50 protein-coding genes (2 of these 50 only partly in view) are annotated in these 57,671 nt (G+C 71.3%); 28 read left to right on the forward strand and 22 right to left on the reverse strand.

All coding sequences use genetic code 11. The annotated features are described in order from the left end of the window. Window positions 1-1,021 carry the end of a ThuA domain-containing protein gene (locus CU044_RS32895; RefSeq protein ID WP_129772393.1) on the forward strand. 1,460 nt of this gene lie to the left of the window's left edge, so only the last 1,021 of its 2,481 coding nucleotides appear in the window; its start codon lies off the left edge, out of view; its stop codon occupies window positions 1,019-1,021. After that, entirely contained in the window at window positions 1,018-3,249 is a 2,232-nt protein-coding gene (locus tag CU044_RS32900; protein WP_129772394.1) for a family 16 glycoside hydrolase, read from the forward strand. The genes CU044_RS32895 and CU044_RS32900 overlap by 4 nt, the downstream gene beginning before the upstream one ends. Window positions 3,250-3,309: 60 nt before the next feature. Here the strand turns inward: CU044_RS32900 and ligD are convergent, their stop codons facing one another. Next, entirely contained in the window at window positions 3,310-4,323 is a 1,014-nt protein-coding gene (gene ligD, locus CU044_RS32905) for a non-homologous end-joining DNA ligase (RefSeq protein WP_193564131.1), read from the reverse strand. A 74-nt stretch (window positions 4,324-4,397) separates the two neighbouring features. On the opposite strand from ligD, the gene CU044_RS32910 reads away from it, so the two are divergent. From CU044_RS32910 to CU044_RS32930, 5 genes are all read left to right on the forward strand, one after another. Next, the gene (locus tag CU044_RS32910; protein WP_129772395.1) at window positions 4,398-5,468 is read left to right on the forward strand and encodes an ATP-dependent DNA ligase; all 1,071 of its coding nucleotides are present in this window, start codon (window positions 4,398-4,400) and stop codon (window positions 5,466-5,468) included. Between the two features lie 104 nt (window positions 5,469-5,572). After that, window positions 5,573-6,634 carry an NAD-dependent epimerase/dehydratase family protein gene (locus CU044_RS32915; RefSeq protein ID WP_129772396.1) on the forward strand — a complete coding sequence of 354 codons (1,062 nt, stop codon included), beginning with the start codon at window positions 5,573-5,575 and terminating at the stop codon, window positions 6,632-6,634. Window positions 6,635-6,852: 218 nt separating this feature from the next. Continuing rightward, window positions 6,853-7,596: a glycosyltransferase family 2 protein gene (locus CU044_RS32920; RefSeq protein ID WP_129772397.1), complete on the forward strand. Its 744-nt coding sequence runs from the start codon at window positions 6,853-6,855 to the stop codon at window positions 7,594-7,596. Further along, window positions 7,593-8,225: a DUF2064 domain-containing protein gene (locus tag CU044_RS32925; RefSeq protein WP_129772398.1), complete on the forward strand. Its 633-nt coding sequence runs from the start codon at window positions 7,593-7,595 to the stop codon at window positions 8,223-8,225. The genes CU044_RS32920 and CU044_RS32925 overlap by 4 nt, the downstream gene beginning before the upstream one ends. Further along, window positions 8,222-8,998: a class I SAM-dependent methyltransferase gene (locus tag CU044_RS32930; RefSeq protein WP_129772399.1), complete on the forward strand. Its 777-nt coding sequence runs from the start codon at window positions 8,222-8,224 to the stop codon at window positions 8,996-8,998. The genes CU044_RS32925 and CU044_RS32930 overlap by 4 nt, the downstream gene beginning before the upstream one ends. 79 nt (window positions 8,999-9,077) lie before the next feature. On the opposite strand, the gene CU044_RS32935 is transcribed toward CU044_RS32930, so the two are convergent. Then, entirely contained in the window at window positions 9,078-9,521 is a 444-nt protein-coding gene (locus CU044_RS32935; RefSeq protein ID WP_129772400.1) for a YchJ family protein, read from the reverse strand. A gap of 124 nt (window positions 9,522-9,645) precedes the next feature. Continuing rightward, window positions 9,646-10,416, reverse strand: coding sequence for an IclR family transcriptional regulator (locus CU044_RS32940; protein WP_129772401.1), 771 nt, complete (start codon window positions 10,414-10,416; stop codon window positions 9,646-9,648). A 164-nt stretch (window positions 10,417-10,580) separates the two neighbouring features. Here CU044_RS32940 and CU044_RS32945 point away from each other — a divergent pair, with 164 nt between their 5' ends. Genes CU044_RS32945 through mmsB form a run of 6 tightly spaced genes read left to right on the forward strand, consistent with a single transcriptional unit; the run spans window position 10,581 to window position 17,785 of the window. Further along, a complete protein-coding gene (locus tag CU044_RS32945) occupies window positions 10,581-11,744 on the forward strand; it encodes a mandelate racemase/muconate lactonizing enzyme family protein (protein WP_129772402.1) in 1,164 nt (387 codons plus the stop codon). Then, a complete protein-coding gene (locus tag CU044_RS32950) occupies window positions 11,741-12,784 on the forward strand; it encodes an alcohol dehydrogenase catalytic domain-containing protein (RefSeq protein WP_129772403.1) in 1,044 nt (347 codons plus the stop codon). Before CU044_RS32945 ends, CU044_RS32950 begins: the two co-directional genes overlap by 4 nt. A gap of 47 nt (window positions 12,785-12,831) precedes the next feature. Next, the gene (locus CU044_RS32955) at window positions 12,832-13,809 is read left to right on the forward strand and encodes a hypothetical protein (RefSeq protein ID WP_129772404.1); all 978 of its coding nucleotides are present in this window, start codon (window positions 12,832-12,834) and stop codon (window positions 13,807-13,809) included. A 57-nt stretch (window positions 13,810-13,866) separates the two neighbouring features. Next, the gene (gene chvE / locus CU044_RS32960) at window positions 13,867-14,973 is read left to right on the forward strand and encodes a multiple monosaccharide ABC transporter substrate-binding protein (RefSeq protein ID WP_129772405.1); all 1,107 of its coding nucleotides are present in this window, start codon (window positions 13,867-13,869) and stop codon (window positions 14,971-14,973) included. A 35-nt stretch (window positions 14,974-15,008) separates the two neighbouring features. Next, window positions 15,009-16,529, forward strand: a complete 1,521-nt coding sequence (gene mmsA / locus CU044_RS32965; protein WP_129772500.1) for a multiple monosaccharide ABC transporter ATP-binding protein — start codon at window positions 15,009-15,011, stop codon at window positions 16,527-16,529. Window positions 16,530-16,534: 5 nt separating this feature from the next. Further along, window positions 16,535-17,785, forward strand: a complete 1,251-nt coding sequence (mmsB, locus tag CU044_RS32970; protein WP_129772406.1) for a multiple monosaccharide ABC transporter permease — start codon at window positions 16,535-16,537, stop codon at window positions 17,783-17,785. A gap of 91 nt (window positions 17,786-17,876) precedes the next feature. Here the strand turns inward: mmsB and CU044_RS32975 are convergent, their stop codons facing one another. The 3 genes from CU044_RS32975 to CU044_RS32985 form a co-directional block, all read right to left on the reverse strand. Further along, window positions 17,877-18,677 carry an SAM-dependent methyltransferase gene (locus CU044_RS32975; protein WP_129772407.1) on the reverse strand — a complete coding sequence of 267 codons (801 nt, stop codon included), beginning with the start codon at window positions 18,675-18,677 and terminating at the stop codon, window positions 17,877-17,879. 124 nt (window positions 18,678-18,801) lie between these two features. Further along, a complete protein-coding gene (locus CU044_RS32980; RefSeq protein WP_030350290.1) occupies window positions 18,802-19,038 on the reverse strand; it encodes a DUF397 domain-containing protein in 237 nt (78 codons plus the stop codon). Beyond that, a complete protein-coding gene (locus tag CU044_RS32985) occupies window positions 19,039-19,902 on the reverse strand; it encodes a helix-turn-helix transcriptional regulator (RefSeq protein WP_129772408.1) in 864 nt (287 codons plus the stop codon). Between the two features lie 208 nt (window positions 19,903-20,110). Between CU044_RS32985 and CU044_RS32990 the strand changes: the two genes are divergently transcribed. The 3 genes from CU044_RS32990 (at window position 20,111) to CU044_RS33000 (ending at window position 22,347) form a co-directional block, all read left to right on the forward strand. Continuing rightward, window positions 20,111-20,584: an ATP-binding protein gene (locus tag CU044_RS32990; RefSeq protein ID WP_129772409.1), complete on the forward strand. Its 474-nt coding sequence runs from the start codon at window positions 20,111-20,113 to the stop codon at window positions 20,582-20,584. Further along, complete coding sequence (locus CU044_RS32995; RefSeq protein ID WP_129772410.1) at window positions 20,578-21,009, forward strand: hypothetical protein; 432 nt, start codon at window positions 20,578-20,580, stop codon at window positions 21,007-21,009. Before CU044_RS32990 ends, CU044_RS32995 begins: the two co-directional genes overlap by 7 nt. A gap of 90 nt (window positions 21,010-21,099) precedes the next feature. Continuing rightward, complete coding sequence (locus CU044_RS33000) at window positions 21,100-22,347, forward strand: ROK family protein (RefSeq protein WP_129772501.1); 1,248 nt, start codon at window positions 21,100-21,102, stop codon at window positions 22,345-22,347. Window positions 22,348-22,473: 126 nt separating this feature from the next. On the opposite strand, the gene xylA is transcribed toward CU044_RS33000, so the two are convergent. After that, complete coding sequence (gene xylA, locus CU044_RS33005; protein WP_129772411.1) at window positions 22,474-23,643, reverse strand: xylose isomerase; 1,170 nt, start codon at window positions 23,641-23,643, stop codon at window positions 22,474-22,476. A 201-nt stretch (window positions 23,644-23,844) separates the two neighbouring features. Here xylA and xylB point away from each other — a divergent pair, with 201 nt between their 5' ends. Then, window positions 23,845-25,320: a xylulokinase gene (gene xylB, locus CU044_RS33010; RefSeq protein WP_129772412.1), complete on the forward strand. Its 1,476-nt coding sequence runs from the start codon at window positions 23,845-23,847 to the stop codon at window positions 25,318-25,320. Window positions 25,321-25,397: 77 nt separating this feature from the next. On the opposite strand, the gene CU044_RS33015 is transcribed toward xylB, so the two are convergent. The 5 genes from CU044_RS33015 to CU044_RS33035 form a co-directional block, all read right to left on the reverse strand. Then, window positions 25,398-26,312 (reverse strand): LysR family transcriptional regulator, encoded by a 915-nt coding sequence (locus tag CU044_RS33015; protein ID WP_129772413.1) that lies wholly within the window; start codon window positions 26,310-26,312, stop codon window positions 25,398-25,400. 71 nt (window positions 26,313-26,383) lie between these two features. After that, window positions 26,384-27,583, reverse strand: coding sequence for a glycine C-acetyltransferase (locus CU044_RS33020; protein WP_129772414.1), 1,200 nt, complete (start codon window positions 27,581-27,583; stop codon window positions 26,384-26,386). Between the two features lie 137 nt (window positions 27,584-27,720). Further along, the gene (tdh, locus tag CU044_RS33025) at window positions 27,721-28,755 is read right to left on the reverse strand and encodes an L-threonine 3-dehydrogenase (RefSeq protein WP_129772415.1); all 1,035 of its coding nucleotides are present in this window, start codon (window positions 28,753-28,755) and stop codon (window positions 27,721-27,723) included. Window positions 28,756-29,022: 267 nt separating this feature from the next. Next, complete coding sequence (locus tag CU044_RS33030) at window positions 29,023-30,138, reverse strand: hypothetical protein (RefSeq protein WP_129772416.1); 1,116 nt, start codon at window positions 30,136-30,138, stop codon at window positions 29,023-29,025. Further along, on the reverse strand, window positions 30,135-30,959 hold the full coding sequence (locus CU044_RS33035; protein WP_129772417.1) for a phosphatase PAP2 family protein: 825 nt from the start codon (window positions 30,957-30,959) through the stop codon (window positions 30,135-30,137). The genes CU044_RS33030 and CU044_RS33035 overlap by 4 nt, the downstream gene beginning before the upstream one ends. 189 nt (window positions 30,960-31,148) lie before the next feature. On the opposite strand from CU044_RS33035, the gene CU044_RS33040 reads away from it, so the two are divergent. Then, window positions 31,149-31,757, forward strand: coding sequence for a TetR/AcrR family transcriptional regulator (locus CU044_RS33040; RefSeq protein WP_129772418.1), 609 nt, complete (start codon window positions 31,149-31,151; stop codon window positions 31,755-31,757). Between the two features lie 599 nt (window positions 31,758-32,356). Beyond that, the gene (locus CU044_RS33045; protein ID WP_129772419.1) at window positions 32,357-33,439 is read left to right on the forward strand and encodes a hypothetical protein; all 1,083 of its coding nucleotides are present in this window, start codon (window positions 32,357-32,359) and stop codon (window positions 33,437-33,439) included. Between the two features lie 52 nt (window positions 33,440-33,491). Here CU044_RS33045 and CU044_RS33050 read toward each other — a convergent pair whose 3' ends face one another. The 6 genes from CU044_RS33050 to CU044_RS33075 all read right to left on the reverse strand — a co-directional run bounded on the left by CU044_RS33050 (window position 33,492) and on the right by CU044_RS33075 (window position 39,319). Then, window positions 33,492-35,006 (reverse strand): cytochrome P450, encoded by a 1,515-nt coding sequence (locus CU044_RS33050; protein WP_129772502.1) that lies wholly within the window; start codon window positions 35,004-35,006, stop codon window positions 33,492-33,494. Window positions 35,007-35,319: 313 nt separating this feature from the next. Next, window positions 35,320-35,934, reverse strand: a complete 615-nt coding sequence (locus tag CU044_RS33055; protein WP_129772420.1) for an ATP/GTP-binding protein — start codon at window positions 35,932-35,934, stop codon at window positions 35,320-35,322. Then, window positions 35,915-36,289 (reverse strand): DUF742 domain-containing protein, encoded by a 375-nt coding sequence (locus tag CU044_RS33060; protein WP_129772421.1) that lies wholly within the window; start codon window positions 36,287-36,289, stop codon window positions 35,915-35,917. Before CU044_RS33060 ends, CU044_RS33055 begins: the two co-directional genes overlap by 20 nt. Then, window positions 36,286-36,693, reverse strand: coding sequence for a roadblock/LC7 domain-containing protein (locus CU044_RS33065; protein WP_129772422.1), 408 nt, complete (start codon window positions 36,691-36,693; stop codon window positions 36,286-36,288). The genes CU044_RS33060 and CU044_RS33065 overlap by 4 nt, the downstream gene beginning before the upstream one ends. Next, window positions 36,690-38,426 (reverse strand): ATP-binding protein, encoded by a 1,737-nt coding sequence (locus CU044_RS33070; protein ID WP_129772423.1) that lies wholly within the window; start codon window positions 38,424-38,426, stop codon window positions 36,690-36,692. Before CU044_RS33070 ends, CU044_RS33065 begins: the two co-directional genes overlap by 4 nt. Before the next feature lie 704 nt (window positions 38,427-39,130). Next, on the reverse strand, window positions 39,131-39,319 hold the full coding sequence (locus CU044_RS33075; RefSeq protein WP_129772424.1) for a hypothetical protein: 189 nt from the start codon (window positions 39,317-39,319) through the stop codon (window positions 39,131-39,133). 110 nt (window positions 39,320-39,429) lie between these two features. Between CU044_RS33075 and CU044_RS33080 the strand changes: the two genes are divergently transcribed. Next, window positions 39,430-40,848 carry a hypothetical protein gene (locus CU044_RS33080; RefSeq protein ID WP_240045985.1) on the forward strand — a complete coding sequence of 473 codons (1,419 nt, stop codon included), beginning with the start codon at window positions 39,430-39,432 and terminating at the stop codon, window positions 40,846-40,848. Here the strand turns inward: CU044_RS33080 and CU044_RS33085 are convergent. Continuing rightward, window positions 40,832-42,997 (reverse strand): tetratricopeptide repeat protein, encoded by a 2,166-nt coding sequence (locus CU044_RS33085; protein WP_129772425.1) that lies wholly within the window; start codon window positions 42,995-42,997, stop codon window positions 40,832-40,834. The two genes, CU044_RS33080 and CU044_RS33085, sit on opposite strands and share 17 nt — an antisense overlap. Before the next feature lie 382 nt (window positions 42,998-43,379). Here CU044_RS33085 and CU044_RS33090 point away from each other — a divergent pair, with 382 nt between their 5' ends. The 3 genes from CU044_RS33090 to CU044_RS33100 all read left to right on the forward strand — a co-directional run bounded on the left by CU044_RS33090 (window position 43,380) and on the right by CU044_RS33100 (window position 46,532). Beyond that, complete coding sequence (locus CU044_RS33090) at window positions 43,380-44,399, forward strand: helix-turn-helix transcriptional regulator (protein WP_129772426.1); 1,020 nt, start codon at window positions 43,380-43,382, stop codon at window positions 44,397-44,399. Next, window positions 44,396-45,004, forward strand: a complete 609-nt coding sequence (locus CU044_RS33095; protein WP_129772427.1) for a dihydrofolate reductase family protein — start codon at window positions 44,396-44,398, stop codon at window positions 45,002-45,004. Before CU044_RS33090 ends, CU044_RS33095 begins: the two co-directional genes overlap by 4 nt. Before the next feature lie 103 nt (window positions 45,005-45,107). Beyond that, window positions 45,108-46,532 carry a D-alanyl-D-alanine carboxypeptidase gene (locus CU044_RS33100; protein ID WP_129772428.1) on the forward strand — a complete coding sequence of 475 codons (1,425 nt, stop codon included), beginning with the start codon at window positions 45,108-45,110 and terminating at the stop codon, window positions 46,530-46,532. Between the two features lie 106 nt (window positions 46,533-46,638). On the opposite strand, the gene CU044_RS33105 is transcribed toward CU044_RS33100, so the two are convergent. After that, window positions 46,639-47,424 carry a pentapeptide repeat-containing protein gene (locus CU044_RS33105; RefSeq protein ID WP_240045990.1) on the reverse strand — a complete coding sequence of 262 codons (786 nt, stop codon included), beginning with the start codon at window positions 47,422-47,424 and terminating at the stop codon, window positions 46,639-46,641. Between the two features lie 325 nt (window positions 47,425-47,749). On the opposite strand from CU044_RS33105, the gene CU044_RS33110 reads away from it, so the two are divergent. From CU044_RS33110 to CU044_RS33130, 5 genes are all read left to right on the forward strand, one after another. Next, window positions 47,750-49,042 carry an ABC transporter substrate-binding protein gene (locus CU044_RS33110; RefSeq protein ID WP_129772430.1) on the forward strand — a complete coding sequence of 431 codons (1,293 nt, stop codon included), beginning with the start codon at window positions 47,750-47,752 and terminating at the stop codon, window positions 49,040-49,042. A gap of 39 nt (window positions 49,043-49,081) precedes the next feature. Beyond that, window positions 49,082-50,008: a sugar ABC transporter permease gene (locus CU044_RS33115; protein ID WP_129772431.1), complete on the forward strand. Its 927-nt coding sequence runs from the start codon at window positions 49,082-49,084 to the stop codon at window positions 50,006-50,008. 94 nt (window positions 50,009-50,102) lie between these two features. Beyond that, window positions 50,103-50,930 (forward strand): carbohydrate ABC transporter permease, encoded by an 828-nt coding sequence (locus CU044_RS33120; RefSeq protein WP_129772504.1) that lies wholly within the window; start codon window positions 50,103-50,105, stop codon window positions 50,928-50,930. 74 nt (window positions 50,931-51,004) lie between these two features. Beyond that, window positions 51,005-52,012: a LacI family DNA-binding transcriptional regulator gene (locus CU044_RS33125; RefSeq protein ID WP_129772505.1), complete on the forward strand. Its 1,008-nt coding sequence runs from the start codon at window positions 51,005-51,007 to the stop codon at window positions 52,010-52,012. 60 nt (window positions 52,013-52,072) lie between these two features. After that, entirely contained in the window at window positions 52,073-54,025 is a 1,953-nt protein-coding gene (locus CU044_RS33130; protein WP_129772432.1) for a cellulase family glycosylhydrolase, read from the forward strand. Window positions 54,026-54,153: 128 nt separating this feature from the next. On the opposite strand, the gene CU044_RS33135 is transcribed toward CU044_RS33130, so the two are convergent. Together CU044_RS33135 and CU044_RS33140 are read right to left on the reverse strand one after the other, a co-directional pair. Next, a complete protein-coding gene (locus tag CU044_RS33135) occupies window positions 54,154-56,841 on the reverse strand; it encodes an AAA family ATPase (protein ID WP_129772433.1) in 2,688 nt (895 codons plus the stop codon). Window positions 56,842-57,010: 169 nt separating this feature from the next. Continuing rightward, window positions 57,011-57,671: the 3' portion of a ThiF family adenylyltransferase gene (locus CU044_RS33140; protein ID WP_129772434.1), read on the reverse strand. 419 nt of this gene lie beyond the right edge of the window; the window shows 661 of its 1,080 coding nt (coding positions 420-1,080); its start codon lies beyond the right edge, outside the window — the gene reads right to left on this strand; the stop codon is at window positions 57,011-57,013.

The raw sequence follows: 57,671 nt of genomic DNA on the forward strand, positions 1-57,671 counted from the left end.
CTCGGGCAACAACCCGCAGCCGAACTACAAGGGCGTCTCCTTCGCGGACGCGCGCCGCACCGCGGGCAACACCAACAACCTGAACGGCAAGATCCTCCGTATCCACCCGGAGTCCGACGGCACGTACACCCTGCCCGAGGGGAACCTCTTCACGGGCAAGGAGGAGGCCGAGGGCGGCGGCAAGACCCGCGGCGAGATCTATGTGATGGGCGTGCGCAACCCGGCGCGTATCTCCATCGACAAGAAGACCGACACGCTGTACGCGGGCTGGGTCGGCCCGGACGCCGGTTCGCCGTCCACCGTCTGGGGCCCGGCGAAGTACGACACGTTCGCCGCGATCACCAAGGCGGGCAACCACGGCTGGCCGTTCTGCATGGGCAACAACCAGCCCTACCGGGACCGTAATCTGCCCGACCCGACCAAGCCGCTCGGCTGGTACAACTGTGCCGCGCCGAAGAACGAGTCGCCCAACAACGACGGCCTGGTGAACCTGCCTCCCGTCACGGGCAACACCATCTGGTACTCGCCCCAGGGCGGTGCCCCGGACTACCCGCGCGACGCCAATGGCGTGCCCAGCTACAAGGCGGACGAGGCCAAGTACCTCCTGCCGTGGCTCAAGGGCGGCGGCCAGGCCACCATGAACGGCCCGCTCTACCGGTACGACGCCCAGAGCGCCAGCACCGAGAAGTGGCCGGAGTACTGGGACGGCAAGTGGTTCGTGGGTGACTTCTACGACGCCGCGGACAGCCCGCGCCACGCGGTGGTGACGGACCCGAAGACCGTCGGCAAGGGCGGTCTGCCCGTCACCGCGGAGTCGCTGAAGAAGATCATTCCGGTCGGTCAGGGCGGTATCCGCAACCTGATGGACTGGAAGTTCGCCCCGGACGGCTCGCTCTATGTCCTCGACTACGGGCGGGGCTTCTTCACCTCGGACAACCAGTCCGCGCTGTGGCGCGTGACGTACAAGGGCGGCGCGGCGACACCGGCCGCCGACAACCTGGTCAGGAAGGCGGCGCAGTGAGACACCGATCTCTCCTGAGGCACCGGCCTCTACGCCTGTGGACGGCCCTGGTGGGCGCGTTCCTGATGGTGCTCGGGCTGACCTCGACGGCGGCGTACGGGCGTACCGACGACCGTTCGGACGGCGGGAAGGCGGCCGCGGCCCAGGTGCTGACCTGGACGGCCGGCGACCCCATCGACAAGTACCTGTCCTTCCCGACCACCGCGCTGGCCGGGCCGACCACGATCGTCTTCGAGAACAGCGCGGCCACCGGCAACACCACCGGGATGCCGCACACGCTGACCTTCGACGTGTCGGATCCCGAGTACAACAACGACGTCCAGCTGAACATCCTGGCCAACCCCAGTGACGCCAACGGCGGCAAGTACACCGCCGAGGTCAACCTGACGCCGGGCAAGTACCGCTTCCACTGCTCCATCCCGGGGCACGGCCAGATGACCGGGGTGCTCACCGTGACCGAGGTCGGTCCCGGGGACACCACGGCTCCCGAGACCGCCGCCAAGGTGGAGGGGCAGCAGAACGCCGACGGCGCGTACGTCGGTTCCGCGACCGTCTCGGTGACGGCGACCGACGCCGGCTCCGGGGTGGCGACGACCGAGTACGCGGTCGGCGCCGACGGACCGTGGCAGCCGTACACCGCTCCGGTGGTGATCGACCAGGTCGGTGACCACACGATCAGATACCGGGCCACCGACCAGTCCGGGAACGTGGCGGCGGAGAAGTCCGTCTCCTTCAAGGTCGTCGTCCCGCCGACCGACGACACGGCCCCGCCGGAGACCTCGGCGACCGTGAGCGGCGAGAAGGACGAGGACGGCAACTATCTGACGATGGCCACGGTCACCGTCACCGCCTCGGACACCGGCTCGGGCGTGAACACCATCGAGTACGCGATCGGGGCGGACGGCGCCTGGCAGCCGTACACCGCGCCGGTGATGGTGCACGAGACCGGTACCCACAAGGTCCGCTACCGCGCGACCGACAAGGCGGGCAACGCGGCGGCCGAGAAGTCCGTCGACTTCACCGTCGTGGAGGCGCCGGCGCAGGACACCACCGCGCCGGTGACCGGGGCGGTCGTGACCGGTGACAAGAACTCCAACGGCGCGTTCATCACCAGCGCCAAGGCGACCGTCACCGCGACCGACGCGGACTCCGGGGTGGACAAGGTCGAGTACTCCCTCGACGGCGGCCCGTATCTCGCGTACACGACGCCCGTGATCGTCGACCAGGTCGGCTACCACGTCCTCGCGTACCGGGCGACCGACAAGGCGGGCAACACCGCGCAGGCCAGGCAGGTGTCGTTCACCATCGCGCAGGGCGGCGGCGTTCCGGCGCCCAACTGCCCCGAGTTCGATGAGCGGTTGACGGTCATCGTCGGTGCGGTCGACACGGGTGTGCCGAACCGGCTGACCCGTAGCCGGTGCACGATCAACGAGCTGATCGAGGACGAGAAGGACTGGAGCTCGCAGGCGCTCTTCCTCAAGCACGTCGACTCGGTGCTGGACAAGCTGCTGGCCGACAACGTCATCGACCAGCGCGAGTTCAACAAGATCACCAAGGCCGCCAAGCAGTCCAGGATCGGCAAGCCCGGACAGACCGAGGGCTACCGCGATCTCTTCGACGGCACGGCGGCGTCCCTCGCCAAGTGGGAGCAGGTCGGCGGCGGTAAGTTCGCGCTCTCCGGCGACGGTGCCATCACCAGCAGCACCACGGTCGAGGGCATGGGCATGCTGTGGTTCCCGGAGCGCAAGTACGGCGACTTCTCGCTGAAGCTCCAGTTCCGCGACGACGCCCCGGGCAACGGCAACGCCAACGGCGGTGTCTTCGTCCGCTTCCCGAATGTCCATGACCACCCGGAGGAGTCCCGGCCGGAGTGGGTCGCCATCAACTACGGCCACGAGATCCAGATCCTCGACAGGCCCGACGGCGACATGTACAAGACCGGCTCGGTCTACGGCTTCGACCGCGTGGGTCTGGGCGGCGCGGGAGTCACACCGAAGGGCACCTGGAACGACTACGAGATCCGCGTGGTCGACCAGCACTTCACGATCCTGCGCAACGGTGTCGTGATCAATGAGTTCGACAACGTGGGCGGGCAGACCTTCTACCCGGAGCGTGGCGGAGACCCCGGCACGGACGGCCGGCGGTACGCCACCGGTTATGTCGGGCTCCAGGTCCATGGCACCACGGACGTGATCTCGTACCGCAACATCCGCATCCAGGAGCTGTAGGCCGCGGAACCATCACCACGGATGTGCCCCCTCTCCGGTGGAGAGGGGGCACATCCGCGTCTACGGTTCTTCTTTCCTGGCCCGGCTCGGCTGGACCCGCTTCGGCTCCCCCGGCATCTTCGGGTAGTCCGGCGGGTACGGCATGTCCCCGAGGCCGTGGTCGCGTTCGTACCGGTCGGCCAGCTCCAGCAGCCCTTCCAGGCTGTCCGGCCGGTCGGCCATCTCGGCGTGCAGATCGCCCACTTCGGTGAAGCGCACCGGCATCGTCGCCAGATCGAAGTCGCGCGGGGCGACGTCGTCCAGCTCGTCCCAGCGCAGCGGCGCGGAGACCGGGGCGTGCGGCTTGGGGCGTACGGAGTAGGCGGACGCGATGGTGCGGTCGCGGGCGGTCTGGTTGTAGTCGACGAAGATCCGCCGGCCGCGTTCCTCCTTCCACCACGCGGTGGTCACCCGGCCCGGCATCCGCCGTTCCAGTTCATGACCGATGGTGATGGCGCACCGGCGTACCTCGGTGAAGGTCCAGCGCGGCTCGATCGGTACGAACACATGGAGGCCGCGTCCGCCGGAGGTCTTGGGCCAGCCGTGCAGCCCCTGTTCGTCCAGGAACGCGTGGAGTTCGTGGGCGGCCGCGACCGCGTCCTTGAAGTCCGTACCGGGCTGCGGGTCGAGGTCGATGCGCAGCTCGTCGGGGTGGTCGGTGCGGCCCTTGCGCACCGGCCAGGGGTGGAAGGTGAGACAGCCGAGGTTCGCCGCCCAGAGGACGGCGGCGACCTCCGTCGGGCAGATCTCGTCGGCCGACCGGCCGCTGGGGAAGTCGATGCGGGCGGTGGGGATCCAGTCGGGCAGGTTCTTGGGGGCGCGCTTCTGGAAGAAGGACTCGCCGTCGACTCCTTCGGGGAAGCGTTCCAGGGTGGTGGGCCGGTCGCGCAGGGCGCGCAGGATGCCCGGCCCGACGGCGAGGAAGTACCGCGCGACATCCAGCTTGGTGAAACCGCGCTCGGGAAAGTAGATCTTGTCAGGGCTGGACAGCCGTACGGCCCTGCCGCCCGCTTCCAGCTCCACCGCTGCACCCATGTGCGCCACGGTAGGCCGGGCCCGCGCGGAGCGCATATCGGGCGGAGGCCGCTGTTCCCGAGCACAATCGGGGCATGGATCTGCCGGTGATGCCTCCCGTGAAACCCATGCTCGCCAAGTCCGTGGCGCGTATCCCGCCGGGGATGCAGTACGAGGCCAAGTGGGACGGCTTCCGGGCGATCGTCCACCGGGACGGCGACGAGGTGGTGATCGGCAGCAGGACGGGGAAGCCGCTGACGCGGTACTTCCCCGAGCTGGTCACGGCCCTGCGCGCCGAGCTGCCCGGACGCTGTGTGGTGGACGGCGAGATCGTGATCGTCCACGAGGACCGGCTGGACTTCGACCGGCTGACCGAACGCATCCATCCGGCGAAGTCCCGGGTGGACCTGCTCGCCGAGCGGACCCCGGCGAGCTTCGTGATCTTCGATCTGCTGGCCCTCGGGGACACCTCGCTGCTCGCCATCGCCCAGGCACGGCGCAGGGAGGCTCTGGAGGCCGCCTTCGCGGTGCTGCACCCTCCGGTGTATCTGGCGCCCGCCACGAGCGATATCGAGGTGGCCCGGGAGTGGTTCGAGCGGTACGAGGGCGCCGGTCTCGACGGGGTGATCGCCAAACCCCCCGATCTGCCGTACCGGCCCGACACCCGGTCCATGTACAAGATCAAGCACGAGCGGACGGCGGATGTGGTCGTCGCCGGATACCGCCACCACAAGAGCGGTCCCGTGGTGGGCTCGCTGCTCCTGGGGCTGTACGACTCCGCAGGCGCGCTCCAGCATGTCGGGGTGTGCGCGGCGTTCCCGATGAAGCGCCGGGCGGAACTGGTCGAGGAACTGGCGCCGCTGCGCATGGAGTCGGCGGAGGGCCATCCGTGGGCCGCGTGGTCGGAGGAGTCCGCGCACGAGAGCGCCCGGCTGCCGGGCGCGCCGAGCCGCTGGTCCGGACAGAAGGATCTGTCCTGGCTTCCGCTGCGGCCGGAGCGGGTGTGCGAGGTCGCGTACGACCATATGGAGGGCGACCGGTTCCGGCACACGGCGCAGTTCCGCCGCTGGCGGCCCGACCGTACGCCGGCGAGCTGTACGTACGCGCAGCTGGAGGAGCCCGTGCGGTACGACCTGACGGAGGTGCTGCGGGCGCCCGGCCACTGAGCGCACGGGCGCGGTCGGCCGTACGAGCGCAGCGATCTTACGGACCTGTGACGCCCCGGCGCGTGACCGCGCGTGGCGGCCGGGCGCCGCATAGCGTCCCCGGCATGCGTGTACTCGTCACCGGAGGCGCGGGCTTCATCGGCTCGCACATCGTCTCCGCCCTCGGCTCCTTCGGCCATCGGCCCGTCGTCCTGGACGCCCTGCTTCCCTCGGCGCACCCCGTCCCACCATCGCGTCCCCCGGAGGCGGAGTGGATCCAGGCGGACGTACGGGACGCGACGGCCCTGGCCGGCGCCCTGCGCGGTGTGGACGCGGTGTGCCACCAGGCCGCGATGGTCGGTCTCGGCAAGGACTTCGCGGACGCCCCCGCCTATGTGAGCTGCAACGATCTGGGCACGTCCGTGCTGCTCGCGGCCATGGCGGAGGCGGGTGTCCGGGATCTGGTGCTGGCCGGGTCGATGGTCGTCTACGGCGAGGGCCGCTACGACTGCCCCCGGCACGGCCGGGTCGCGCCGGGTCCGCGGAACGTGGCGGACCTGGACGCCGGGCGCTTCGAACCCGGCTGCCCGTCCTGCGGCGCGGAGTTGACCCCGGGGCTGATCGGCGAGGACGCGGCCACGGATCCGCGCAATGTGTACGCGGCGACGAAGCTGGCCCAGGAGCATCTGGCGGCGGCCTGGGCGCGGGCCACCGGCGGCCGGGCCGTCTCCCTGCGTTACCACAATGTGTACGGGCCGGGGATGCCGCGCGACACCCCGTACGCGGGGGTCGCCTCGTTCTTCCGCTCCTCGCTCGCGCGGGGCGAGGCGCCGCGGGTCTTCGAGGACGGCGGGCAGCGCCGGGACTTCGTCCATGTGCGGGATGTGGCGTCGGCGAACGCGCTGGCGCTGAGTGCCGTACGGGTCCGGGAGTCCGGCACGCTCAGCGCGTTCAACACGGGCAGCGGAGAGCCGCACACGGTCGGCGAGATGGCCGGGGCGCTGGCGGCGGCGCACGGCGGCCCCGGGCCGGTGGTCACCGGGGAGTACCGGCTCGGCGACGTCCGGCACATCACGGCGTCGTCGGAGCGGCTCAGGACGGAGCTGGGCTGGCGGCCGTCGGTCGGATTCGCCGAGGGCATGGCGGAGTTCGCCGCGGCGGGCCAGCGGGCGGCAGCGGTCCGCTGACCGCCGTGTACGTACGGCCGGGAGCGGTACGGCGCCCCGGGCCGGTCCCTCGGCGACCCCGGTGCGGCCCCGGCGGCCCCGGTGCGGCTCCGGCGACCTCGGTGCCTTCCGCGCGGAGCGCTGTGACCCGAACGGCCCGGGGCCGGTCGCCGCCCCGTGGATGTCCGTGTTTCGTAAGGCCTCACATCCCTTTTGTCGGTTCCCGAATTCATACGGTGATGGACGTGACCCCCTCCGAACCCACGACGGTCGACGTCGTACTCCCCTGCCTCGACGAGGCCCTCGCCCTGCCCTGGGTGCTTGAGCACATGCCGGACGGCTGGCGCGCGATCGTCGTCGACAACGGCTCCTCCGACGGCTCGGCGGAGATCGCCGCCGGGCTGGGCGCGAGGGTGGTGCGTGAACCGCGGCGCGGCTTCGGGGCCGCCTGCCACGCCGGACTGCTCGCCGCCGAGGCGGAGTTCGTCTGCTTCTGCGACTGCGACGCCTCCCTCGACCCCGGTCTGCTCCCCGCCTTCGTGGCGGAGATCGCGGCGGGCCGGGCCGATCTGGTGCTGGGCCGCCGCCGGCCGCGGACAGGCGGCGCCTGGCCCGCCCACGCGCGGGCCGGGAATCTGGCGCTGGCCCGGATGCTGCGCCGCAGAACCGGTCTGCGGCTGCGGGACCTCGGCCCCCTGCGCGCGGCGCGCCGCGAGGCACTGCTCGGACTCGGTCTCACGGACCGCCGCAGCGGCTACCCGCTCCAGATGGTCGTACGAGCGTCCGACGCGGGCTGGCGGGTGGTGGAACGTGACGTGCCGTATCTGCCGCGCACCGGCAGGTCGAAGGTGACCGGCACCTGGCGCGGCACCTGGCAGGCGGTGCACGACATGCGCGGGGTGCTGGCGGAGCCACCGGCCGGGCGGGCGACGGACGGACCGCGCGCCGGGCGGGACGGGACGAGCCGGGCGGGTGTCCGATGACCACTCTCCTCGTGCTGGCGAAGGCGCCCGTGGCCGGGCGCGTCAAGACGCGGCTCACACCCCCCTTCCGGCCGGAGGAGGCCGCCCTGCTCGCGGAGGCGGCGCTGTGCGACACGCTCGCGGCGGTCCTGGCGGCGCCCGTACGACGGCGGTTGCTCGTCCTGGACGGTGTTCCGGGAGACTGGCTGCCGGCCGGGATCGAGGTCATACCGCAGTCGGGCGGCGGCCTGGACGAGCGGCTGGCCGCCGCCTTCGGACTCTGTACGGGGCCCGCCCTGCTCGTCGGGATGGACACTCCTCAGCTCACCCCGGAACTGCTGGCCCCCGCGCTCGCGGCCGACGCGTGGCAGGGCTGTGACGCGTGGTTCGGGCCCGCTCTGGACGGCGGGTTCTGGGCGCTCGGCCTCGCCGTGCCGGATCCCGCGCTGCTGCTGGGCGTACCGATGTCGGTGCCCGAGACCGGGGCCGTACAGCGCGCGCGGCTGCTGGACGCGGGACTCGCCGTACGGGATCTGCCGCCGCTGCGCGATGTCGACACCGCGCGGGACGCCACGCTGGTCGCGGCCGAGGCACCGGACAGCCGGTTCGCCGCGGCTCTCGGCCGGCTCGCCGGGGCCGGGGCGCGATGACCACCGCCGAGACCACCGCCCAGGCCCACACCCCGGCCCACACCCCGGGCGCGGCCCGGCCGTCCCCGGCGGGCGCCCTGCGGCAGCGCCGTACGGCTCCCTGGCAGGCGGACCCGTACACCGACGCGCTGCGTACCGGCCGCGGCCCTCTCTTCCTGCGGCGCGCCGACGGCTGGCTGCTGCCGCTGGAGGTGGAGCGCTGGTGCGCGGAGCCCGACAGCGCGGATCTGACGGTGCTCGAACGCTGCCGGGGCACCGTGCTCGACATCGGCTGCGGCCCCGGCAGGCTCGTGGCGGCGCTGGCGTCACGGGGCCGCCCCTCCCTGGGCATCGACATCAGTCCCGCGGCCGTGGCGCACGCCGTGCGCGCGGGCGGCAGCGCGCTGGTGCGGTCGGTCTTCGATCCGCTGCCGCGCGAGGGCGGCTGGCACACCGCGCTGCTCATGGACGGCAACATCGGTATCGGCGGGGACCCGTTGGCGCTGCTCTCCCGGCTCGCGGGGGTGGTCGGCAGGGCCGGTTCGCTGATCGTCGAGACGGCCGCGGCCGGGATGGACGCCGAGCTGGACGAGCGCGTGCGGGTACGGGTCGACAACGGCAACGGCGCCCCGGGCGAGGCGTTCTCGTGGGCCCGGGTCGGCCCCCGCGCGCTCATACGGCACGCCCGCGCCACGGGCTGGGTCCCGTCCGAGCAGTGGACGGCGGCGGGCCGCCGCTTCGTCACACTGGAACGTCCGGACCCCGGCGCCGCGCGCGGGGCGCACACCCCTTAGAGCCCGTTCCCGGTCGGCGCTCGGACGTACCCGGCGCGACGCGTGCCGGGGTATCCCCGGCGGTGGCCGCCGCTCCGGCTCAGACGTGGTCCACGTACACCCAGGCGCCGTCGTGGCGCACGAACCGGCTGCGCTCCTCCAGGACATCCGGACCGCCCGGCCGGGTGAAATGGGCCCGGAAGGTGACCGTGCCCGTGGTGTGGAACGGGCTGCCGTCGGTCGTGTCGAGGATCTCCAGGCCGGTCCACCGCGTCGCGGGATCGAGATCGACGGCCGGCGGGCGGGTCGCCGGGTCCCAGGAGCGGAGCAGATACGCCGCGTCGAGGACGGCGAAGGCGCTGTAGCGGGAGCGCATCAGCAGTTCGGCGGTGGGCGCGGTGGCGAGGCCGGCGTGGAACCGTCCACAGCACGCGCCGTACGGGGCGTCCAGCCCGCAGGGGCAGGGTGAGTCGGCGGTGACGGCGGACCTGCCCGATCGGCTGGGGCGGGCGGAACGGCTGGGGCGAGCGGGACGTCGGGCCATGCGCCCATTCTCGCCGCCCCGATCCCGCGCGCCTCACACAGGGCCGTCTCCCCCGGGGCTCTCCCCCGGGGCCGAATCTCCCGAACCGAATCCCCCGGAGCCGTTCCCCCATGTCACCGCCGGGTCATCGCTGCCCGCGGTGTCCGAGCCGTGCCGAGAGCGCGCCCGCGCCCTTCACGGCGAGCCGGGCGAGCTCCTCCTCGCGCGCGTCGCTCCACCGGATCATCGGTACGGAGATGGACAGGGCCGCGACGACCCGGCCCGCGCTGTCCCGTACCGGCGCCGCCACACAGCTCACATCGGGGTTGGACTCGCGGTGCTCGACGGCGACGCCGCGCTCCCTGATCCCCGCCAGCTCCGCCCGCAGCACCTCCGGATCGGTGATGCTGGCGGGCGTCATCGCGGTGAACTCGTGCCCGGCGATACGGTTCTCCAGCTCGGCGCCGGGCAGTGAGGCGAGCAGCATCTTGCCGACCGAGGTGCAGTGGGCGGGCAGCCGGCGGCCGGCCGCCGAGACCATCCTGACCGCGTGCGTGGAGTCCACCTTCGCGATGTAGATGACATCGGTCTCCTCCAGGATCGCGACATGCACGGTCTCGTCGCACGTCTCGGCGATCTCACGGGCGACCTGCCCTCCCTCGGCGGCGAGATCGAGCTGTTCCGCGTACCGGCTGCCGAGTTGGTAGGAGCGCACACCGAGCCGGTAGCGGCCGGGCTGCCCCGGGACGGCCGCCAGATACGAGCGGGCCGCGAGCGTGGTGAGCAGTTCGTGCACGGTGGTGCGCGGCAGTTGGAGTTTCCTGATGACATCGGGCGCGGAGAGCGTGCCGTCGCCGTCCAGGAACAGTTCGAGTATGTCCAGGGCCCGCGTCACCGCGGGGACCAGCCGTCCCACGATCGCTCACCCACCCCTCTTGTTCGGTACTTCGGCCACCGGCCGGAATCACGAACAAAGGCTAACCGTCGCACGCCCCATTGACACCCTCGGAGTGCCTGAATACCGTCACGCCACGATTTCGAACGGGTGACGAAATATCGAACAGACGAGGGGCAACTGCCGTGCGCATCACGGGAATCAGCACACACGTGGTCGGTACGCCCTGGCGTAACCTCACGTATGTCCTCGTTCATACGGACGAAGGGCTCACCGGGGTCGGCGAGACGCGGATGCTCGGCAGGACGGACGCGCTGCTCGGCTATCTGCGCGAGGCCGAGGCCAACCACGTCCAGGGCTCGGACCCGTTCGCCGTCGAGGATCTCGTACGGCGGATGAAGTACGGCGACTACGGACGGGCCGGCGAGATCGTGATGTCGGGCATCGCGGTCGTGGAGATGGCCTGTTGGGACATCAAGGGCAAGGCGCTGGGCGTGCCGGTCTGGCAGTTGCTCGGCGGCAAGGTCACCGACCGGGTCAAGGCGTACGCCAACGGCTGGTACACCACGGAACGGACCCCCGAGGCGTACCACGAGGCGGCCGGGGCGGTGATCGCGCGCGGCTACCGGGCCCTGAAGATCGACCCGTTCGGCACCGGCCACCTCGAGCTGGACCGGGCGGCGTCGAACGAGGCGGTGGCGCTGATCGAGGCGGTACGGGACGCGATCGGGCCCGACGCGGAGCTGATGCTGGAGATGCACGGCCGGTTCAGCCCGTCGACCGCCGTACGGCTGGCGCGCGAGATGGCGCCGTACGACCCGGCCTGGCTGGAGGAGCCGGTGCCGCCGGAGAATCTCAGGGCGCTGGGGAAGGTCGCGGCGAAGGTCGATCTGCCGATCGCGACCGGTGAACGGATCCATGACCGGATCGAGTTCCGTGAGCTGTTCGAGTCGCAGGCCGCCGACATCATCCAGCCGGACGTGGGGCACATCGGCGGCATCCTGGAGACCCGGAAGCTGGCCGCGACCGCCGAGACGCACTACACACTGATCGCCCCGCACAATGTCGGCGGTTCGGTGCTGACCGCCGCGAGCCTTCAACTGGCCGCCTGCACACCGAACTTCAAGATCCTTGAACACTTCAATGACTTCGCGGACGCGGAGATCAAGAAGGTCGTCACCGGCGCTCCTGAGGTCGATCCCGGGACAGGGTGTTTCGAGGTGTCGCACGCGCCGGGCCTCGGGGTCGAGTTCGATGTGGCGGCGGCGGCCGAATTCCCGCAGCAGCACGCGCGGTTCGACCTGTGGGCCGAGGGCTGGGAGAAGCGCGACCCGAAGGCGCCGCGGTGAGCGGCGCCGCGGCGAGCGGCCATCCGGCGACCGGCCGGGCGATCGTCGTCGACCGGCCCGGCGTCCACCGGCTGGTGCGCGGTCCCGCGCCCGTCCCCGGGCCCGGCGAGGTGCGGGTACGGGTCGCCGCCGCCGGGATCTGCATGAGCGACCGCGAGGTGTACGACGGCCATCGCGACGCGGCCTATGTGCGCTATCCGGTGACGCCCGGCCATGAATGGTCGGGGACGGTCGACGCGGTGGGCGAGGGCGTCGACGCGCGGCTGGCCGGCCGCGCGACGGTCGCCGAGGGGTTCCGGTACTGCGGGACCTGCGCGCGGTGCCGGGCCGGTGAGACCTCGCTGTGCGCCGCCGGCTACGACGAGACGGGCTTCACCGTTCCCGGCGCGTTCGCCGACCATGTCGTGGTGCCCGCACGGCTGTTGCATCCGCTCGCCGATGACGCGGACCTGCGGGCCGCCGCCCTCCTGGAACCGGCCGCCGTAGTGGCGGCCGCGGTACGGGCAGGCCATCCGGAGCCGGGTGAGCGGATCGCGGTCGTGGGCGCGGGCACGCTCGGGCTGCTCGCCGTACAACTGCTCGCCGCCTCCTCCCCCGCCGAGCTGGCGGTGATCGATCCGCGGACCGAACGGTCGCTGACGGCAACGGAGTTCGGCGCGACGCTGACCGGGACCCCCGAGGACGCGAAGGAGCTGCGCGGCCGGTACGACCTGGTGGTGGAGACCGCCGGGGCACCGTCCACGGCGGCCTCGTCCTGTCTGCTGGCCCGGCGCGGCGGCCGGGTGGTGCTCACCGGGATGTTCGCTCCCGGCGCGACCGGGATCGATCCCGTACCGCTGACGCTGAATCAGCTGACGGTACGGAGCGTCTTCGGCGCTCCGTCCGCCGCCTGGGCCTTCGCCGTTCGGGCGTTCACCGCCGGGCTGCTGGCCCCGGCTCCGCTGATCACCCACGAGTTCCCGCTGGAGCGGTACGGCGAGGCCGTGTCCCTGGTCGGCGGCGGCGCTCCCGGCACCGGGAAGGTGCTGCTGCGCCCCTGACCCGGATCCGTACGACAACGCGCACCACTGAACCGGAGGACTCGTCCGTGACCGACGTATCAGCCCCCGCTCCCCGCCGCCCCGGCGCCCCGGCGCTCGCCTCGCTCGGACTGGCCGCCCCCGAACCCCGCTCCGTGGACGCCTCCCCGCACGCCTTCCCCGACGGCGGCCGCTGGCGTACCGAGATCCCCTCGGTGGAGGGCCCCGAGAGTCTGGCGGAGGTCCTGAAGGAGTCCACCCGTCTCGAAGTGCCCATCCACCGCGTCAGCCAGGGCAGCGGCGTCTGGATGCTCTCCGACGCCGAGATCACCGAGATGGCCGGCGCCTGCGCGGCCCGCGACATCGAGCTGTGCCTGTTCACCGGGCCGCGCGGGACATGGGACACCGGCGGCTCGGCCCGTACGGACTCCGGCGGCGCGGGACCGCGCGCCCGTGGCCATGACGGCCTGGCCGGCTGTGTCGAGGACGCCCTGCGCGCGACCGGACTCGGGGTGAAATGCCTGCTCGTCGCGGACGAGGGCGTGCTGTGGACCCTGCACCGGCTGCGTGCCCGGGGCGTGCTGCCCGCCGACACCACGTTCAAGGTGTCGGCGCTGATCGGCCCGGTCAACCCGGCGTCGTACGCGGTGTTCGAGCAGCTGGGCGCCGACTCGATCAATATCCCCTCGGATCTGGCGCTCGCGCATGTCAGCGAGATCCGCCGGACGAGCCGCGCGCCGATGGACCTCTACATCGAGGCGCCCGACGATCTCGGCGGCTATGTGCGGATGTACGAGACGGCGGAGGTGATCCGGCGCGGCGCCCCGCTCTATCTCAAGTTCGGACTGTCGAAATCGCCCGGAATCTATCCGTACGGCGCCCAGTTGCGGGACACCGCCCTCAGCAGCGCCCGTGAACGGGTCCGCCGCGGCCGGCTCGTCCTCGATCTCCTCATCCGGCATGGCGCCGACGGCGGGATGTCGCCGCTCGGCTCCCGGCTGCCCGGTCCGCTCAGCCGCTTCCCCCAGCCCCCGGACCCGTCATGACCCCGGACACGTCATGCCCCGGACCGGCCACGACCCCAGACAAGGACTGATGCCTCCATGCGCACTCGCCGAGCCGCACTCGCCGTCACCGCAGTCTCGCTCGTCCTCTCACTCGCCGCCTGCGGGCAGAGCAGTGAGGGCGGCAGCAAGGACGACACGAAGGACAGCGGGGGCTCCACCATCGGTATCGCGATGCCCACCAAGTCGTCCGAGCGCTGGATAGCCGACGGGGCGAACATGGTCGCCCAGTTCGAGAAGCTGGGCTACAGGACCAATCTCCAGTACGGCGAGGACAACGTTGCCCAACAGGTCGCCCAGATCGAGAACATGATCACCAAAGGCGTGGACGTCCTGGTGATCGCGGCCATCGACGGCCGGGCCCTCAGCGACGTCCTCCAGCAGGCGGCCGACCGGAACATCGAGGTGATCTCGTACGACCGGCTGATCCTCGGCACGGAGAACGTCGACTACTACGCGTCCTTCGACAACGAGAAGGTCGGCGTCCTCCAGGCCACGTATCTCCTCGACAAGCTGGGGCTGAAGGACGGCGGCAAGAAGGGCCCGTTCAACATCGAGCTGTTCGCCGGATCGCCGGACGACAACAACACCCGTTACTTCTTCGACGGCGCGTGGAAGACCCTCAAGCCGTTCATCGACAGGAAGCAGCTCGTCGTACGGAGCGGCCAGACCAAGCTGGACCAGGTCACCACCTTGCGCTGGGACGGCGGCACCGCGCAGAAGCGGATGGACGACCTGCTGACCGGGGCATACGGCTCACAGCGGGTGGACGCGGTGCTCTCGCCGTACGACGGCATCTCCATCGGCATCCTGTCGGCGCTCAAGTCGGACGGCTACGGCACCGCCGCCCAGCCGTATCCGCTGGTCACCGGGCAGGACGCGGAGGTCGCCTCGGTCAAGTCGATCATCGCGGGCCAGCAGACGCAGACCGTCTACAAGGACACCCGCGCGCTCGCCGAGCAGGCCGTGCGGATGGCGGACGCCGTACTCCACGACAAGAAGCCGGAGGTCAATGACGAGAAGACGTACGACAACGAGGTGAAGGTCGTCCCGGCCTATCTGCTGGACCCGGTCAGCGTCGACAAGTCCAACTACCGCGCGGAGCTGGTCGATTCCGGCTACATCAAGGCGAGTGACCTGACGTGACCGCCCACACCGGCGGACCGGCCCCGATCCTGGAGATGCGCTCCATCGTGAAGACCTTCCCGGGGGTCAGGGCGCTCTCCGATGTCAGCCTCACGGTCGCCCAGGGCGAGGTGCACGCCGTCTGCGGGGAGAACGGCGCGGGCAAGTCCACGCTCATGAAGGTGCTCAGCGGCGTTCATCCGCACGGCAGTTACGAGGGCGAGATCCTCTTCGAGGGCTCTCCGTGCGCCTTCCGGGACATCAGGGCCAGTGAGGCCCAGGGCATCGTGATCATCCATCAGGAACTCGCCCTGATCCCCTACTTGTCGATCGCGGAGAACATCTTCCTCGGCAACGAGCACGCCACCCGCGGCTTCATCAGCTGGAACGACACCCTCGGACACGCGGCGTCGCTGCTCGGACGCGTGGGTCTGGACGAACGTCCGCAGACCCGGGTCGCCGATATCGGGGTCGGCAAGCAGCAGCTCGTGGAGATCGCGAAAGCACTCGCGAAGAGGGTGAAGCTGCTGATCCTGGACGAGCCGACCGCCGCGCTCAACGACGGCGACAGCGCCCGGCTGCTGCGGCTGATAAGGGAGTTGAAGGAACAGGGCATCACCTCGATCATCATCTCGCACAAGCTGAACGAGATAGCCGAGGTGGCCGACTCCGTCACGATCCTGCGGGACGGCCGGACCATCGAGACCCTCGGTGTACGGGCCGGATCGGCCACCGAGGACCGGATCATCCGGGGCATGGTCGGCCGCGATCTCGACCAGCGTTTCCCCGAACGCACGCCCTACGAGGGAGATCCGGGCGCCCACCCCGCGCTGGAGCTGCGCGACTGGACGGTGCACCACCCGATCGACCAGCAGCGCAAGGTCGTCGACGGCGTCTCCGTCCAGGTCCGCAGGGGCGAGATCGTCGGGATCGCGGGACTGATGGGCGCGGGCCGCACCGAACTGGCGATGAGCGTCTTCGGCCGCTCGTACGGCCGGAACATCAGCGGGACCGTACTCAAGGACGGCCGCGAGATCGGTACGCGGACGGTGCCGGAGGCCGTCGCGCACGGCATCGCGTACGTCACCGAGGACCGCAAGCGGTACGGGCTCAATCTCATCGACACCATCGGCCGGAACATCACCCTGAGCGCCCTGTCGAAGGTCGCCAGGCACGGGGTGGTCGACGAGCACGAGGAGACACGGGTCGCCGAGTCGTACCGCGCGCGCATGAACATCAAGGCGCCGACCGTCTTCGAACAGGCCGGCAGGCTGTCGGGCGGCAATCAGCAGAAGGTCGTCCTCGGCAAGTGGATCTTCGCGGGCCCCGAGGTGCTGATCCTCGACGAGCCCACGCGCGGTATCGACGTCGGCGCGAAGTACGAGATCTACACCGTCATCGACCGGCTCGCCGCCGAGGGCAAGGCCGTCATCTTCATCTCCTCCGAACTCCCCGAACTGCTCGGGATGTGCGACCGCGTCTACACGATGGCGGCGGGCCGGCTCACCGGTGAGATCCCGCGGGCGGAAGCGACCCAGGAAGTCCTGATGCGTCACATGACCAAGAACACGAGGTAGTCGACATGGGTCCGGTCACCACCGATGCGCCGAAGGGCGACACACCGAAGGATTCCCCACCGTCGCCCCCGTCCGGGCGGAGCGGAACGGGGGCGCTGCTGCTGGACGCCGCGCGCCGCAATATGCGGCAGTACGGGATGCTGATCGCGCTCGGCCTGATCGTCGTCCTGTTCGAGATCTGGACCGACGGTGTCCTCCTCAAGCCGAACAACGTCACCAATCTGGTGCTCCAGAACAGCTACATCCTGGTTCTCGCCATCGGCATGATGATCGTCATCATCGCGGGCCATATCGATCTCTCGGTCGGCTCGCTGGCCGCGTTCGTCTCCGCCGCCTGCGCGGTGATGATGGTCGAGCACGACATCCCGTGGGTGCTCGCGCTGGTCCTCGGGCTGCTCATCGGGGCGGCCGCCGGGGCCTGGCAGGGGTTCTGGATCGCGTACGTCGGCATTCCGTCGTTCATCGTCACGCTCGCCGGGATGCTGCTGTTCCGCGGCGGTACGCAGATCTTCCTGGGGTCGCGCTCGCTCGGCCCGTTCCCCGAGGGTTTCCAGAAGATCTCGACCGGCTATCTCCCCGAGATCGGCCCGGCCACCAACTACCACAATCTGACGCTGCTGATGGGGCTGGCACTGCTGGCGTTCACGCTGTTCCAGGAGTTCAGGGACCGGCGCCGGCAGCGGGCGTACGACCTGGAGGTGCTCCCCCGCAATCTCTTCCTCGTCAAGTGCGTGGCACTCGCCGCCGCCGTGCTCGCCTTCACGATGACACTGGCCAGCTACCGCGGGGTGCCGGTCGTCCTGCTGCTGCTCGCGGCGCTGCTGATCGGCTTCGGCTATGTCATGCGCAACGCCGTCGTCGGCCGTCATGTGTACGCGCTCGGCGGCAATCAGGCCGCGGCGAAGCTGTCCGGGGTCAAGGACAAGCGCGTCACGTTCCTCGTCTTCGTGAATATGGGCGTACTGGCCGCGCTGGCCGGCATCGTCTACGCGGCCCGGCTCAACGCGGGAGTGCCCCAGGCCGGGATCAACTTCGAACTGGAGGCCATCGCGGCCGCGTTCATCGGCGGCGCGTCGATGAGCGGCGGTGTCGGCACGGTCCTCGGCGCGATCATCGGCGGGCTGGTGCTCGGCGTGCTCAACAACGGCATGTCGCTGGTGGGGATCGGCACGGACTACCAACAGGTCATCAAGGGGCTGGTGTTGCTCGCGGCGGTCGGCTTCGACGTCTGGAACAAACGCCGAGTGGGCGCCTGAGACGCACCACGTACGTACGGAGCCCTCGAAACGTACGCGCGGCGTCGCAGCACACCTGAATAGTGCTGCGACGCCGCGCCCCCGCTACCGGTTACAGCTTGCGTGCCACCGCCGCGTACCCCGGGATCGGCTCGTTGCCGGGAACCGGCACGACCTCACCCAGCCCGGGACGCCAGTCGGCGGCCAGCGAGACCCCCGGCTCGACCAGCTCGAGCCCCGTGAAGAACGCGGCGAACTCGTCCCGCGAGCGGAGGGCCAGGGTCAGACCGCGCTGCCGGTACAGCGCACGGGCCTGGTCCGAGCTCTCCCTGTCGAAATCGCCCGTGGCGTGGGAGATGACGAGATAGCTGCCGGAGGGCAGCGGTTCGAGCAGCCGGCGCACCAGCTCGTACGCGCCGTCCTCGTCCGAGACGAAGTGGAGCAGCGCGACGAGGGAGAGCGCGACCGGCCGGTCGAGGTCCAGGATCGTGCCGGCGGCCTCGACGATGCTCCCCGGGTCGCGCACATCGGCCTGGACGTACTCGGTGACGCCCTCCGGAGTGCTGCGCAGCAGAGCCTCGGCGTGCCGGAGGACGATCGGGTCGTTGTCCGTGTAGACGATCCGGGAGTCGGGGGCGACCTCCTGGGCTATCTGGTGGAGATTGGGCTCGGTGGGGATGCCCGTACCGATGTCGAGGAACTGGCGCACCCCGCCCTCGGCGCAGAGCCAGCGGGTGGCGCGGTGCATGAACGCCCGGTTGACCCGGGCCATTTCGGGACCCCTCGCGTCCAGGGTGAGAAGCTGCTTCGCCATCTCCTCGTCCACCGGGTAATTGTCCTTGCCGCCGAGGAACCAGTCGTACACCCGGGCCGGATGCGGCTTGGTGGTGTCGATCGGGTCATGCCCGGTCATGTGCGCTCCATGAGTCTCAGGTCAATGAGTCGATGAGTCGAGATGTGGAGATGTGGAGATGTGGAGAAAGCAAAGCAGGGGCTGAGCGGGACCGGCCGACCGGGTCGGCCGGTGGAGAGAGGGATCAGGTGAGCAGGAAGTCCGCCTGGCCCGACTTGGCGCCCTGGATGAAGGCGGCGATCTCATTGGTGGTGTAGATCAGTGCGGGGCCGTCAGGGTCGGCGGACTGGCGCACTGCGACTCTGCCGTCGGCCAGCTTCATGGCCTCGATGCAGTTGCCGCCGTTGCCACCACTCCACGGCTTGTGCCAGCCCTCGGCGCCGAGGTCGGCGGCGGGCATGCCGTTGTATATGGGATCCATTCACAGCTCCTTGCGGACATCCTTGAGGATCTCCTTCGTGCGTTGTGCAGTTGCGGCCTGGGCCGCCATCCGGTCCATGACCTCCAGGTGGGTGGCCACTTCGGGACGAGCGTCGAGATAGACGGCACCGGTGAGGTACTCGCTGTAGACCATGTCCGGCAGCTCCGGTACGGCGAAACGGAAGATCACGAACGGCCCGTAGGTACCCGGGTGGTGCCCGGTCGAGAATTCCGCGATCTGCAGGGTCACATTGGGCAGCGTGGCGGCTTCGAGCAGCCGGTCGATCTGTTCCCGCATGATCTCCGGGCTGTCCCCCACCGGGCGGCGCAGCACCGTTTCATCCATGATCACCCAGAATTTGGGTGCGTCCACCCGGGTCAGGAGCGACTGGCGTTCCATCCGGAGCGCCACATGGCGCTCGATGTCCTCCGGCCGCGCCTTCCCCACGGCGCCGGCGTTCATGACGGCGCGCGCGTAGCCCTCGGTCTGGAGCAGCCCGGGGACGAAGTGCGGTTCGTACGCCCTGAGCAGCGCGGCGGACCCCTCCAGGCTGACATACATGCTGAACCAGTCCGGCAGGATGTCGTGGAACCGCTGCCACCAGCCCGGCTTGTTCGCTTCCTCGGTGAGCTCGACGAACGCGTCGGCCTCGTCCTCGGGAATCCCATAGGCCCTGAGCAGCACCTGTACATAGGGGATCTTGAGCGCGACCTCGGCCGTCTCCATGCGGCGTATCGTCGCCGGAGCCACGCGGAGGAGCTTGGCGGCCTCCTCGCGCTTCAGCCCGGCGCGCTCACGCAGATCCTGTAGGCGTCTGCCCAGTACGACCTGTCCCACGGTCGGGGCGGACCGCGGCTCACTCACTTCTGGGTCCTCCCCACGCACGGTTGACAGCAGTCTGCCATGTCTCCTCCACGAAGAACACGGCACTCTGAAAAATTCAGAGTGCTACTTGCCAAGTGTCCTCGGCGGGTGGAGAGTGGATCGGTGAACCAGTTCACGCGGTTGTCGCGCTCTGCCACGGGAGAGGTCTTGCGCGCGAACGCTGCTCCCCCACCGTTAGGAATCGGTCGTGGCACCTGGTAACGCGCTCACCCCCCAGCTCATAGCCCTGTGCCCTGGCAACGTTGTCCGCCGTTACGGGTTCCAATTGCCGTCTCACGCCGAGTCGGTCTGCCGCGCGAGACAGCTGACCCGCGACCGGCTCGCCACCTGGGAGGTGGACGAGGAGACCTGCGAGACCGTGGTGCTCGTCGTGTCCGAGCTGGTCACCAACGCGGTGGTGCACGCCGCCGGTGACCATGTCATCTGCGAGATCCGGCAGACCGACGGAAAGCTGCGGATCGCGGTGGAGGACCAGGGGTACGGGCCGACGGGACCGCAGCTGCACCGCGCCGAGGAAGGCGAGAGCCAGGGCGAGGGCGGCCGCGGACTGTTCCTCGTCGATTCCATATGCAGCGGCTGGGGAGCCCACGACACCTCGGGATATGGACCCGGGCGGGTCGTCTGGGCGGAACTGTCACACGGAGCGGAGCAGTCATGCTGAAGACCACGCTGCAGCGCCTTTCACGCGGCCTGCGCACCGAGTCATCTCCCGGACACGTACAGCTGCCCCTCCCGCCGACCCTGCCCGCCTCGCTGGGGTGTGACGCCGTCGGGATCCCGGCGGAGCACGGCTTCCGGCTGATGGCGCGGCTGCCGAGGAAGGGCTGCATCTTCGCCGACGCCGAGTGGTGGTGGTGGATCGTCCCGGCGGGCTCGGACCTCGACCTGACCTGGCCGTCCCCGGCCCGCTATGTCGCGGGGACGAACGTGCCCGCGACGCACCCCCGGCTGATCCACTGGCCGGAGGACCCCACGCCGTACACCCCGCCGATCCCCTTCTACCTCATGGTCTGCCAGCTGACCGGCACCGCCCCGTCCTGGGAGCCGGACGGCACGGCGGGGACGGTACCGGCACGGCGGGGCTAGGGCGCTCGTCTGATCATGCCGGGGCCCGGCCGGCCGGCTTGCCGCTCCGGTCCCGCGACCACGGGCCGATCACATAGGCTCGTGGGCGAGATGAACAACAACCACACTTCCCTCGGCCCGAAGGCCGACAAAGAGACCGTGCGCCGGCACAATCTGAGCCTTGTGCTGCGGGCGGTACGGGACGAGGGCGAGGCGACCCGGGCCGGTGTCGCGGCGCGGGTGGGCCTGACCCGGGCGGCTGTGTCGTCCCTGGTCGAGCAGTTGCTGGACAGCGGTTTCCTCTCCGAGTCCGGCAAGACGTTCAGCGGCCAGGCCGGGCGCCCCGGCACCGTGCTGAAGGTGACGCGCACAGGGCCCGCGGGGATCGGCGTCGAGATCAATATCGACTATGTGTCAGTGTGTGTGGTCGACCTGTCCGGCACCGACCGGGTCCGGCTGACCGAACACCTCGACAACCGCGGCTCCCGGCCCTCCGATGTACTGACGCGCTGCGCCAGGATCGCCGCCCGCACCCTGGAGTCCGCCGCCGAGCAGGACCTGCTGCCGGTCGGGGTCCAGCTCGCCCTGCCGGGTCTGGTGTCGGGCGGTACGGTCCGGCAGGCCCCGAACCTCGGCTGGAACCTCGTGCCCTCCGACGAGTTGTTCGCCTCCGCGCTGGCCGAGCTGCGGCCCGATCTGCCCCCGCTGCCGGTGAGTTCGGAGAACGAGGCCAACCTCGCGGCGCTGGCGGAACTGTGGTTCGGCGAACTCGGCCCGCTCCGTACCTTCCTCTATCTGACCGGCGAGATCGGCGTCGGCGGCGCCCTGGTGCTCAACGGCGAACTGCTGCGCGGGGCCCATGGGTTCGCCGGGGAGATCGGCCATGTGGTCGTCGATCCCGAGGGACCGCTGTGCCGCTGCGGCTCCCGGGGGTGCCTGGAGCAGTACGCGGGCCAGTCCGCGCTGCTGCGGGCGGCGGGGATCGACGAGAACGCGGGAGTGCCGGGCGTGGCCGAGCTGGGGCTGCGGGCGGACGCGGGCGACCTCCAGGCCATCGCCGCCGTGGAGCGGGCCGGGCAGACGCTGGGCCGGGTGCTGTCGGGTGCGGTGAACCTCTTCGATCCGGACGCGGTCGTCCTCGGCGGGATCTACCGCGAGCTGATGCCCTGGCTCTCACCTGCCGCGGACCGGGAGCTGACCGCCCGGGTGGTGTCGGGCCTCTGGGAGAGCGACAGCGGACGGCTGCGCGGGTCCTCCTCGGCGGGGGACGCGGCGCGCGGCGCGGCGGCCCTGGTCGTCCAGGCGGTGCTGGCCGATCCGGTGGCGTACGTACACCGCGAGACGCGCGGGACGGGCTGACGTAGGACAGATACGGCACGTACGACACCGCCGGAACGCGCGCGGGACGGGCCCGTGTCAGCCCGCCGCCGCGCGCGTTCGCCGTGGGGCTCCCAGCGGCTCCTGGTCGCTCCCGGGGTCAGCGGGTCAGCGCACGCCGAGGAGATGGTCCATGGCGAGCTGGTCGAGGTGCTCGAACGCCATGCCCCGGGCGGCGGCGGCATCCACGTCGAACTCCTCGTAGGCCGCACGGTCGGCCAGCAGGGCGGTCACGCCCTCGGGGGCGGTGGGCTGCGCCAGCTCGTCCACGCGGGACGCGCGCAGCGCCTCCTGGACGAGCGGGTCGGCGCGGAAGGACGCGGCCCGCTCCTTGAGGATCAGATAGTTGCGCATGCAGCCGGCGGCGGAGGCCCACACCCCGTCGAAGTCCTCGGTGCGCGGCGGCTTGAAGTCGAAGTGCCGCGCGCCCTCCCAGCCCGCGTTCTCCAGCAGGTCGACCAGCCAGAAGGCGGCACGCAGGTCGCCGGCGCCGAACCGCAGGTCCTGGTCGTAGCGGGTGCCGTGCTGGCCGTTGAGGTCGATGTGGAAGAGCTTGCCCGACCAGAGCGCCTGGGCGATGGCGTGCGGGAAGTTGAGCCCGGCCATCTGCTCATGGCCGACCTCGGGGTTCACACCGAACAGGTCGGGGCGCTCCAGGCGGTCGATGAACGCCAGGGCGTGGCCGACGGTGGGCAGCAGGATGTCGCCGCGCGGCTCGTTGGGCTTGGGCTCGATGGCGAACTTGAGGTCGTAGCCCTGCTCGACGACATACTCCCCGAGCAGGTCGAAGGCCTCCTTCATCCGGTCGAGGGCGAGACGGATGTCCTTGGCCCCGCCCGACTCGGCGCCTTCACGGCCGCCCCAGGCGACGAAGGTCCTGGCGCCCAGTTCGGCCGCGAGGTCGACATTGCGCAGCACCTTGCGCAGCGCGTAGCGGCGGATGTCGCGGTCGTTCGCGGTGAAGCCGCCCTCCTTGAAGACCGGGTGGGTGAAGAGGTTGGTGGTGACCATCTCGACCGTGATGCCGGTGGCCTCGGTCGCCTGCCTGAACCGCTTGATGTGCGCTTCGCGCTCCGCCTCCGTCGAGCCGAACGGAATGAGGTCGTCGTCGTGGAAGGTCACACCCCACGAGCCGAGCTCCGCGAGTCGGTGAACCGATTCGACGGGATCCAGCGCGGGGCGGGTCTCGTCGCCGAACGGGTCCTTGCCCTGCCAGCCCACTGTCCAGAGGCCGAAACTGAACTTGTCCTCGGGGGTGGGGGTGAAGCGTTCCGTCATGACTCTGGCCGCCTTCGATACCTCAGGTCCGGCACGTGCCGACCTTATTTGTTTCCTGACATGACTAATAATGCACGGGGATGCGGGTGTGCAAAAGACCCCGCACGCGCACGGACACAGGATGATGATCGTCGGCACGGTTCCCGTGTGCCACACCATCGCGTAATTTGTTTCACTGTCGCTCAATCTGGAGGTACGCCCATGTCCCGGAACCCGGTCGTCATCGGCGTGGACAGCTCCACCCAGTCCACGAAGGCGGCTTTCACGGACGCCACCACAGGCCGGCTGCTCGCCGTGGGCCGCGCGCCGCACCGGGTGACCGGTGAGGGCGGCGCCCGGGAGACGGACCCTGAGGTGTGGTGGAACGCGCTGCGCGAGGCGGTCGCCGCCGGTCTCAAGGAGTCCGGGGTGGACGCCTCGGACGTGACCGGCATAGCCGTCGCCGGACAGCAGCACGGTCTGGTGGTGCTCGACCGCACCGGCCGGCCGCTGCGCCCCGCGCTGCTCTGGAACGACACCCGCTCCGCCCCGCAGGCGGCGGCGCTCACCGAGGCGCTGGGCGGCCCCGACGCCTGGACGGCGCGCACGGGCTCCGTACCGGTGGCCTCGATGACCGCCTCCAAGTGGCAGTGGCTGCGGGAGAACGACCCCGCCATCGCCGAGGCCACGGCGGCCATCCGGCTCCCCCACGACTTTCTCACCGAGCGGCTCTCGGGCACCGCGGCCACCGACGCCGGTGACGCCTCGGGCACCTGCTGGTACTCCACCGCCACCGGGGAGTACGACCCCGAACTGCTGGCGCTCCTCGGTCTCGACGCCGATCTGCTGCCCGCGGTCGCCACGACCGGCGCCGCGCGCGTCGGCTCGCTCACGGCCGGCTCCGCGGCGGAACTGGGCCTGCCCGCGGGTATCGCCGTGGCCGCGGGCACCGGCGACAACATGAGCGCGGCCGTCGGGCTCGGCTTCGGCGGCGCCGGGCTGCTGGACCACCCGGTGCTGAGCCTCGGCACGTCGGGCACGGTCTTCGCCGCCACCCGCACCCGCCCCGGCTCCCCCGCGCTCGCCGGGTTCGCGGCGGCGGACGGTACGTATCTGCCGCTGGCCTGCACACTCAACTGCACGCTCGCCGTCGACAAGGTGGCCTCGCTGCTCCGGCTCGACCGTGAGGACGCGGTGCCGGGCGGCGAAGCCGTGCTGCTCCCCTATCTGGACGGCGAACGCACCCCCGATCTCCCCGCCGCCTCGGGCCTGTTGACCGGGCTGCGCCATGACACCACCCCGCAGCAGCTGCTGGGCGCCGCCTACGAGGGCGCGGCCGTCACCGTACTGCGCGCGCTGGACGAGGTACTGCGCGCCTGCGGCCTCGACCCCGCTGCCCCGGAGGTCGCGGGCCGTCCGCTGCGCCTGGTCGGCGGCGGTGCCCAGGGCCGGATGTGGGTGGACACGGTCCGCCGGCTCTCCGGCCGCCGGGTGATCGTCCCGACGAGCGGCGAGCTGGTCGCGCTGGGCGCCGCCGCGCTGGCCGCGGGCGCGGCGACGGGCGAGGACCCGGTGGCGATCGCGACCTCCTGGCGGACCGGCGACGGGCCCGAACTGCCTCCGGTGGAACGGGACGTGGAGACCTGGGAGCGCGTGGGATCGGTCCTGGACAGGGCGGCGCCGAGCCTGCTGAGCTGAGCCGGTACGCGCGCGGACCGGGTCCCGCCGCGCCGACGGTCCGCCGTCGGCCGTCGCCGGCCCGGCCGGGTCGGCCGTCAGTCCGTCGTCAGGCCGCCCGCCGCCTGTGCCAGCGCGTCGAGCACCGGACGGATCAGCGGGTGCGCCTCCGCGCCCCGGCGTACGGCGGCGAAGACCCTGCGGGTCGCGGCCGGGCCCGCCACGGGACGTACGACCGTCCCCTTCAGCTCCATGCCGCGCAGCGCGGAGCGCGGGACCAGTGCCACTCCCGCGCCCGCGCCCGCGAGGGCGACGACCGCGCGGAAGTCGTCCGAGGAGTGCGCCAGCCGCGGCTGGAAGCCGGCCAGTTCGCAGGCGAGCTGGATCACGTCGTGGCACGGGTTGCCGGGGTACGGGCCGATCCAGTCGCTGTCGGCCAGTTCGGCGAGCACGACCTCGGCGCCGAGGCCGAGTGGATGCGCGGCCGGCAGGACGGCGTCGAACGGCTCCGCGTACAGCGGCATCCGCCACAGCCGCAGATCGTCCTCGCGCGGGGCGCCCCGGTACTCGACCGCGACCGCCAGATCCGCCTCGCCGTCGAGCACCATCGGCAGGCTCTCGTCCCCCTCGGCGTCCCGTACGCGTACGCGTATGTCGGGGTGCGGTCCGCCGAGCAGCTGAAGGGCCGGGGCCAGCACTTCCGCGATGCCCGTGGCGAAGGCGGCGACCGTGACCTCGCCCGACGTCCCGCCCGCGTACGCCGCGAGCTCCGCCTCGGCGCGCTCCAGCTGGGCGAGGACGGCGTGCGCGTGGGTGAGGAGGATCTCCCCGGCGGCGGTCAGCCGTACGCCCCGGCCGCTGCGGGTCAGCAGCGCGTGCCCGGTCTCGTGCTCCAGCGCCGCGAGCTGCTGGGAGACGGCCGAGGGCGTGAGATAGAGCGCGGCGGCCGCGGCGGTCACCGTACGGTGGTCCGCCACGGCCCGCAGGACGCGCAGTCGCCGGGGGTCGATCACCCGGCCCATTTTGCCAGGTCTGCCCGGAACTCCACCCCCACCGGCATCGGCCGCCCCACCCGCATCGGCGCTCAGCCCTCCCGCTTCATCGCCTCGCGCGCGTCGACGAACGCCGCGACCGCCCGCTCCACATCGTCCGTGGAGTGCGCGGCGGACAGCTGGACCCGGATCCGCGCCCGGCCCATCGGGACGACGGGATACGAGAAGCCGATCACGTACACCCCGCGCTCCAGCAGCAGTTCGGCCATCCGGCCCGCCTCGGCGGCGTCACCGATCATGACGGGAGCGATGGCGTGGTCACCGGGCAGGATCTCGAACCCCGCCGCCGTCATCTCCGCACGGAAGAGCGCGGTGTTGGCGTTCAGCCGGTCCCGCAGTTCGCCCGCGCTCTCCAGCAGGTCGAGGACCTTGATCGACGCGGCGGCGATCACCGGCGCGAGGGAGTTGGAGAAGAGATACGGGCGCGAGCGCTGGCGCAGCAGCGCGACGATCTCCGCGCGGGCCGCGACATAACCGCCGGAGGCGCCGCCGAGCGCCTTGCCGAGCGTGCCGGTGATGATGTCGACCCGGTCCATGACGCCGTGCAGCTCGGGGGTGCCCCGGCCGCCGGGGCCCACGAAGCCGACGGCGTGCGAGTCGTCGACCATGACCATCGCGTCGTACCGGTCGGCGAGATCACAGATCTCGGCCAGCGGGGCGACGTACCCGTCCATCGAGAACACGCCGTCCGTGACGATCAGCCGCCGACGGGCGTCCTGGGACTCCTTGAGCCGGGTCTCCAGCTCGGTGAGGTCGCGGTTGGCGTACCGGAGGCGGCGGGCCTTCGAGAGCCGGATGCCGTCGATGATGCTGGCGTGGTTGAGGGCGTCGGAGATGACGGCGTCCTCCGGGCCGAGGAGCGTCTCGAAGACACCGCCGTTGGCGTCGAAGCAGGAGGAGTAGAGGATCGTGTCCTCCTGGCCGAGGAACGTGGAGAGCCGCTGCTCCAGCTCCTTGTGGATCTCCTGGGTGCCGCAGATGAAGCGTACGGACGCCATGCCGTAGCCCCAGCGGTCGAGCGCGTCCTTGGCGGCGGCGACGACCTCGGGGTGGTCGGCGAGTCCGAGGTAGTTGTTGGCGCAGAAGTTGAGGACATCACCGGGGGCGCCGCCCTCGGTGACGGCGACGGAGGCGCTCTGCGGCGTCGAGATCACACGCTCGGGCTTGAAGAGACCCGCGTCGCGGATCTCGTCGAGGGTGGCGGAGAGGTCGTCCCGGACGGACGCGTACATGAAGGGCTCCTTCTTCTGGGGCTCTGGGCTCAGGGGGCTCTGGGGCTCTGCGCTCAGGGGATGCTCTGGGCTCTTGGGCTCTTGGGCTCTTGGGCTCTGGGCTCTTGGGCTCGGTGCGCCGCGGGGCCAGGGGGCGGTCAGACGCTCCAGTCGAGAATGATCTTGCCGCTGCGCGCGGAGGACGCTTCGTCGAACGCCGTGTCGAAGTCCTCGTATCCATAGCTGCCGGTGATGACGGGCGTGAGGTCGAGTCCGCCTTCGAGCAGGACGGTCATCGCGTACCAGGTCTCGAACATCTCGCGTCCGTAGATGCCCTTGACCGTGATCATCGAGGTGACGATCTTCGACCAGTCGATGGCGAACTCCTGGGCGGGCAGCCCGAGCATGGCGATCCGGCCGCCGTGCGTCATGTTGTCGACCATGTCGCGCATGGCCTCGGGGCGTCCCGACATCTCCAGGCCGACGTCGAAGCCTTCCTTGAGGCCGAGCTGCCGCTGTGCGTCGGCGATGCCGACATCGGCGGGCGAGACATCGAGGGCGAGGGTGGCGCCGACCTTGCGGGCGAGTTCGAGGCGGTGCGTGCTGACGTCGGTGATCACGACATTGCGCGCACCGGCGTGCCGGGCGACGGCCGCGGCCATGATGCCGATGGGGCCCGCGCCGGTGATCAGCACGTCCTCACCGACGAGGGGGAAGGAGAGCGCGGTGTGGACGGCGTTGCCGAACGGGTCGAAGATCGCGGCGACATCGAGATCCACCTCGGCGCGGTGCACCCAGACGTTCGCGGCGGGCAGGGAGACGTACTCGGCGAAGGCACCGTCGCGGCCCACACCGAGCCCGACGGTGCTGCGGCAGAGGTGCCTGCGGCCGGCGAGACAGTTGCGGCACTTGCCGCAGACGAGATGGCCCTCGCCGCTGACCAGATCGCCGACGGCGACGTCCTGCACGGCCGACCCGACGGCGGCCACCTCGCCGACGAACTCGTGGCCGAGGACGCGGGGTGTGGTGACGGCCTGCTGGGCCCAGCCGTCCCAGGAGCGGATGTGCAGGTCGGTGCCGCAGATGCCGGTACGGAGCACCTTGATCAGTACGTCACCGTCCCCGTACTCCGGCTCGGGCACATCCGTGAGCCACAGCCCCGGCTCGGCCTTCTGTTTGACAAGTGCCTTCATGGGCGCGGCTCCCGGGGGGTGGTGGTACGTGACGCAGGGCGCTGAACGGTGATCACTGTGCGGTGGTCGGGCACCAATCTGCCGAGTGGTGATCGTTCAGTCCATCGAGGATTTCTTAAGCTGCCCAACAGCGGAGCTTCACGCGCCGCGGCGCGCCGGGAAGACGACCGGCCTGGCGGGGGTGGGAGGGCCCCCTGTCCTGCCGGCCGGCGGGACAGGGGGCGGCGGCCCTCCGCGTGTACGGGCCCTGCGACTGGCAGTACGTGGCTAGCGGTACGTGCAGTCCCCTCGACGACGCGCACGCCGGCGGTCCCGGAGCGCCCGCCCCGGCCTCAGGGGGTGCGGTCGCCAGGGCGGCCGCACGGCGTGCGTGCCGGGCACCGGGCCACCCTGCGCGGGTACGCCCGTGCCGGGCCATCCGTCCGCGGCTGCCGGCTCCGCGGCCCGGCCGCCGGGCCGCGGAGGCGCCGGCGGTACGCCGACAGGGGCGGCGGTCCGCTGTCCGGGCACCCGCGCCGCGGGCGTCACCGTCATCGGCGCCGTCGTCGCGGGCGCGGTCACCGCCGTACGGGTCAGCAGCACCACTCCCCGCGCGGCGAGCACCGCGCCGATGAGCGCCGCCGTCACGCCCGGGACGCCGCCCTGGAGGCGCTCCCCCAGCAGGGTCAGCCCGATGACAGCCGCCGCGAGCGGGTTGGCCAGGGTCAGGACGGCGAGCGGCGCTCCGAGTCCGCCGCGGTAGGCACGCTGCGACAGCAGCAGACCGCCGGACGCGAAGGCCGCGACCACCAGCGCCACGGCCGCCACCTGCCACACCGGCAACGCGTCCGCGTCGCGCGCGGTGGCGGCGACCGTGACCGTCTGGGTGAGGGCCGAGGCGACCCCCGAGGTGATGCCGGAGGCCGCCGCGTGCCGGAGGCCGGACCCCGCTCCCGGCCGGGTCAGCAGGGCGACCAGCGCTATCGCCACGCCCGCGACGCCGAGCGCCTGCGGCAGGCTGAGCGTCTCGTCGGGTGAGCTGCCGGCCGCGGTGAGCAGGATGGCCGCGAGGCCGGCCAGGGTGAAGGCCGTGCCGCGCCACTCGCCCCGGCTGACCTGCCGCCCGGCACGACGGGCCCCCAGGGGTACGGCGGCGACGAGGGTGAGGGCGCCCAGCGGCTGGACGACCGTGAGCGGTCCGTAGGTGAGCGCCACGACGTGCAGGAGCGCGCCGGTCGCGTTCAGCCCGACCGCCCACCACCAGGCGCCGCGGGTCAGCAGGGTGAACAGTCCGGTGTCCGGTGCCGTACGGGCCGCGAGCCGCTCCTGCGCCACCGCGGCGGAGGCATACGCGACGGCCGAGACCAGCGACAGCGCCACGGCCACGGCCGTCGCCCCGTTCATCGGCCGGCCCCTGAGGTGACGGGAGCGACGGGTGCCACCGGCGGGAGCTGGGCGGCGGCGGAGCGTGCGACCAGCGAGCCGCGCCGCGGGGACCGGGGACGTGGCGCCCTGATGGCCGTCAGCGTGCCGGTGAGCAGGGCGACGGCCACGAGGGCGTCGAGCCAGTAGTGGTTGGCGGTGCCTATGACCACGAGCAGCGTCAGCAGCGGATGGAGCAGCCAGAGCCACCGCCACCGTGACCGCGTGGCGGCGATGAGGCCCACGGCCACCATCAGGGCCCAGCCGACGTGCAGCGACGGCATCGCCGCGAACTGGTTCGCCAGCGTGTCCGTGCCGGGGCTCTCGCCGTACACCGTCGGTCCGTACACCTGGCCGGTGTCCACCAGACCGGTCGCCGCGAGCAGCCGCGGCGGCGCGAGCGGCATCAGCAGATGGAGCGCGAGCGCGGCCCCGGTCAGTACGGACAGGACGCGCCTGGCCCACAGGTAGTGGCCGGGGCGGCGCCAGTAGAGCCAGCCGAGGAAGAGCACCGTCGCCGGGAAGTGCACCGTCGCGTAGTACGTGTTCGCCAGGTGGACGAGCGTCCCGCTGTCCAGCAGTACGCCCTGTACGGAGCCCTCGCCGGGCAGATGGAGCGCGCGCTCCCAGTCCCAGACGCGGTCGGCGTTCCGGAATGCCTCGCCGGTCCGGCCGGTGGCGGCCTGCCTGCCGAGTTTGTAGACGAGGAAGAGTCCGGCGACGAGCAACAGCTCACGTACGAGGGGCGGTCGGGCGGAAGTTTCCGGCTTCCGTGCGGCGGGCCCGGTGCGGGTGCGTATCACCCGACCCCCTTACCTGGGCAACACGGCGTGACAGGACGTCGTGGTGGTGCGGCGGCGCGGTCTGGACCGCGCCCTATCGATACGCCAGTGTACCGATACGGATTCGTATCGGTACACTGGCGTATCGGTACACTGACGTATCGCCGCCGGAACCGCACCGGGGCCGAGCGGCCGAGACGGGGAGAGACGATGACGTCGCAGCGCCGCTCCAAGATCACGCCGGAACGGGAGCTGGAACTCTACGAAGCCGCTCTGGAGCTGCTCAGAGAGAGCGGGTACGAGGCGCTGACCATGGAGGGCGTGGCCGCTCGTTCGCGGTGCGGCAAGTCCACGCTCTACCGTCAGTGGGGCACGAAACCGCAGCTGGTCGCGGCGGCGCTGCGCGGCACCCGCTGTGTCAAGCTCGTGGACGTCGACACGGGCAGCCTCGTCGGAGACCTGCGGGCGGCGGCCCGTGCGGCGGTGGCGGGCGCGGGCCGCGACACCGCGCTGATGCACGCGCTCAGCCACGCGGCCTTCCAGAATCCGGAGCTGCTGCGCGCCCTGCGCGAGAACATCATCGAACCGGAGGTCGCGGCGATCAACGCCATGGTCGAACGCGCCGTGGCACGCGGCGAGATCGCGGCCGACAACCCCGCGGCGGAGTTCGTGGCCGCCCAGCTGATGGGCGTCATGCGCGCGCGGCCGATGGTGGAGGGCCGGCAGGCCGACGAGGCATACCTCCACCGCTTCCTGGAGGCCGCGGTCTTCCCCGCACTCGGCCTGCGGGACACCTCGCGAGCCACCTCGCACCCCTGACCGGCGGGCCGTCGTCCGAGCGGATGACGACGACTCACCGGCGCCGCACCGTGGGGACGGGAGCGGCGCACTCCGTGCCTGTGGGCCCCCTCTCCGGAGGGGGCCCACAGGCACGCCGGGGCGGTCGAGTGCTCGGGACAGAAGGGGAGGCGGAGAGAGGCGGAGAGATGGGGACATGTGTGCGTACGGAGTCCGGTCTCATACATTCGTCCCCGTGCGTCACCGCTCAATGACGTAGTGATAACGGTCAGAATGACGACGGCATCCGGGAGGAGCCGTATACGAGCCGTGACGAACACCTTCGGCCGGCGGCGGGCGCCGGGGGGCCCGGGGAGCGCGGTGGACGGCAGCGCAGTGGTATGAACCACCGGTGCACGGCGCGCGTGTGGCCCGATTTCGGAGCCCCCGGGGCGTGGGCGCGATCGGTTCGACAGCCGACCGGTACCGATCAGGTCAGTTCACAATCAGTCAATTTCGGCCAGCGGCACGCCAGTTACACCATTGTTGACGATCCGACATGGACAGATACGCTCCACCCGAACGGCATCGCCCCTTATCCGCGCACCGTATTGCGCCCTTGCCGCATCAGGAGGCCGATCATGACCTGTGTCTCGGAACAGCGCTTGGTCCAACAGCTTCCTGCTGTGCCGTTCTACTGCCCCGTACCGCCCGCCAGACATCCGTCGGTCGAGACCGTCAACGACCGGACCGTGCGATGGATGCTCCAACAGCGGCTCGACAGCGACGAGCATCAGCTCAAACGCCTGGCCGTCTGCGACTTCGGCGGCCTCGCCGCGTCGACCATGCCGTACGGAGCGCTCGAACCGCTCACGCTGATGGCCAAATTCCACGCCGTGCTCTTCTCGCTCGACGACGGCGTGTGCGACGAGTCCGAGGCCACCGCCGATCTGCTGGCCCAGGAGACCTCGCGCATCATGCGCGCCGTGGAGGCACCGGCCGCGCGGGCGCTCGACGACTCCCCGCACACCGCCGCGCTGCGCAGGCTGCGGCTGGAACTGGAGCAGTACGCGTCGCCGCGTCAGGTACGCCGATTGACGGAGGCCATGCGCGTCTACACCTCGGGGCTGGTGTGGGAGGCGTCCTGGCGCCGCAACGCGGGACTTCCCTCGCTCGACGACTACATCACGCTGTGGATGCGTGCCATCGGGATGGCGCCCTCCACCGCGATGATCGAGGTGGTCGGCGGTTTCTCGGTGGCGGACGAGGACATGCAGGACCCCCGGGTACGTGCGCTCACGGAGATCACCTGGACGCTGGTCAGCTGGGACAACGACCTCTACTCCCGCAACAAGGAACTGCTGCGGGCCGACGACAATCTGAACCTGATCGACGTCCTCTGCCAGGAGCAGCACTGCGACCCGCGTCGCGCACTCGTACGGGTGGTGGCGATGCGGGACCGCGTGATGGTGCTGTTCGACCGGCTGGCCCAGCAGGTGCTCAAGGAGGCGGACGACGGTCTGCGCCGTTATGTGCAGGGGCTCGGCCAGTTCATCCGGGGGCATCTCGACTGGGCGTCGGTCTGCCCCCGTTACTCCGTACCGTCGGGGCCACGGTCGACCCCGGGCGGATGGTGGAAGCGGCAGCCGGCCGACACCAGCCCGGAGCCGCTTCCGATCCCGACGATCGCCTGGTGGTGGGACCAGCTCGAACCGGCGCACTGACCTGTCGGCGCACTGGCCGGCCATCGCGCCGGCCGGCCCCGCCGGTGCTCGGTCAGTGGCCGCGCCACCAGCGCGCCACCGCCCGCCAGGCCCGCTTCGGGGCGCTGCCCGCGCGCTGTTCCCGGCGCTGCTCCGGAACCAGGCCCGTCGCCTCCGGGATCGGCCTCGTCCCCGTCCCGCCGGTCCCGGCCTCCCCGGCTGACGGGACCCCGGCTGACGGGACTTGGGATGACGGGACCGCGGCCCCGGCCGGTGGCCGCGCCGCGTCGGGGCGGGGCGAATCCACCCGCCAGCGCGGTCGCGGTACGGCGGCCGACGCGCTCGGCGGCCCGGTGACGTCCTGCGGCGGACGCGGTGCGAAGGTCACCGGAAGCTCCAGCAGCTGACGGGACATCAGCGCCCCCTCGTACCGCAGTTCGTGCTCCTCCACGGCGAGCTGGACATCGGGCAGCCGCAGCAGCAGCGCGTCGATCCCGGTGTCGGCGATCGCCCGCCCGATGTCCTGGCCCGGACACTCGTGCGGGCCGCCGCTGAAGGCGAGATGGGCCCGGTTGCCCTGCATGGAGGCGTTGAGATCGGGCCGTACCACGGGGTCCACATTGGCCGCCGCGATCCCGACCACCAGCGCGTCCCCGGCCCTGATGCGCTGCCCGCCGAGTTCGGTGTCACCGACCGCCCAGCGGCCGAAGATCGTGGTGAAGGGGGGCTCGTCCCAGAGCGTCTGCTCTACCGCCTCCGGCAGGGTCATATGACCACCGCTCAGCTGCGCCCGGAACCGCGGATCGGTGAGGACCATGCGCAGCACATTGGCGATGAGGTTCGCGGTGGTCTCGTACGCCGCGATGAGCACCAGCCGCAGATGCTGGCCGACCTCGTCGTCGGTGAGTCCGGCCGGGTGTTCGGTGAGCCAGGTCGCGAAGTCCTCCTCGGGCGCGATACGACGCCGCTTCACCAGCCTGGTCAGTGTGGCCATCACATACGCGTTGCTCTCGTTGGCGGTCTCGGTGCCCTTGATCATGTCGCGCGCGGCCTGCACGAGGCGTTCGCTGTACTCCTCGGGCATCCCGAGGATCTGCGTCATCACCATCATCGGCAGATGCTCGGCGAACCTGCTGACCAGATCCGCCCTGCCGTCCCGGCAGAACTCGTTGACCAGCCGGTTGCTGTAGCGGTTGATATAGCGCCGGACGCCCCGGTGGTCGATCTGCGCGATCGAGTCGGTGACCGCGCCGCGCAGCCGCTCGTGATCCGCGCCGTCGGCGAAGACGCAGATGGGCTGCCAGGTGAAGATGGGCGCGAGGGGATGGTCGGCGGGCGCGGTGCCGTCGTGCAGCGCGCGCCAGCGCCGGGAGTCCCGGGAGAACTGCGACGGCGTCCGCGTCATATGCAGATTGTCACCGTGCCCGAGCACGAGCCAGGCGGGGACGTCGCCGTGCAGCAGCACGGGCGCGACGGAGCCGTGTTCGGCGCGCAGCTTCTCGTACAGACCCATGGGGTCGTTCTCGGCCTCGGGTCCGTACAGCCGCCGCAGCCCGCCGGCGGCGAGGCCGTCCAGTGTGGGCCCCATGGTGTCCTGACCGCCGCTCCGGCCAGGGGGGTTCAGCTCACTGGCGGTCATGCCGTGGGCCGGGCAGCCGGGGGGCGGCGCCATGGGGCCGTCCGGCCCGGGTCGGTGGGAATACGGGATGGTCACGGTCGCTCCAGGGGTCAGGCCGGAAGGTGTACGTGTACGTGCGCGTACGCGTGTGCGTGTGCGTGTACGGAGATGGCGCGCGGTGCTCGGTACGCGGAAGACCGCGCGCGGCCGGCCACGCGGCCGGGTCATGTGGCCGGGCGCGGGGCCGGTCACGGGGCCGCTCAAGCGGCCTGTCACGCGGCGCTCAGGCGGACGGCAGCGCCAGCGAGTGCAGGTAGTGCATCAGCGTCAGCAGCACATCGCGGCTCGACGCCCGCTGCCGTGCGTCACAGTCGACCATCGGAACCTCGTCGGGCAGGTCCAGGGCCGTCCGCAGCGCCTCGACGGGGTGGTGCGGCGCGTCCGGGAAGGTGTTGACCGCGACGACGAACGGTACCCCGCGCTCCTCCAGCCGTCCGATCACATCGAAACTGACTTCGAGGCGGCGGGTGTCGACGAGCACCACGGCTCCCAGGGCGCCCTCGAAGAGGCCGTTCCACAGGAACCAGAAGCGCTCCTGGCCGGGGGTGCCGAAGAGGTAGAGCACCAGCTGTTCGGTGATGCTGATCCGGCCGAAGTCCATGGCGACGGTCGTGGCGGTCTTGGTCTCCACACCGGAGTTGTCGTCCACCCCCACCCCGGCCTGGGTCATGGTCTCTTCGGTGGTGAGCGGACGGATCTCGCTGACCGAGCCCACCATCGTCGTCTTTCCGACCCCGAATCCGCCCACGATCACGACCTTCACCGCGGAGGTGGCCGTGGTGGGCAGGACGTCCTCGCTCCTGGGACCCGTGATCGTCTCAGAGTTTCTGAAGTCCATGCATCACCGCTTCGAGAAGGGACCGGTCGGGAAGTGCGGCGCGGACGATGGGTGCGCGCGATTCGACCAGCTCGGTCGCGAGGAGTTCGGTCAGCAGCGCGGTCACCACGCTGAAGGGGAGGCTGAGATAGGCGGAGATCTCGGCCACGGACAGTGGTGCCCGGCAGAGCCGCAGGATGGCGGCCTGTTCCGGCTGCACCGTCGGCGAGGGTTCGTCGCGGGACACGATCATGGTGACCAGATCGAGCGGCGCCCGTTCGGCGCCGTCGGGGCCACCGGTGATCACGTACAGCCGTTCCGGGTCCCCCACATCCGCCTCGGGGCGCCGGCGTTCTCGTCGGGGAGGCGTGGTCATCCGGGCTGCCCGTCATGGCGCGGCGGACTCGTCAGATGCGCTCCGATACGGACCACCATGTCCCGCATCCTGGCCCCCACCAGCCCCGCGTCCACCGTGTCGTCGGCGAGAACGGCGAGATACGCGCCCGCCCCGGCCTCCATCAGATAGAAGAAGCCGCCCCCGACCTCGATGACGACGAGCCGCATCCGGCCGTCGCTGGAGGGGATTTCGGCGGCGACGGCGGCGGCCAGACTCTGCAGTCCGGCGCAGGCGGCGGCCAGCCGGTCGGCGACATCCGGGTCACCGCCGTGCCGGGCGATCCGGAGCCCGTCCGCGGAGAGCACCACGATCTGCTGGATCTGCGGTACTCCGTCGGCCAGTTCCTTGAGCATCCAGTCCATGTTCGCCCGCTGCTGGATCACTTCAGATCTCCCTTGCCCCACACGTCATCGGATTCGCCCTGGTCACCGGGGTGGCCCGGCGCCTCCCCCGGCTCGGCCGACGGCTCACGCGGAGTGCCGTTGACCGCCTTGGTGAACGCTTCGAGCCAGATGCCGGGACCGGGCTTCTTCTCCGGCGTACCGCCATCCCGTTGTGTGCCGTCCGGTGCGCCGCCCGGGGCGTCGCCGCGCCCGCCGTTGTACCCGCTGCCGCTGTACCCGTTGCTTCCGTGCCCGTCGCTTCTGCCGTTGGCCAGGCCATTGCCCTGGGTTCGGCTGTCGCTCCGGTTGTCACTCCGGCCCTCGCTCCGGCCGCCGTTCCCGAGGCCGAGGTTGTGGGAGCCGAGCGGGGCCCGGCCACGGCTGCGCCGCTGCGGCAGCCCGTTCTCCGTCCACTCCGTCACCACGGGAATGTCGTCCTCCATGGGTCCCGCCACCGGCACCGACGGCTGTGGCCCGGTGGCCGGCCGCGGCACCCGGTTCGCGGGCCGCAGTACGTCCGTCGTGGGCAGTCCCGCACCACTGCCGCGGGGCAGCGCCGAGGCGCCGATGCCATGGGCGATACCGGGCGCGGGTCCGGTGGTGACGACATCGCGCGGCACGATGAGGACGGCACGGACGCCGCCGTACGCCGACTGCCGCAGCGAGACCTGCAGGTTGTACATCTGGCAGAGGCGGCCGACCACGGCCATACCGAGCCGGGGTGTCTCGCCGAGGTCGTTGAGGTCGATTCCGGCCTGGGCCTGCGCGAGCATGGTCTCGGCCCGTGTCCGCGCCTCCTCGCTGAGGCTGACGCCGCCGTCCTCGATCTCGATCGCGATCCCGGTCTGCACCTCGACCGCGGTGACATGGACGCGGGTCTGCGGCGGCGAGTAGCGGGTTGCGTTGTCGAGGAGTTCGGCGCACGCGTGGATGAGCGGCTCCACGGCCGTGCCGATGATGGCGACCTTGGCGATGGAGTGCAGATCGACGCGCTGGTACTCCAGGATCCGGGACATCGCACCGCGCAACACGCTGAACAGCGGTACGGGCTTGGGCCATTGGCGTCCGGGGCGGGCCTTGCCCAGTACGGCGATACTGTCCGCGAGCCGGCCGATCAGCGCGGTGCCGTGGTCGATGCGCAGCAGGTCGTCGAAGACCTCGGGGTTGTGGCCGTGCGCCTCTTCCATCTCCCGCAGTTCGCTGGCCTGCTGGTGCACGATGGACTGGACGCGGCGTGCGATGTTCACGAAGGAACGCTGCGCGGACTCGCGCATGGCTTCCTCGTCGTCCACGATCTGCAGTACGGAACGGAGCAAGGACCGCTGCGCGGTGGGCAGTTCGCGGTAGCGCTCGTCCCCGTCCACCACGGCGCGGATGACTTCCGCGGGCGATTCGCCCTGTCGCATCCGGTGGATCGTGGCCGGCATCAGTTCCTTGCCGAGCCGTACGGTCTCCTCGTCGTGCTGGGCGAGACGCCGTTCCAGCTGTGCGAGGCGGTACGCGTAGTGCTCATGCAGCGTACTGACGGTCCTGGCGCGCCGGGACAGTTCGCCCGCACACCAGGTGACGACGATCGTCGCGACCGCACCGTATACCACGAGCGGTATCCGAGCGGCGTCGGGAACGAGGACGACCGCGCCCGCTGTGGCCGCCACGATCAGGACGGCGGGAAGTAGGAGCGCGCGGACGGCGGGGGATGCTTGATCACTCGGGGGTGCTTCAACACGAACCATGTAAGCCCTCTGGCGGTCGATTCAGATCAGATCATTCCAACAATCAAGGCACAAAGGGAACAAGTGCCTGATTACATATCAACTCGGCGCGCTCCGCGAGAGCTTAGCCCGATGAAATCGGCGCATCGGCATATTCACTCAACCTCATGCGGGGGCAATGCCGTTGGGCATAGACTCGCGCGTTTGCACGCTACGCACGCATGGAGGCACGAAGAGTAACGACCTCGGGGCATGACAATGGCCCTGATATCGGGCGTTTATCGGGTGATCACGCTCGTATGCCGGGCGCCCGTACGGAAGACCGGGCCTGGTACGGCCCCCCGGGCCGATCGAGAAATCACCAACGATCTTCACTCTTCAGGGTGAAGGGTCCGGGGGTGAAGGACTCGCGACGCGGCGCACCCGCGGCCCATGCGTCTCCGGACGGTTTCCACCCTCACGGATGACACCGCAGCGACGTCCGTTGTCCGCGCGCGGTCGCCCCGGGGAAGTGACGACGCGGCCACGCGCCGTCCGCCGGGTGGTTATCGTGGCGGGTCGGAAGGTGCGGGGGCGACACGGTGGAACGGGGAGGACGGACGGTGGGCGAGGGTCGGGCCGACTGGATCCGGGTGCCGGTGGGGGCCGACTCGGCGCGCTGGACGACCCGGGGGCGCTGCAAACTCGTCCTGTTCGTCGTGCACAACGTGACCTCGGCGACCCGTCTACTGGACGTCCTGCCGCTGTTCCGCGACGATCTGCGGGTGCAACTGCTCGCCACCTGGACCGGTTCGTCGCCGTTCCGGGCCGGGGTGGCCGAGCTGCTCGCGGAGACCGGCGTACCCGTACTGCCGTGGGAGCAGGCCCTCGAACTCCCGGTGGATCTGGCGATCTCGGCCAGTTTCGGCGGTCAACTTCACGCGCTTTCAGGGAAGTTGACCGTACTCTCGCATGGCGTCGGCTACAATAAGAGGCTGGCGACACCGGACACCGGACACCGGACACCGGATGCCCTTCGCCCGACGTGGAGCGCCCTACGCCCGGGGCCGGGCCGCCGCCCGTCTTCGGACTCTCCCGCGACTGGCTGCTCGCCGACGGCTCCCCCGTCGCCGACGCGCTGGTCCTCTCCCACCCCGAACAACTGGAGCGGCTGCGCGCCGCGTGCCCGGAGGCGGTGCCCACCGCCGTACTCGCCGGGGACCCGTGTTTCGACCGGATACTCGCGGCCCTCCCGTATCGCGAGCGCTTCCGCCGGGCCCTCGACGTACGGCCGGGACAGCGGCTCGTCCTGCTGAACTCGACCTGGAACCCGGACTCCCTCTTCGGGGACGGCGGCGAGGACATACTGCCGTCGCTGCTGCCGCGGCTCACCGCCGAACTGCCCGCCGACGAATACCGGCCGGCGGCCGTGCTGCACCCCAATATCTGGCGCGGTCACGGGCCCGGCCAGATCCGCGTCTGGCTGGACCGGGCCCGGCGGGGCGGGCTGGCGCTGGTGGATCCGCTGGAGGGATGGCGTCAGGCGCTCATCGCGGCCGATGTGGTCATCGGGGACGGCGGCTCGGTCAGCTACTACGCGGCGGCTCTCGGCACCCCGGTACTGATGGGCGCGGCGTCGGCGGACGGACTCGACGCGCGGTCGCCGGTGGCCGCGTTCGTACGGCAGGCTCCCCGGCTCGTGCCCTACGCCCCGCTGCGGGCCCAACTGGACGCGCTGCTCGACGGAGCGGAACGGCAGCGGCGGCAGCAGCCAGGGACACCCCCCGGTCCCGCCGAGCTGGTCTCCTCGGCTCCGGGTGAGGCGGCTGCACTGCTGCGCCGCCACTTCTACCGGTTCATCGGTATCCCCGAGCCCGAGGAGCCCGCTCTGCTGGACCCGCTGCCGCTCCCCCCGTACGAGCGGGTCACGCGGACGGCCCCCATGCGGGTCGTGACACGGCTGCCGGGGACGGGTGAGATCGAGGTGAGCCGGTACGCGGACCCCCGGTCGGAGCCGGCGGGTGACGGGAACGCGCATACGGCCGTGCACGAGGACACCCTGGACCCGGACAGACGCGCGCTCGCCGATGTGATCTTCCGGTACGGCACGGCGGACGATCCCCGCTACGGCACCGCGGAGGAGTGGACGGCGGAGGTACTGGCCCGCCATCCCTACGGTGAGCTGGCGGCGCTGGTCACCGATCCCGGCAGCTGTACGGTCCGCGCGCGGAACGGCACACTGCTGCGGCTCTCCGGACCGCCCGCCGCCGCCGACCCCGCCGTGTACGTCTCCGCGCTGTACGCGTGGCTGACCGCGGGCAAGGCGTGGGAGGAACTGGCGGCGGGCGGGATGACCGTACGCACCGGCAGGACCGGCCCGCACCAGGTGTCGGTCACACCGCTCACGCCGGACGGTCCAGACGGTCTGGACGGTCCGGGATCACCCCTCACTCGTCCGAGTTGAGACAGCGCTCGCGCAGCGCCCGCAGATGCGCGAGATGGTAGGCGGCCTTCTCGGCGTCGAGCGCGGCAGCCGCCTCGTCGATCAGCGGCAGCGCGCTGGGCGGGTCCCCCTCGGCGAGACAGGTCTCGGCGAGGTCGGTGAGGGTCCTCGCGGTGTTGTACGGCTCCCTGGCGACGTCGCGGAAGAACACCAGCGCCACGGCCAGCCGCTCATGGGCCTCGGCGTAGCGGCCGAGACCGCGCAGGGCCCGGCCCCGGTGCCGGTCCAACAGGGCGCGGGCGCGGGGCAGATCACGCTCGCCCTCGTCCCCGGCACCGATGCCGTCGAGGATCGCCGCCGCCTCGTCGAAGCGGTCGTACGCCTCCTGGAAGCGCCACTGGCGCAGCCGCAGCAGGCCCAGCGACTCCACGCAGGAGGCGTGTCCGCGCAGATGCCCGGACCGCTCCTCGGCCCGTGCGGCGGCGGCCAGTTCGGGCTCGGCCTCCTCGTACCGCCGTAGCTCCATCAGGTCCAGCGCCAGCAGCAGATGCGTCCGCCCGGCCATCCGGGATCCGGGGTCATGGGCATCGGCGACGCGCGCGCCCGCCCTCAGCGCGGGGAGCAGTTCGTCGTGGTATCCCGCCTTCAGCTGGAGCGGCCAGAGGGCCTGGCACAACTGGTAGACGGCCTCGGGCCGGCCGAACTCCTCGGCCGCGTGGACCGCTTGGACCAGGTTGCCCAGCTCGGCCACGAGCGCGGAGAGCGCCTCGCCCTCGTTGCCGTACGGGCTCGGGACCCGCGCCAGCTCCTCGTAGAGCGGGCCGATGCCCCAGGCTCCCGGCAGGGCGGCGAGCCTGGCCCGTACGGCGAAGCGCAGATACCAGTCCACCGTTCGCTGCACCGCCGCGGAGTACGCCGGGATGCCGTCCACGCGGACGGCGGTCTCCTCGGCGTGGGCGCGGACCACGGGGCGGTAGCGGCAGCGGTCGGCGTCCACGGACTCCAGCAGCCCGCGGTCGACGAGTTCGCCGAGGACGCGCGCCGCTTCGGCCTCGGGCAGGGAGACGGTGGCCGCGACGGCGGCCGGGCCGAACGCGGGCCACTCGCGCAGCGACATCAGCCGGTAGACCTTGGCCGCGGCGGGCTCCAGCTCGCGGTACAGGCCCTCGACCGCGGTACGGACGGGGCCGTTGTCGGACACCGTGGGCGCCTCCTCCTGCCGGTCCGGTCCGGGGTCCTGGCCGAGCGGCCGGTGCGGCTCGGCCAGCTGCGGCGCCGCCGCCCGCAGCGCGTACGGCGAACCGCCGCACCGCTCCAGCACCCGCGGCAGTACGGCGCGGGCCGCCGCGACCGTCTCCCGGTCCGTGAGGTCGGTGAGCAGCCGGCGCGCGTCCTTGTCGGAGAGCGGCCCGACGGGCACCGGCAACGCGTCCAGACCGCGCAGCGGCCTCGGCGCCACCACGACCGTGAACACGTCCGGCGCGGCCGTCAGCAGGGGCCGGACCTGCGCCGCCGACTGGGCGTGGTCCAGCACGACGAGCAGGCGCCGGTTCGCGACGGCGCGCCGGAACCACTCGCGCCGGTCCGCCGCGTCCGGCGGGATCTCGTCCCGCGCCATCCCGAGCTGGACGAGCAGGCTCCGCAGGACCGTGGACGCGTCCAGCGCGGTGGTCGCGGAGGCGCCGCGCAGGTCCGCGTACAGCTGACCGCCGGGGAAGAGGCGCTCCGCCTCCCGGCACCCCCAGTGGATGGCGAGGGCGCTGGTGCCGATGCCTTCGGGGCCATGGATCAGCGCGACGCGTGGCCGTCCGTCCGCCGGGCGCGCGGCCTCACGCTCCAGGAGCTTCATCGGTCCTTGACGGTCCGTGAAGAACCGTATGGAGGCGGGCAGCGACGGCACCGCGTCGGCCGTCCCCGGGCCGGGAGCGGTACGGGCGAACGCCTCCCAGGCGCGGGCCAGCGCGGGATCGGTCCGTACCGCCTCGTGGATCCGCTCGGCCACGGCCGTCAGCTCGGCCGGGCCCTCGGGCGCCGTCACCTCCTGGCCGACGATGCGCCGCACCAGACCACCGGCCGACTCCCAGGCCCACTTCCCGGCCTCATTGGCCATTCCCCCGCCCACGGCGTACAGCACCGCGGCGATCGCCGCCAGTGACATGGGCTCCAGCATGCCCGCTCCCCCATTCCCCGTTCTGCGATCCCCTGCCCGGATCCCGTGTCCGGATCCCGTGTCAGGATCCTGTGTCCGGATCCCCGGGGCCCGGTCCCCGCTCCCCGGCGAAGCGCCGGCGGAGGCCGCGCGCCACGTTCCGGATCAACCGTAATAGCGATCACGGCGGTACGGGTGCGGTTGGCGACTACTCGCAACCCCTTTTGCCGAAGGGGACGTTCGGGGAAGAGACGGCCGGTCGGCCGGATGGCTCGGGAGGGGCATGGGAGGGGCGTGGGAGGCCCCGCGCGCGAGCGGTTCCGGAGGGGGTGCCGGGGGCGCTCCCCACAGGGATATCAGGCGATATCAGGCGGTTGCCGCCGTACGCGCTGATACTGACCCCATGACCCGACACGGAGAGCTGGGCACAGCCCTGCACCGCTGGCGTGACCGGATCGCACCGGCCGAGGCCGGGCTGCCCGCGGGCGAGCCCGGCCGGACGGCCGGGCTGCGGCATGAGGAGCTGGCCCAGCTGACCGGTCTGTCCGTGGACTATCTCGTCCGGCTGGAAGAGGGGCGGGCGACCTCCCCGTCCGTTCAGGTCCTCACCGCGCTGGCCCGCGCCCTGCGGCTCTCCGACGACGAGCGCAGACATCTCTTCCTGCTCGCCGGGCAGTCACCGCCCGCCCTGGGACGGGTCTCGGACCACATCCCGCCCAGTGTGCGACGGCTGCTCGGACGGCTCCCGGGGACCCCGCTCGGGGTCCATGACGCCGCCTGGAACCTGATCACCTGGAATCCCCTCTGGGCCGCGCTGCTCGGGGATCCGGCGGCGGTCCCCGGGCGGGGCCGCAACGCCGCCTGGCTGCACTTCACGGGCCGGCCCAGCCGGATCAGCCACACCGTGGAGCAGGAGGCCCGGTTCGAGGCGGCTCTCGTCGCCGACCTCCGCTCCGCGACGGTCCACTACCCCACCGACGTACGGCTGCGCTTCCTCATCGGGGAGCTGCGGCGGGTCAGCAACCGGTTCGCGGTGCTGTGGAACTCCCGTATCACCGACTCCCACGACACCGGCACCAGGACCATCCATCACCCGGATGTCGGACCGATGACCGTGGACTGCGACACCCTCACCGTCCCGGGCTGCGATCTCCGTATCGCCGCGTACTCCGCCGCCCCGGGCACGGACGCGGCCGACAAGCTCAGGCTGCTCGACGTGATCGGCACGGAGATGACAGGGATGGCCGAGCTGACGGACATGAGCGAGATGGCACGGGGACCCGCCACGGCCGCCGCCCCGGCCACGAACCCCGTTGTCGACGATCCCGGCCACACTCCTGATGCAGGGTCCGGATCCGGGCACGACCCCGGCCCCGGTCCTGGTTCCAGCCCCACCGCCGCGCCGGAACCCGCCGACCGATGAGGACGAACACGGTCTGCACCGGCGCCAGCATGTCGCTGGACGGCTATATCGCGGGCCCGGAGGAGACGGGCTTCGACAAGCTGTTCACGTGGTACAGCAACGGCACGGTGCGCGTGCCGACCGCCCGCGACGACCTCACCTTCACCATGTCGCCGGTGAGCGTGGAGGCGTGGCGTGGCACGGTCGAGCGCACCGGCGCGCTGGTCGTCGGCCGGCGCCTCTTCGATCTCACCTCGGGCTGGGAGGGAAATCACCCGATCGGGTGTCCGGTGGTCGTGCTCACGCACCGCGTGCCGGAGGACTGGCCGTACGAGGACGCCCCCTTCACCTTCGTCACGGACGGTATCGAGAGCGCCGTGGAACGCGCCAAGGAGCTCGCGGGGCCCGGCAGGGCGGTCACCGTCAACGGCGGCACGATCGCGCGGCAGTGCCTGGACGCGCGGCTGCTCGACGAGGTGTGGATCGATCTCGTACCGGTGCTGCTCGGCGCCGGGACACCGTTCTTCGACGAGCTGAGGAACGTACCCGTGCAGCTGGAGGGGCCGCTGTCGATGTCCCAGGGCATCGGCGTCACCCATTTGCGCTACCGGGTCCGCTATCCATGACGCGTGCGCGCCCGCCGAAACCTGGAACCCCCGACCGGACAGCGATACATCCGGTCGGCTCACGTGAGGGGCGCGGGACGCGGTCCGTTCCTACCGTGGCGGAATGATCAACAGATCCGTGACGCGCTCCGCGCTCTCCGGCACGGTGGCTCTCGCCGCCACCGGCCTGCTGGTCCTTCTGCCGCCGTCCCCGCCGGCCGCCGCGGACTCCCGCAGCGATCCGGCCGTACGGGCTCCGGGCCTGCCCCGCGTCCCCGTGATCGCCGGCTCCCCCGGCGTCCATGGCTCAGCCGGATCTCCCGGACCTCATGGTTCCCCTGGCTCCTCCGGCTCCCCCGGATCTCATCGGTCCCCCCGATCCGTCTCCGCCGCCCACGGACCGGCCGCCGGCGCTCATGGCCCCGCGAGCGCCCCGGAAGCCGATATCGACCGCGCGCTGCTGTACCGGCCGGGTACGCACGCGCGGCCCAGGGCCGGTGCCCCCGCTCCGCCGGAGCTGTCGGCGCTGTCCTGGCTGGTCGCGGACGCCCGTACGGGCGAGGTCCTCGCCGCGCGCGACGCACACCTCAAACTGCCTCCGGCCTCCACCCTGAAGACGCTCTTCGCCCTTACCGCGCTGCCGCGGCTGGCCGAACACTCCCGGCACACCGTCAAAGAGGAGGAGCTGGACGACATCGGCCCCGGCAGCAGCACGGTGGGCATCGTCGGCGGCGAGTCGTACGAAGTGGCCGATCTGTGGCGGGGCGTGTTCCTCAGCTCCGGCAATGACGCGGTGCGCGCGCTCTCCGCGATGAACGGCGGCTGGGATTCGACGGTCGCTCAGATGCGGAAGAAGGCCAGGCAGCTGGGCGCGCTGGACACCCACGTCGTGTCCCCGGACGGCTATGACGCGCCCGGTCAGGTGTCGTCGGCGTACGACCTGTCGGTCTTCGCCCGTGCGGGCCTGGCGTCACCGGAGTTCGTACGGTACAGCTCGACCGTCGACGCCGATTTCCCCGGCGAAGGCGGCATCGTCAACACCAACCGGTTGCTGAGCGGCGAGGACGGGGTCGAGCCCTATCCCGGGCTGATCGGTGTCAAGAACGGCTTCACCTCCGAGGCCGGCTACACCCTGGTCGCGGCGGCCAAGCGCGGCGGGCGCACGCTGGTGGCGACCGTGATGAACCCGCAGTGGGGCGGCGTCCACGCGGTGTACGAGGAGGCCAGGGAGCTGCTGGACTGGGGCTTCGCCGCCGGGAAGCGGGCCGTCCCGGTGGGCACGCTCAAGCCGCCGCCACCGCCCGTCCCGCCGATGCCCCCGACCCCGCCGAAGCCGGCGGGTCCCGGGTCGAGCCCGATGGCGAAGGTGGCGGGGGCGGCGCCGGGCGCCCGGTCGGTGAGCGTCGCGCGGGCGGAGGAGGACGGTTCCGGGTCCGGCTATCTGGTGCCCGCGGTCTTCGTGAGCGCGGCCTGTCTCGCGGCCGTCGGACTCTTCGTCGTACGGCGCTCGGGCCGACGGCGGCCGGAGAGGGAAGAGATCATCCACTGAGCCCGGCACCCACCGCCGCGGAACCGGACACCCGCCGGTACGCACGGCACCCGCCCGTACTCACCGGACCCGCCGGTGAGCCCGACACCCGCCCGCTGACGGGCACCTACCAGTGCGCGGGGCGCGTGAGTGACGGCGGGAGTCTGGTCGCCGCGTCCCCCTTCGCGGCGTTGACCTGGGTCTGGACGAGGAAGATGGCGCCGGTCAGATCGGCGCCCCGCAGATCCGCGTCCCTCAGGTCGGCCCCGATCAGATCGGCCAGGCGCAGATCGGCCCCCCGCAGATCGGCGGCGATCAGATACGCCCCGCGCAGATCGGCGCCGCGCAGTTCCGCGCCTTTGAGCTTCGCGCCGAAGAGGTCGGCTCCCCTGCGGTTCTTCCGCCTGCCCCGGACCTGGGCCCGTACCAGCTCGCTCGTGCGCAGCAGGAGGGTGTTGACGGCCGCGCGCCGTTCCGCCACGTCCAGTTCGAGCAGAGCCTCGGGAGCGCTCCGGGTCAGGCGCTCGGTGTCGTCCAGGGCGCGGCGGATCTCACGGTGAAGCGTACGGGCGGGCTCCAGCGCCAGCGCCTCGTCGAGGTACCACAGCAGTTCCTGGAGCTGCCGCATCACGGGAAGCGCGGCGAACATCCGTTCCGCGCTCTCCGGGGCCTGCCGCCAGTCCCGTCCGCCGAAGGTGAGCTGCGAGACCTTCTGGCCCGCGCCGAAGCAGTCGTAGACCGTGCACCCCTGGAAGCCCCGTTCCCTCAGGGTGCTGTGCACGCCACAGCGGAAGTCCGTCCGCAGGTGGCGGCAGGGTTCTCCGGCGGCCTTGTCGACCGGGAAGTCCGCCGAGACCGAGAAGGTCAGCGCGACGCAGCAGAGCCCGAAGCAGTTCGCGCAGTCGGCCCGCAGATCGAGTCCGGAGGGCCCGGGGCCGTGAGTCCCCTCGCGGGGGGAGCCGTGATCCTCCTCGCGGAGGGGGCCGTGAGTCCCCTCGCGGAGGGCGGAGTTCAAGGCGTCGGGCTGCGGGTCGGGCTGCGCTGACAAGGGTTCCGGTCTCCTGTACCTGCTGGGCGGCGGTCGCCCGACGGAGCGTACCTTCCGGCGCCGACGCAGCATGTGCAACGGGGGGTTGACCGTCTCCTGTCCTGGGTCTAGATTCCTCGCACCTCGCAGGTGTATCGATAAACCATCTGACCGGGGTCCCACTCAGCACTCCCGTAGGAGGCCCTGCGCCGTGCGCTCCCCGCTGAATCGCCGCGGTTTCATAGCCGCCGGCGCCGCCCTCGCCGCAGGCGCCGCCGTACCCGGGCTGTCCGGGTGCGCCGCACTGGCGGCGGCCGACTTCGACCCCGACACCCTGGTCATCCACAGCCAGCTCGGTGGCACCGCCCCCGGTTCCGCCACCTTCCGGGCCGTGCTCGACACCTTCCGCCGGGAGAATCCGCGGATCGCGGTCAAGAGCCTGGTCAACGGCGATGAGCTCGGGCAGGTGTACGAGACGTCGCGGCTGGCGAAGAAGGAGGCCGACGTCGTCATGGTCAACCTCTACGACAAGACGGTGGCCTGGACCGAGCTGGGCGCGACCGTCCCGGTCGGCGGCTATCTCGACGCGTGGGGGCTGCGCGACCGCGTCATCCCGGGCGCCCTCAAGGAGTGGACCGACCCCAAGGGGCGGCTGCGCGCCCTTCCGTACATCAGCAGCAACTGGCCCGTCGCCTTCAACACCTCGCTGCTGCGGGCCGCCGGCGTCGACACGATCCCCACCACCGGCGACGAACTGATCGCGGCGGCCGGGAAGCTGCGCGCGAAGGGCACCGCCCCCGTCACCATCGGCGGCAACGACTGGACGGGGCAGAAGCTCCTCGCCCAGATCATCCAGACGTTCCTCACCCCCGAGCAGGCCCGCGCCCTCTACTCCACGGGCGACTTCAGCGGTCTCCCGCAGGCGCGCGACGGTGTCGCGTACTTCGTCGAGCTGCGCGACGCGGGGGTGTTCACGGACAAGGCGCAGGGTCTGACCACGGACTCGATGACGACCCAGTTCAACACCGAGGCCGCCGCCATGGAGTCGGCGATGTCCTCGGCGCTGGCCCGGGTCCCCGGAAAGGTCGCCGCACGCACGGAGGTCGGCGGCTGGCCGCCGGCTCCGGGCGCCGCGCATCCGAAGCCGACGATCCTGCGGACGTACACGGTCTCCGGGTTCTGGATCAGTCCGAACGGTACGAAGAAGATCGAGAACGTGGAGAAGTTCGTCCGCTTCATGTACCGGCCCGATGTGATCTCGCGCTTCGTCTCCGAGGGCGGTCGCGACATGGCCGTGAAGACCGACACCCTCAGCGACAACTTCCCCCTGGTCGCCAAGGCGCAGCGACTCGGCGACAGCGTGAGCCAGGTGGTCCTGCCGGATCTGTACGTGCCGCCCTCGGCCGTGCAGCCGCTGATCCAGGCGACCAGCACCGCGTTCACCCCGGGCACCAGCGCCCGCCGCATCCTCGCTCTGCTCGACGGTGCGTACCGCCACGCCTGAGCAGGTCCGACGCCCCACGGGAGTTATCCAGTGACAACGATGTCTGTCAGGTCTGCCACCGGGCAGGCCGCGCCGGCCCGACCGGGCCCGGGGCAGCGGAAGCGGCAGCGCGGGCAGCGCACCACGATCCTCGCCCTGCCCGCCCTCGCCTGGTATCTGATCTTCATGGTCGGCCCGATGGCCGCCATCTTCGTGATCGCGGCCATGAACTGGCCGGGGATGCTCCAGCCCGTCTCGTTCGCCGGGCTCGACAACTTCCGTACGGTGCTGGAGGATCCGGTCTTCTGGCAGGCGGTACGGAACACCGCCGTCCAGCTCGCGATCGCCCTGCCGGTCATGATCGTCTGCGCGTACATGCTGGGCTACTACGTGGCGCAGAAGCCCCCGGGTCACCGGGTGATCCGCTATCTGCTGTTCGTCCCGGGGCTGATCTCGACCCCGGCCAAGGCAATGGTCTTCTACGCCGCGCTCTCCCCGGACGGGCTGCTCAACGGAGCCCTCCAGTCCGTCGGCCTCGGCTCGCTCTCCGACGCCTGGCTCGCCAACTCCGGTACGGCGCTGTTCTGTCTGATCGCGCTCGACATCTGGGCCGGTATCGGCTTCACGGCCGTGCTGTTCGCGGCGCGGCTCGACAGCGTTCCCGACGAGCTCGGCGAGGCCGCGCAGCTGGACGGCGCGGGGCACTGGCGCACCATGTGGCGTGTCCACTTCCCCGTCATCAAGGACTACGTGGGGGTGGTGACGATGCTCCAGTTCCTGTGGACGCTCTTCGGCTCGGCGCAGCAGGTGCTGCTGCTCACCCAGGGCGGCCCGGCCAACTCCTCGACCACGCTGTCCTTCCTCGTCTACCAGAAGGCGTTCATCGAGACGGATCTGGGCTACAGCCAGGCCATCGGTGTGGTCCTCTTCCTGGTCGGGCTGGTGGGACTGCTCTCCATCCGCCGCACCTTCCGCCAGACGTACTGACGTGCGACGTACTGACGTACCGCCGTGCTGACGTACCGAAGCGCGCCGACGTCGTGCACACAGCCACCGATCGGAGCTGTCCCCCATGTCCACCATGAAGTTCAGGAAGTCCTGGCTGCCCGCGCACATCCTGGTGTGGACGTACGCGGTACTGCTGGCCGTCCCGCTCTACTACTTCCTCGCCTCGGCCTTCAAGTCGAACGAGCGGATCTTCGCGAGCCCCCTCTCACCGCCGTCCTCGTTCGGGCTCGGCAACTTCCGTACGGCCTTCGAGAGCGCCGAACTCGGGCCCGCGATCTTCAACTCGGCGCTGGTGACGGTGTTCTCGCTGGCCCTGACGCTGGGCCTGGCGATACCCGCCGCGTTCGCGCTCGCCCGTTCGACCGGGCGGCTGGCGTCCGCGATGGAGAAGGTGTTCTCGCTCGGTTTCCTGATTCCGACCTTCGCCGCGCTCTTCCCCACCTTCCTGCTCTCGGCGGCGACCGGCCTCTTCCACACGCGCGCGTTCATGGTGCTGTTCCTGCCGGCGACCGCGATGCCGCTGTCGGTGGTGATCCTGGTGCAGTTCATGCGCACCATCCCGCGCGAGATGGAGGAGGCGGCGCGGATGGACGGCGCCTCGACGTTCGCCGTACTGCGGCACATCTACACACCGATGTGCATGCCCGGCATCGCCACCGTGCTGCTGCTCAACTTCCTCAGCTTCTGGAACGAGTATCTCTACTCGCTGATCATCATCGGCCCGGACCCCGAACTGCGCACCGTGCAGGTCGCGTTGCCGACCCTGAAGTCCCAGATCGGGACCGACTACGGTGTACTGACGGCCGGTACGATCCTCACGCTCGTACCCGTCTGGATCGTGTACACCATTCTCCAGAAGAGAATGCAGCAGGCACTGATCAGCGGCGCGGTGAAGATGTGAGCGAGAGCAACGGCGGGAGCGACGGCGCGGGGAAGAACGGCGCCGGCAGGAACACCAGGCCCACCATCAAGGACGTGGCGGCCGAGGCGGGCGTCTCGGCGACCGCCGTGTCCAAGGTCTTCAACAACACGGGCCGGATATCGGAGCCGACGCGCCTGCGCATCGTCGAGGCGGCGGCGCGGCTCGGCTGGTCGCCGAGCGCCACGGCGACCGCCCTGCGCCGGTCCCGTACCCGTACGGTCGCGATGGTCGTCCGCCGCCCCACCGATGTCCTCGGCGCGGACCCGCACTTCTCCGAGCTGATCACCGGTCTGGAGAGCGAGCTGTCGCCGCGCGGCTACGGCCTGCTGCTGCACATGGCCGGCGACGTGGCGGAGGAGACGGCGCTGTACGAGCGGCTGGCGGCGGAGGGACGCGTCGACGGCGCGGTCCTCACCGACCACAGGACGGACGACCCCCGTCCCCCGCTGCTGCGCCGACTGGGGCTGCCCGCCGTACTGCTGGGCACACCGCACCACGAGCTGTCGGTCCGGAACATCACACTCGGGGACCAGGAGGCGGGCGTCACCGAGGCCGTACGGCATCTGCTGGACCTCGGCCACCGGCGTATCGCGTATGTCGCGGGCCCGGCCGAGCTGGTGCACACCGGCTTCCGCCTGCGGGTCTTCGAGCGGGAACTCGCGGCGGCGGGGCTCGCCCCGGCGGCCGTGCTGCACACGGACTTCACCGAGGCCGCGGCCGGCACCGCCACCAAACAGCTGCTCGCCCTCCCCGTCCGGCCGACCGCGATCATGTACGCCAATGACTCGATGGCGGTCTGCGGTATCGGCGCGGCCCAGCGTGCCGGGCTCGCCGTGCCGGACGATCTCTCGGTGGTCGGCTACGACAATCTGCCGCTCGGACACTGGCTGCACCCCCGGCTGACCACCGTCGACCAGCGGGTACGGGAGGTCGGCGCCGCCGCGGCGCGGGCCCTGCTCGCGGAGTGCGGCGAGGACGCCGACACACGGCCGCTCACCGGCCGGCCCCGGCTGGTGGTCCGCGAGTCGACGAGCCCTGTCCCGGGCCGGGACAGGGCCTGACCGCCGCCGGTGAGCCCGGCTCCCCAGAAAACAGAGAACCACCCCCGTCACGGAGAACACATGCGACGCCACAGCGCCCACCTCACCCACGACGACCGCGTCCTGCCCTGGGTCGGCGCCAATTTCTGGTCCCGCACCGGCGGTCCGCTGATGTGGCGCGACTACGACGGCGCGGTCGTACGCGAAGAGCTCGCCGTGCTGCGCGACCACGGGCTCACCATGAGCCGTTCGTTCTTCTACTGGCCGGACTTCCACCCCGAACCGCACCGGATCGACGAGGAACTGTGCGACCGTTTCCGGGACTTCCTGGACGCCCACGGCGAGCTGTCGATGGGAACCGTCCCGACGTTCATCGTGGGCCACATGTCCGGGGAGAACTGGGATCCGGTCTGGCGCGGCGACCGCGATCTGTACGAGGACGTGTGGATGGTCGGCCGGCAGGCCTGGTTCGTGAGCGAGATGACCCGGCGCTTCAAGGACCACCCCGCGGTGACCGGCTGGCTGATCACCAACGAGATGCCCGGGTACGGGCGGATCCACCAGGTCGATCCGCCGTCCTCGGACGTGGTGACGGCCTGGGCGCAGTTCATGTGCCAGGCCGTCCGGGCGGCCGGGGGCACCCAGCCGGTGTCGCTCGGCGACGGTGCCTGGGGTCTGGAGGTGACCGGCCGTGACAACGGTTTCTCGCTGCGCGAGACGGCGGAGTACGTGGACTTCGTCGGCCCGCATGTCTACCGCTCCGACACCGACCTGCCGCGCCAGCACTACCGGGCGGCCTTCGAGTGCGAGCTGGCCGGCGTCACCGGACAGCCTGTGATCCTGGAGGAGTTCGGCCTCTCCACCGACACCGTCTCCGCGCGCAACGCGGGCGTCTACTACCGGCAGACCCTGCACAACTCGCTGCTCGGCGGCGCGACCGGGTGGATCGCCTGGAACAACACCGACTACGACCATCTCTGGGACCGGTCCCCGTACGACCACCACCCCTTCGAGATGCACTTCGGCATCACGGACAGCACCGGGCGTCCGAAGGAGCCACTGCGTGAACTGGCCGCCTTCAGCGATGTGCTGCGGCGGGTGGACTTCGGGCACTGCCGGCGTTCGGACGCGCCCACCGCGCTCGTCGTGCCCGCCTTCCTGGAGCGCGGCTACCCGTACAGCAGGCCCGCCGACCGGCCGCTGATCTTCAGCTCACTGCACCAGGGGTACGTGGCGGCGCGCGGCGCGGATCTGCCGGTCGCGTTCGCCCGGGAGGCCGACGGTCTGCCGATGGACGGCCTGCTGTATCTGCTGCCCTCGACACGCCAGCTGACCACCCGCACCCGGCGCGATCTGGAGCGGCGGGCGCGGGACGGCGCGACGGTCTATCTGTCCTTCTGCTCGGGTGAGTACCCGGGCACGCGCGGGCCGTGGTTCCACGACCTGGACGGGCTGTTCGGGGTGGAGCTCCAGCTCTCGTACGGTGTCGCCGAGCCGATCGAGGACGACACCCTGGAGATGACGTTCCAGGAGGACTTCGGGACGATCGCGGCCGGGGAGACACTGCGCTTCGCGGTGGCGGGCAACGAGGACAGCCGCGCCTATCTGCCGGTGGTGCCCGCCGGGGCCCGGGTGGTGGCGACCGACGCCCACGGCCGGCCCGCGCTGCTGCGCCACCGGCTCGGCGAGGGCGAGACCGTGCTGGCGACCTATCCGCTGGAGCACATGGCGGCCCGGACGGCCCGGGTCAATCCGGAGCGTACACACCGGCTGTACGAGGCGCTCGCCGAAGTGGCGGGCGTACGGCGGCCGGTGACGGTCGGCACCCCGCTGGTGGGCGCGGATGTGCTGGTGCATGAGGACGGCAGGCGCTTCGTCTGGCTGGTGAGCCAGTCCGAGCGGGAGCTGACGGTGTGTCCGGAGACCGGTGACGCGGCGCTGCACGATCTGGTCTCCGGCGAGCGGCTGGAGACGGTGGAGATCGGCCCGTACGGCGTACGGGTGCTGGAACTGCGCCCGCGCACCGCGCCCTGACCTGACGGGCCTTACGGCGGTGACGTCATCAGGCCCACGCCCCGGGCCGACGGCCGTCAGCGGGGCGTGCCGGCGGTCAGCGGGCCCGGGGCAGCGGCGAGGCCCCGGGCGCCGGCGGTCCGTCCTCGTCAGCGGGGCGCCGGGCGGGCGTCCATCGCCCGGCGCGCCCGGTCAGCCAGACCGTCCGCGCCACAGCTCTCCGCCAGTTCGAGCCCGCAGGCCAGCTCTGCGGGGAACCCGGCGGCGATGCCGTACTCCACCCGGGCCACGGCGAGTTCGTACGCGGACGGTGACGTTTCCAGATGGGCGACGGCCTGCGCCAGCAACTCGACCTTCTCCGCGCCCTCCTTCAGGGACGCGGCGCAGCACAGCGCGACCCCGATGGCGGTGTGCGTGCCGAAGCGTTCCGCCCGGTCCCTGGCGTACGAGGCGAGATGGGCCGCACGGCGCGGATCGTCGTCGGCGACCGCACGCGCGAGGTCGCACGCCCAGGGAGCCATGACGATGTTGTGACGGCCACGCGCGGTCAACGCCACTCCGGCCGCTTCGAGTTCGACGACGGCCTCCTTCGTACGGCCGAGGGCGAACAGCAGCCGGCCCCGCACGCTCGGCGCGTCGGGGATGACGATCGAGGAGGAGTACGGCGGGGCGAACGCGTGACGCTCGGCCGCCTCCAGGGCCTTGTCGACATGGCCGCGTGCGAGCAGGGTGTCGATCAGCATGCACGCCGCGTCCCAGTGCATCGGCAGACCGTTGCCGACCCGGTCGGCCAGCCGCAGGCTCTCGCGCAGATACGTCTCGGCATCCGCGAGCCGGCCGCGTCGGCGGTGGCCGTAGCCCACGAGGGCATGGGCGAAGGCCAGATGGCCACCGCTCCAGCCGGAGATCTCGAAGGCCCGCAGCCCTTCCTGGAACAGGCTCTCCGCGCGGTCGAGCCGGTCGGCGAAGGCGTACGAGAGACCGAGCAGCGCCGGTGGCTCGAAGCCCCACGCCGTGTCGGTCCAGCCGACTCCGGGCGGCAACCGGCCGTCGCTCAGGGCCTGTTCGGCGATCTGGACGTTCTCCTCGGCGCTCTCGCCCCGGGCCGTACCGTCGAACGCGCGCAGCATCAGCAGGACGCGTTCGGTGTTGTCACGTCCGGTGAGCCCGTCCGCCAGCCGGGCGAGGCGGCGGGAGCGCTCGGGGCCGTTCTCCTCGATGGCCTGCACGCCCTCCCACAGGAAGTGGGCACCCTGGAGCCGCATCCTGGCGGGTCCTTCTTCGATGCGCGCGACCTCGGTGGCCACCACATGCGCGGCGTCACCGGTCTGGTTGTTGTGTGTCAGTGCCTGGGCGAGCCGGAACACCACATCCACCCGGAGGGCTTCGTCCAGCTGCGGGGTGTCGAGCGCGGCGCGCAGATGTCCGACCGTGGTGGCCGGTGAGGTGAGCAGCGTGGCGCAGCCCAGCTCGTACAGCACCAGGGGCCGGACGGACTCCAACGGCGGTTCCGCCAGGGCGCGTTCGAGGCAGCGGCGGGCGGCGTCCGGTGCGCCCACCGCGAGGTGTTCGGCGGCGGCTTCGCGCAGTTGCTCGACGAGTTCGGGGTCGCCGTCCGGATGCACTTCGAGGAGGTGGGGCGCGGCCGCCGCCGATCCCCGGCCGCTGCGGGAGACGGCCCAGGCGGCGAGTCCGTGCATCGCGGTGCGTACGCCCGGCGGGATCGCCCGGTAGACGGCGCCCGCGATCAGCGGGTGGACGAACTCCAACGGGTCCGTGCCCACGAGGATGCGCGCGGCCCGCAGCCGTTCCGCGCACTCGGTGGCCTCTTCCTGGCTCATACCCGACAGGGAGATCGCCAGATCGAGTGAGATGTCGGTGCCCAGGATGGCGGCGGCCCAGGCGAACCGGGTGGTGGCCGTGCCCAGTTCCTCCAGCCGGGCGATCAGACCGGTGCCGCGTGCCGAGGCGCCGAGGGCGCGCAGTTCGCCGGCATGGTCCTCGACGGGTTCGAGGCCGCTGTCCCGCACCTTGGCGAGCAGTTCGACGGTCTCGTACGCGTTGCCGCCGGTCACCGCCCACACCTCGCGGCAGAACGGATCGTCCGCGTGCTCGCCGAGGGCGGCGCGGGCCAGCTCGGCCGTGGCGTCGGAGGTCAGTTCGCTCAGTGTGACCAGCAGCCTCGCCACCGCCCCGATCTTCTGGAGAAACCATTCGGTCTCGCCGATGGCCTCCTCGGTGCGGTACGCGACGACGATGAGGACGGGCAGCGGGACGGCGGGGCGCTCGGCGAAGGAGGTGAGCCAGGCGAGGGTCTCCAGGTCGGCCCACTGCGCGTCGTCCACGAGGAGGACGAGCGGTCCGTGGACGGCGGCGAGCCGTTCGACCAGGGCGTCGAGACCGTCCCTGACGCCCTGCGGGTCCGCGTGCTGGTCGCCCGGTGGCGCTATGCCGAGGGCCGGGCCGACGATCTCGTACCGGTCACCGAGCAACTCCCGTGCGTCCTTGGGACCGTCCGCCGGTCCCGACACCGCCTCGGACACCGGTTCGGTGGCTGTCAGCGCGGGCTGGAGCAACTGCCGTACGACATGGAAGGGCACGGACGTGACGGTCTCGCCGCCGCGCGCGGACCACACCGCACAGCGTCCGGTGGCGAGTCGGCGCACCTCCGAGAGCAACGCCGTCTTACCGAGCCCGGCGGCACCCCGGTAGACGAGAAGCCCACCGGAGCGCTTGCTTCCGCACAGTGCGTCCACGGCGTTGGCCGCCGCGGCGAGTTCGGGTTCACGCTCCAGCAGCGGGAGGGTGACCGTGTCATCCGGCCGGTACACCGGCATCCCTCGCTTTCTCGAACAGTGCGCAGGTCAGGTGTTGAGGGTAGCCCCGGAGCGCCCCGAGTGGACCCGAATCCACACGAATTCGGCCGTTCGACTGCGCGAAGGCGGTTCAAGGGGTAACGAAACTCCCCCGCCGGACGACACGCTTCCGGCGGGACGGGTACGGGCCTCAGGCCGGGCGTCGTGCCGTGTGCGGCGTACCGCACGCCGGGCAGTCCGGTCTGCGGTCGTACCGTTCCTCCACCGGTTCGGACAGTGCCATCAGATTGAGGCCGAAGCGGAAGCCGGGTTCCATCTCCGGTACGCCCGTGAGCAGCGCGATCGCCGCGTGGACGAGGAGATGGCCGGAGAGGCCCGCGGTCACGGCGTTGACGGGGTTCCACTCCATCCGGGGCGAGGCGGCCTCCTCGTCCTGTCCGGCGGCGAGGCGCAGATCGCGGCGGTCGACCTCACCCGCGCGGTGGCACTCCCAGCAGGCTCCCCGGCCGGGTGTGTGGACGCCGACGGTGACGAGCGGTCCGCGGTAGCCGGCGTCGAGCCAGGGGATTCCGGCGGCCAGGCAGACGCGGTTGGCCCAGCGGCGGATCTCCGGCGGCCGGTCGGCGCAGAGCAGCAGCAGATCGTAGCCCGGTTCGAGCAGTGTGGCGATGTCGTCGGGACCGCGGACCGCGCGGTGTTCCGTGGTCAGCGCCACCCGCGAGTTGACCGCCCGCAGGGCCGCGTCGGCCGCGGTGGCCTTGGACCGGCCGATATCGCTCTCGTGGTACAGGGGCTGCCGGTTGAGGTTGGACAGCTCCACGACATCGCCGTCGACGCAGTGCATCCGGCCC

This window comes from Streptomyces sp. L-9-10, from assembly GCF_004151105.1.
Lineage (GTDB): Bacteria > Actinomycetota > Actinomycetes > Streptomycetales > Streptomycetaceae > Streptomyces.

Coding starts and splice junctions, on each gene's coding strand:
- ligD (WP_193564131.1), bottom strand. CDS start 4,323: ATGGGTGCAGCGGTGGAGCTGGAAGCGGGCGGCAGGGCCGTACGGCTG.
- CU044_RS32910 (WP_129772395.1), top strand. CDS start 4,398: ATGGATCTGCCGGTGATGCCTCCCGTGAAACCCATGCTCGCCAAGTCC.
- CU044_RS32915 (WP_129772396.1), top strand. CDS start 5,573: ATGCGTGTACTCGTCACCGGAGGCGCGGGCTTCATCGGCTCGCACATC.
- CU044_RS32920 (WP_129772397.1), top strand. CDS start 6,853: ATGGACGTGACCCCCTCCGAACCCACGACGGTCGACGTCGTACTCCCC.
- CU044_RS32925 (WP_129772398.1), top strand. CDS start 7,593: ATGACCACTCTCCTCGTGCTGGCGAAGGCGCCCGTGGCCGGGCGCGTC.
- CU044_RS32930 (WP_129772399.1), top strand. CDS start 8,222: ATGACCACCGCCGAGACCACCGCCCAGGCCCACACCCCGGCCCACACC.
- CU044_RS32935 (WP_129772400.1), bottom strand. CDS start 9,521: ATGGCCCGACGTCCCGCTCGCCCCAGCCGTTCCGCCCGCCCCAGCCGA.
- chvE (WP_129772405.1), top strand. CDS start 13,867: ATGCGCACTCGCCGAGCCGCACTCGCCGTCACCGCAGTCTCGCTCGTC.
- mmsA (WP_129772500.1), top strand. CDS start 15,009: ATGCGCTCCATCGTGAAGACCTTCCCGGGGGTCAGGGCGCTCTCCGAT.
- mmsB (WP_129772406.1), top strand. CDS start 16,535: ATGGGTCCGGTCACCACCGATGCGCCGAAGGGCGACACACCGAAGGAT.
- CU044_RS32975 (WP_129772407.1), bottom strand. CDS start 18,677: ATGACCGGGCATGACCCGATCGACACCACCAAGCCGCATCCGGCCCGG.
- CU044_RS32980 (WP_030350290.1), bottom strand. CDS start 19,038: ATGGATCCCATATACAACGGCATGCCCGCCGCCGACCTCGGCGCCGAG.
- CU044_RS32995 (WP_129772410.1), top strand. CDS start 20,578: ATGCTGAAGACCACGCTGCAGCGCCTTTCACGCGGCCTGCGCACCGAG.
- CU044_RS33000 (WP_129772501.1), top strand. CDS start 21,100: ATGAACAACAACCACACTTCCCTCGGCCCGAAGGCCGACAAAGAGACC.
- xylA (WP_129772411.1), bottom strand. CDS start 23,643: ATGACGGAACGCTTCACCCCCACCCCCGAGGACAAGTTCAGTTTCGGC.
- xylB (WP_129772412.1), top strand. CDS start 23,845: ATGTCCCGGAACCCGGTCGTCATCGGCGTGGACAGCTCCACCCAGTCC.
- CU044_RS33020 (WP_129772414.1), bottom strand. CDS start 27,583: ATGTACGCGTCCGTCCGGGACGACCTCTCCGCCACCCTCGACGAGATC.
- tdh (WP_129772415.1), bottom strand. CDS start 28,755: ATGAAGGCACTTGTCAAACAGAAGGCCGAGCCGGGGCTGTGGCTCACG.
- CU044_RS33030 (WP_129772416.1), bottom strand. CDS start 30,138: ATGAACGGGGCGACGGCCGTGGCCGTGGCGCTGTCGCTGGTCTCGGCC.
- CU044_RS33040 (WP_129772418.1), top strand. CDS start 31,149: ATGACGTCGCAGCGCCGCTCCAAGATCACGCCGGAACGGGAGCTGGAA.
- CU044_RS33045 (WP_129772419.1), top strand. CDS start 32,357: ATGACCTGTGTCTCGGAACAGCGCTTGGTCCAACAGCTTCCTGCTGTG.
- CU044_RS33050 (WP_129772502.1), bottom strand. CDS start 35,006: ATGGGGCCCACACTGGACGGCCTCGCCGCCGGCGGGCTGCGGCGGCTG.
- CU044_RS33055 (WP_129772420.1), bottom strand. CDS start 35,934: ATGGACTTCAGAAACTCTGAGACGATCACGGGTCCCAGGAGCGAGGAC.
- CU044_RS33060 (WP_129772421.1), bottom strand. CDS start 36,289: ATGACCACGCCTCCCCGACGAGAACGCCGGCGCCCCGAGGCGGATGTG.
- CU044_RS33070 (WP_129772423.1), bottom strand. CDS start 38,426: ATGGTTCGTGTTGAAGCACCCCCGAGTGATCAAGCATCCCCCGCCGTC.
- CU044_RS33085 (WP_129772425.1), bottom strand. CDS start 42,997: ATGCTGGAGCCCATGTCACTGGCGGCGATCGCCGCGGTGCTGTACGCC.
- CU044_RS33090 (WP_129772426.1), top strand. CDS start 43,380: ATGACCCGACACGGAGAGCTGGGCACAGCCCTGCACCGCTGGCGTGAC.
- CU044_RS33095 (WP_129772427.1), top strand. CDS start 44,396: ATGAGGACGAACACGGTCTGCACCGGCGCCAGCATGTCGCTGGACGGC.
- CU044_RS33100 (WP_129772428.1), top strand. CDS start 45,108: ATGATCAACAGATCCGTGACGCGCTCCGCGCTCTCCGGCACGGTGGCT.
- CU044_RS33115 (WP_129772431.1), top strand. CDS start 49,082: ATGTCTGTCAGGTCTGCCACCGGGCAGGCCGCGCCGGCCCGACCGGGC.
- CU044_RS33120 (WP_129772504.1), top strand. CDS start 50,103: ATGAAGTTCAGGAAGTCCTGGCTGCCCGCGCACATCCTGGTGTGGACG.
- CU044_RS33130 (WP_129772432.1), top strand. CDS start 52,073: ATGCGACGCCACAGCGCCCACCTCACCCACGACGACCGCGTCCTGCCC.
- CU044_RS33135 (WP_129772433.1), bottom strand. CDS start 56,841: ATGCCGGTGTACCGGCCGGATGACACGGTCACCCTCCCGCTGCTGGAG.